This is a genomic window from Sphaerisporangium sp. NPDC005288 (genome assembly GCF_040607475.1).
GTDB classification, from domain to species: Bacteria; Actinomycetota; Actinomycetes; order Streptosporangiales; family Streptosporangiaceae; genus Sphaerisporangium; species Sphaerisporangium rhizosphaerae.
This window is the reverse complement of sequence record NZ_JBEXGT010000035.1, coordinates 1-57,671: the sequence shown is the minus strand read 5'-3', so window position 1 is coordinate 57,671 and position 57,671 is coordinate 1. Positions and strand designations below refer to the sequence as shown.

Sequence of the window (57,671 nt, the reverse complement as noted above, 5' to 3'; positions counted from 1 at the left end):
CAGGGCGTGCAGGCGCGTGCCCAGCGCGCCGCGCGCCGGCAGCGCGTCGGCGTCGCCTCCGCCGTAGGTGCGCGCGGCGCTGCCTGCCCGGATGGCCCACGTGATCGGCGTGTCCTTGAGCTCGGCCAGGGCGAGCAGCGTGGTTGCGGCGGAGTGACCGGCGCCGACGACCAGGACGCGACGGCCCTCGTAGGCGCCGCGGTCGGCGCCCAGCACGTCGGGCAGCGCGTGGTCGACGAGCGTGACCGCCTCGGGCTCACCGTGAGCGGGCAGACCGCTCGCTCCCAGGGCGTTCGGGGTGGCATAGGTGCCGGAGGCATCGATGACCGCCTTCGCCTGCACCTCCTCTCCACCGTCCAGACGGATGAGGAACGGCGCCTGCTCGCGTCCCTTGGTGCGCACCCGGTCGTACCCGAGGCGGCTGATCGCCGTGACCTTCGTGCCGAGCCGGAGTTTGGGCGCGATCGCGGGATGGGCGGCGAGCGGGGTGAGGTAGTTCTCGATCAGCTCGGCGCCGGTCGGGAGCCAGTCGGGGTCCGGGGCCGTCCAGCCGCTCGTTTCGAGAAGACGGCGGGCGGCGGCGTCGATGTTGTACCGCCAGGGACTGAACACGCGCACATGCCCCCACTGGGCCACCGAGGCGCCGACCTGACCTCCGGCCTCCAGCACCAGGAAGTCCAGGTCGCGCTCGGCGAGATGAGCGGCGGCGGCCAGCCCGACCGGTCCCGCGCCTATCACCACGATGGGCAGGGCATGCGAATCGGCCTTGGAGGGGAAGGGCTCGATATCCAGGGTCACCGGGCCGCAGCATCCGTCACTCATGATCGCCTCTCCGTATGATCGTGTATGCCGATCCCAGCCGGTCGTGCCGGGACTGTTTCGAAGTCTGTCTAAGCAACTCAAGTGTGCCGCAGTGGTTAGAGCGCTGTCAAATTAGATGAACTTCAAAACATCCTACTCCTCGGATCGCGACCGCACTCCTTGTGGCGATGGACGGCAAGGGCTTCTCTAGGGGTACTTCATCTACTATCGTCGATGAAAGATGAACAGAGATGTCGTCCCTCTCGAACGGGACTCGGCAGAGGAGTACGCGGGCTGGTTCAAGGCCCTGGCCGACGCCACTCGCATCCAGATCGTGTCGCTGTTGGCCCGGCACCGGGAGCCGCTGACGGTGGGGGAGATCGTCCAAGCCGTGCACATAGGCCAGTCGACGGTGTCCCACCATCTGAAGATTCTGGCCGAAGTGCGGTTCGTGTTGGTGGAGCGACGCGGCACCGCGAGTCTGTACCGCATCAACGAGACCTGCGTACGTTGCTTTCCCACCGCCGCGGACGTGGTGATGGGCCGTCCCGCCCCGGTGACCCCCACCTGCGAGTAAGGACCACGCGATGGCACACGATGAGGCCGTGCACGACTGCTCGGATCTGACGAGCGCCGCGCTCTCCGGCGAGTCGGTCTCTGACTGCGCAGCGGACACCTTCGGCGGGGTGGGCTACGAGGAGGCGACCAGACCGTCCGAGGGAGCTGTACGGACGAGCTCGGCCTCCTCGCCGGGTATCACCATTCGCCCCATGCGCGAGGCGGACGCCGCCCGGGTCCTGGCCATCTACCAGGCCGGGCTCGACACGGGGAACGCCAGCTTCGAGACCACCGCCCCCACCTGGAACCACTTCGACCAGGGCAAGCGCCGCCGGCTTCGCTATGTCGCCGTCGACCCGGACACCGACCATGTCGTGGGCTGGATCGCGGCCTCGCGTGTGTCGAACAGGTCCGTCTACGCCGGAGTGGTCGAGCACAGCATTTATGTCGATCCGTCCTGCCGTGGGCGTGGTATCGGCCGTGACCTGCTCAACGCCTTCATCGACGCGAGCGAGACCGCCGGGGTATGGACCATCCAGACCGGCATCTTCCCCGAGAACGGTCCCAGCCTGCTGCTGCACCAAGCCTGCGGGTTTCGCGTCGTCGGCACGCGCGAGCGCATCGGCCGGCATCATGGCGTCTGGCGTGACGTGCTGTTCCTGGAACGCAGAATGCGGGACGATCCGCCATAGGCGAGCGGTCGATGGTCGTCGTGATGCGACGAGAACTCAGCCCCAGCGACGCCGGGCATGTGATGGTGAAGCCGAAGAGCTACTACTTCGGTGCGGTGCTACTGGGTCGTAACGAGGTGCGGGAGCCGGGCAAGAAGGTCAACGACCGGGATGGCATCGCGGTGGCGAAGTTCCGGATCCAGGGTGACCGGATGTACTACCTGTTGCAGTGGAAGCGCACCGCCAAGCCATCGACAGACATGCCGACTGGTTGAGTGGCCGATATCGGGAGCCGGAGTCCCGTGACCTCGCCAGGTCGGTAGGCGATATCCAGGACTACATGGGCTTCACTGTGGCCGGTACCAAGGCCGGCCTTCCTCGCCAGGGGACCTGTCATGCCTGCTGTCCGGCGCTTGACTTCAAGTCGACTTGAAGGCGCATGCTCGCCCCATGTCCGAAGACGGTGCGACGAGCACCATAAACGATTCCGTCGAGTCCCTGATCAAGATGCTTGATGCGGCCGATTCTCTTCCGGGTGTCGCGCGGCTGCGAGCCCGCTCGTACGAGCTTCTCAGGCCGGCGCCGGGTGCCGCCGTAGTGGACGTCGGTTGCGGTACCGGGCGCGCGGTCGCCGAGATGAGCGACGGCGGCGCTCGGGCGATCGGAGTCGACGTGAGCGAACAGATGGTGACGGTGGCGAAGCGCCGCCGCCCTGACCTGGATGTCCGCCTCGGCGGCGCCTATGCCTTGCCGCTCGAGGACGGCGAGGTCGTGGGCTACCGGGCCGACAAGGTGTATCACGCGCTCGACGACCCGGCGCGGGCTCTCGCCGAGGCCACGCGGGTGCTGGCTCCTGGAGGCCGCGTTGTTCTCATGGGCCAGGATTGGGACACCTTCGTGATCGACTCTGACGACTCTGCCCTCACGCGCACCATCGTCCACGCCAGGGCCGACGTCGTACCGAGCCCGCGAGCGGCACGCCGCTACCGCAACCTGCTCCTCGACGCCGGCTTCGAGGACCTTTCGGTGGAGGTGCACACCGCGATCTTCACCGACTCGTTGATGCTCCCCATGCTGTCCGGCATCGCACAGGTGGCGCGCTCGGCGGGCGCGATCAGCGAGGACGAGACCGAAAGGTGGACCACCGAGCAGACCATACGAGGACAGGAAGGCCGGCTGTTCTGCGCTCTGCCTCTGTTCGTGGCCGCTGCGTCTCGCCCGTGACGACGACGGAATGATCAGCTTGTAGCCGTTCGCTGGAACGCCATCGCCGCCGGATCGGCAAGCGTTCCGGCGTCACGGAGCTGATAGGTGCTCTGCGTGTTCGGCTATGAGCTGCTCGAAGGACGTGCCGCCCACCATCCTGTCCAGTGCCTCGGTCATGTAAGTGCACTCTCGGGTCGGGTGTTCGGTGGGGCACATCAGTGCATGCTGGAGGAAAAGCTGCGCGTCCTGAGCCCGCCTGATGAGCTCTTCGAGCTTCTCGATCTGCTCGCGTACGGTCTGCCGCCACTGTTCTCCGGGCTCGTCGAGCACGGCGGCGGCAGTGTCGAGGTTGAGGCCCAGCCGCTGCATGATCTGGATGAAGGCCAGCCGGCGTAGTTCGTCCGGACCGTATCTTCGATGGCCGTGGCTGCGTTCGGCCGGAGGCACCAGACCGCGCTCATCGTAGTAGCGCAAGGCTGAGGTGCTCACGCCCAGCCGTCGGGCGGCCTCACCAATAGGGATCAGCTCCATGTACTCATTTCACTGCATGCAGGGCTCAATCAGCCATCTGTCGAGGGAGGAGGCATGACGGCACAGGCCGTCGTGGCAAGGCGTGTTGCGGCTGATCAAGGTTCCCGGCAGAACCAACCGAGCGCGATGGGAGAAGCGGGGCGTGCGGCCGGGGGGCGCGGTGGAGTCGCGTTGGGACGACCGGGCGTTGGAGCGGTCAGGAAGTCCGCCTGAAACTTACAGCGGCATCCGTCGCGGACCAGCGGTTCGAGCGGGTCGTCTCCCTTTCTGTTGACGCACTTCCGCCTCATCTCTAGCGTGAGGCCCCCGTGGGTGATCGACATTTATTTGTTAACGCTAACAATGGGAGAGGTGTGGAGACAAGGAGAGCCGGTCCTTTCCGATGTTTCCGACCGGCCCACCCGCCGTTCATCCATAGCCATGCCCGCCCTCCCGCCCGTTGTTCCCGTTGCCGCTTCATGGCTGCCGGCTGCGGCGAGGCGGCCGCGACGTCGCCCGTTGTCTCCGGGCGGCCGCAGCTCACGACGCTGGAGGTCTCCTGTCATCGTCTTGCAGCCACCGTCAGCTCTTCCAGGCCGCGGGCGGCACCGCCGTCCATCGGTGGACCATGATCAACAATGGTTGGAACCCGAGCGGCAGGCCGGTGCTGGGCATGCCCGACATCTCGTGGCTCGGACGTACGTCAGCACCACGATGTGCACAAGTGCACGTTTGTGCCCAGTAATTCAGATCCAGTGATGGGAGTTTCATGGCAATGATCATGGCCTCTGATGGTCACTCATCAGGACCATCGCGGAGCACCCGGCCGTTACACCGCTTGCTGATCGGGCTTGTGGTGACCGCGCTCACCGCAGCGGCAGCCCTCGTGTCCGCGCCATCGGCCCATGCCGCCACCAGCCAGTTCCGGGGCATGAACTGGGCCGTGCTGGGTGACAACTTCAGCACCGGCCCGCTCGTTGTGCAGGGCCTGAGCCAGTCCGACAGCAACGCGACGGTACGGGCCAAGGCCAACTCGATCTACGACAGCATGGAATACCTGATGGGGGTCAACACCGTCCGGCTGCCCATCAACACGCACACTGTGGCCAACACGACCTGGTGGAACGCCTACCGCGGCGCCATCGACGCCGCCGCCGACCGTGGATTCAAGGTCATCCTGGCCTACTGGGAGGACGGCGCCGCCTCCGGCGGCAGGATCACGAACCTCGCCGCATGGAACGCGATGTGGTCCAGCGTGGTCGGCACGTACGGTTCGAACGGCAACGTCTACTTCGAGCCGATGAACGAGCCGCACGGCTATTCGTCGTCGGAGTGGCGCAACGTCGCGGCGAACTGGCTCAGCACTCACTCCTCGGCGGCGCCCGGCCGGGTGCTCATCGGCGGCACCGGCTTCAGCCAGGACCTGCGGGACATCTGCAACGACAGCCGCTTCAACTCGACGTTGCTGTCCTTCCACTACTACACCTTCTTCTACAGCGCGATGACCTACGACGGCTTCCGAAGCCACATGCAGTCGCTTCTGGGCAACTGCGCCTCCCGCGCGATCGTGACCGAGTTCGGCGCGCCGATGTCCGATGGCCTCAACTACGGCGACGCGAACAGCACCGACAACTTCGTGCGTTACCTCCGCGCCGTGACCCAGGTGATGCGGGACAACCAGATGGGCGGCACCTACTGGCCGGCCCTCGGCGGCAAGGTGACCGCAGGCCTCGGCTACGACCACTACTCGATGTTCGCTCTCGGCGGCAGCGGCACCACCCTCAACCTGTCCACCCGCAACGGCTACGGCGCCAACCGGGTCCGGTACGCCTGGGGCGACAACGTCGGCGACCCCACCCCCACCCCCACCCCCACCCCCACGCCAGAGCCGGAGACGTTCTACAGGCTCAACGTGCGCCACAGCGGCAAGGCCATGGACGTCCAGCAAGCGAGCACGAGCAACAGCGCGCGCGTCGACCAGTACACCTACGGCGGCAACGCCTGGCAGCAGTGGAAGTTCCAGGACGCCGGCAGCGGCTACTGGCGCATCATCAGCCGCCACAGCGGAAAGTGCCTCGACGTGACCGGCGCCTCGACCGCCGACGGCGCCGAACTCATCCAGTACACCTGCGGCACCGGCAACAACCAGCAGTTCCAGATGGTCACCAACGGCGGCTACTTCCAGCTCCGCGCACGCCACAGCGGCAAATGCGTGGACGTGCCTTCCGCCTCGACCGCGGACGGCGTGGTCCTGAAGCAGTACACGTGCAACACCGGCACCAACCAGCAGTGGTCGCGCACGGCCGTCTGACGGTCGTCTCGACGTAAGCGCGGATTCCGCGGTACAGCCCGCACGCCCCCGGTGCCGATCTCCTGCTGTGCGCTCCGTGCCGGGGGATCCGGATCGTGGCGCTGCGCGGGCGGCCCGGGGTGCGGTGTCGGTGTTGCCACCAGGCCGTTGCCCCGGGCAGCCGTCCTGAACCGGACGTGCGAATCTCGCCACTGCGGCGCAGGCCGCCGGTGCGTAGGTGGAGACGGGGGAGGAGTGGCGTCCTCGACATGGGATGTCTGCGCGGTCGGCTTTCCTGGGCTCGTACCTTCGCCGGGGCGGCGGTCACCCGGTGATTCGGGGGTGCCCGGGGGATGCGCGGTCGCGCGAGGTGCGGGGGAGAGGGGGCCGTCGTCATCCCATGTCACCGGGAAACTTTCAGAGCGGGCGCGTCACGCCCGGCCTCTTCCCGCGTCCGAAGAAGCCCTCCTCCGGCCGGCGCCGGCGTCGAAACTCCTGGTCCGGGGGCGACGCCGCACCGCGCTGAGGTAGAGGTCCGACCTGTCCCCGCACAGTATGGCGTCGGCCCCGCTTGACACCTGGAAATGCCCGCTTAACGTCGGGTGTCTGGCAACGAGATCCTTGTGCGAAGCAGGGGCGGCACCTCTGCGAGCAACGCCCTATTTCGGCAGCGCGGCGGCGCGCGTCATGCCTGACTGGACGTTCATGTCAGGAAGGAACCATCCGTCCAATGCCCCGACGTCCGTGGCTCCCGACGCCGGCCGCTCCTCTACAGTCGCCGGCTGCGCCCCGCGGTGTTCGCCGGGGCTGGAGCACCGTCCGCAACCCCTTCGGGATGGAGAAGCAATATGTCTGATTTGTCGCGTCGGCAAGTGCTGCGATTCGGCGCGGCCGGCGCCGGCGCCGCGATGTTGCCGTTCCAGTGGACGGCGGCCGCGCGAGCCGCGTCAGTGGCGCCCGCGCAGGTGGCCGCCGCGAACGATCTGGCGCTGTGGTACGACGAGAGCGCCGGGACCGACTGGTTGCGCGCGCTGCCGATCGGCAACGGGCGCCTGGGCGCCATGGTGTTCGGCAACGTCGACGTCGAACGGTTGCAGCTGAACGAGGACACCGTGTGGGCCGGCGGGCCGTACGACCAGAGCAACACGCGCGGCGCGGGGGCGCTGGGGCAGATCCGGCAGCTGGTCTTCCAGAACCAGTGGAGCCAGGCCCAGACCCTGATCGACCAGAACATGCTGGGCAGCCCGGCGGGCCAGCTGGCCTACCAGACCGTCGGCAACCTGCGGCTCACCTTCAGCGGCGGCTCCAGCGGAGTCTCGGGGTACAACCGGCTGCTGGACCTGACCACGGCCACCACGGCGACGACGTACTCGCAGAACGGCATCAACTACCGGCGTGAGACGTTCGCCAGCGCGCCCGACCAGGTCATCGCCATCCGCCTGACCGCGGACCGGGCCGGCTCGATCACCTTCTCCGCGACGTTCGACAGCCCGCAGCGGACGACACGCAGCAGTCCCGACGGCACGACGGTGGGCCTCGACGGCATCTCGGGCGACTTCGAGGGCAAGAGCGGCTCGGTGCGGTTCCTGGCGCTGGCCAGGGCGGTCGCCGACGGCGGCACCGTCACCAGCTCGGGCGGCACGCTGCAGGTGCGCGGCGCCAACAGCGTGACGTTGCTGATCTCCATCGGCTCCAGTTACGTCAACTACCAGAACGTCGGCGGCGACTACCAGGGCATCGCCCGCAACTACCTGAGCGCGGCCGTGGCCAGGACCTACGACGACCTGCGCTCGCGGCACGTGGCCGACTACCAGCGGCTGTTCGGGCGCACGACGCTCGATCTGGGCCGCACCTCCGCGGCCGACCAGCCGACCGACGTGCGCATCGCGCAGCACAACAGCACCAACGACCCGCAGTTCTCGGTGCTGCTGTTCCAGTACGGCCGCTACCTGCTGATCAGCTCCTCGCGCCCCGGCTCGCAGCCGGCCAACCTGCAGGGCATCTGGAACGACTCGCTGACCCCGCAGTGGGACTCCAAGTACACCATCAACGCCAACCTGCCGATGAACTACTGGCCGACCGACACCACCAACCTGTCGGAGTGCTACGAACCGGTGTTCAAGATGATCAGCGAACTCGCGGTCACCGGCGCCCGCACCGCCCGGGTGCAGTACAACGCCGGCGGCTGGGTGACCCACCACAACACCGACGCGTGGCGCGCCTCGTCGGTCGTCGACGGCGCGTTGTGGGGCATGTGGCAGACCGGTGGCGCGTGGCTGTCCACCATGATCTGGGACCACTACCAGTTCACCGGCGACCTCGGCTTCCTGCGGGAGAACTACCCCGCGATGAAGGGCGCCGCCCAGTTCTTCCTCGACACCCTGGTGAGCGAACCGAGCCTCGGATACCTGGTCACCAACCCCTCCAACTCCCCGGAACTGCCGCACCACTCGGGCGTCAGCGTGTGCGCGGGCCCGACGATGGACAACCAGATCCTTCGCGATCTGTTCAACGGCTGCGCCCAGGCCAGCCAGGTGCTCGGCACCGACGCCGACTTCCGTACGCGGGTCCTGGCGGCGCGTGACCGGCTCGCGCCGATGAAGGTCGGCTCGCGCGGCAACATCCAGGAGTGGCTGTACGACTGGGTGGAGACCGAGCAGAACCACCGGCACATCTCCCACCTGTACGGCCTGCACCCCAGCAACCAGATCACCAAGCGGGGCACGCCCTCGCTGTACACCGCGGCGCGGCGGACGCTGGAGTTGCGCGGCGACGACGGCACCGGCTGGTCGCTCGCCTGGAAGATCAACTACTGGGCGCGCATGGAGGAGGGCAACCGGGCGCAGACGCTCATCCGTCTCCTGGTCACGACGGCCCGGCTCGCGCCGAACATGTTCGACCTGCACCCGCCGTTCCAGATCGACGGCAACTTCGGCGCCACCTCCGGCATCGCCGAGATGCTGCTGCAGAGCCACACCGGCGAGCTGAACGTGCTGCCGGCACTGCCGTCCGCCTGGCCGGCCGGGAAGGTGCAGGGTCTGCGAGGGCGCGGCGGCTACACCGTGGACGCGACGTGGGCCTCCGGCGCGGCCACCGAGATCCTCGTCAAGTTCGACCGCGACGGCACGGTCAACGTGCGCAACCGGATCTTCACCGGCACCTCCCAGGTGGTCGACGTGGCGACCGGCGGCGCCGTCACCGTGACCAAGCCCGAGACCGACGTCGTCCGGTTCACCGGCCAGGCCGGCCAAACGTACAAGCTGACGGGCACCGGCACGACGACGCCGCCGCCGTCCACCTACGTGCGGGTCTCCAACGCCGCCACCGGGCTGGTGCTGGACGGCGCCGGCAACGTCGCCTCCGGGTCGAACCTGAAGCAGTGGAACTGGAACGGCGGCAACAACCAGCAGTTCCAGCTCGTCGACCTGGGCAGCGGCTGGTACCGCATCGTCAACCGCACCAACGGCCTGGTCATCGACAGCCAGGGCAACGGCTCCAACGGCGCCATCGCCAAGCAGGCATCGTCGAACGGCAACAACAACCAGCAGTGGCGGCTCAACGACACCGGCAGCGGCCGCTACCAGATCATCAACCGCGCCACCGGCACGGCCCTGGACGGCATGGGCTATACCGGCGCCGGCTCCGACGTCGGCATGTGGACGCCGAACGGCAACGGCAACAACCTGTGGACCATCACGAACCTGTGACGGTCGCGGGCCCGCCGCACCTCTGAGCGGCACCACGCGCTGCGCCGCGACCGGCCACCGGTCGCGGCGCAGCGCCTCAACTGGTGGCGCCCCAGGTGAGCGACAGGCCGGTGGCGGCGCGTTCGGCGCGGATCTCCATCATGCTGCCCAGGATGGTGGCATGGTCCGACACCACGGGCGTGGCGTCGAGCGCGTAGGTGATCCGGTGGCTGACGAGCACCGGGCTGCCCTGCGGCTCGTCGAGATGGCGGGCGGCGGCGGCGTCGAGCAGACCCGGCCGCACCACCTCCGACGCCCGGGCGACCGTCACTCCCGCGTCGGCGAGGGCGGTGTAGAGGGAGACGGCGGTGAAGTCGCGGTCGCGGATGCGGTCGGCCACCGGCCGCCGGACCCAGGACACCTGGTGCACGGCGGGACGGCCCGCGAACTCGCGGACCCGCTCCAGTCGCAGGGCGGTGTCGCCGGGACGCAGCCGCAGCTCCGCGGCGATGCGGGCCGGAGCCCGGCGCACCGCCCGCCCGGCCACCGCGGTGCGCACGTCATGGCCCTGGTTGCGCAGGTCGTCGACCAGGCTGCGGAGCGAGTCGAGCTGGTAGGCCGTGTGCGGCGGGGCGACGAACGTGCCTCTGCCGGGCTGCTGCACGATCAGCCTCTCGTCGCTGAGCTCCCGCAACGCCTGGCGCAGCGTCATCAGTGTCACCCCGTAGGAGGCGCTCAGCTCCCGTTGCGGCGGCAGGGCCTCACCGGGGGCGTAATGTCCCGACCGGATCTTCGCGGCGAGGTCGGCGGCGATGGCGCGGTATCTCGCCTCGTGCCCGGCGTCGGGGGTCATCGTGGTCGGTCACTCTCCTGGTCGAGGGCTCGCCGCAGGGTCGCGAGGAAGGCCCGCAGGTCGTCCGGCCCGGCGCCGTCGAGCACCCGCCGCATGACCGCGGCGCCGACCACCACGCCGTCGGCGTGCCGGCGGGCTTCGCGTGCCTGGTCCGGGGTGGAGATGCCGAATCCTAGCAAGACCGGCCGGTCGGTGAGGTCCCTGATCCGCTCGGTGAGCTCCGCCGCCGAGGCGGCGAGGGCGGCCCGCTCACCGGTGGTGCCCATCACCGACACCGCGTAGACGAATCCGCGGCTGCGGCGCGCGATCTCGGCCAGCCGCGGCCGCGGCGTCGCCGGCGACGCCAGCAGCACCGGCTCGATCCCGTTGGCGGCGGCCGCGCCGGTGAGCTCGTCCGCCTCGTGCACCGGCAGGTCGGGCACGATCAGGCCGCCGACGCCGGCCCGGCGCAGCGCCGCGCAGAACGCCTCGGGGCCGTCGTGCAGCACCAGGTTGTAGTAGGTGCTGGCGACCAGCGGCACGCCCGGATCACCCGCCTCGGCGAGGTCGGCGAGGATCCGGCGCGCGCTCGCCCCCCGGCGCAGTGCCGCGTCATTGGCCTGCTGGATGGTGACGCCGTCCAGCGTGGGGTCGGAGAAGGGCAGGCCGACCTCGATCGCGTCCGCGCCGGCGGCGGCGAACGCCCGCAGATAGTCCGTCCAGCCGGCCGTGATCCCTCCGGTGACGTACGGCATGAGCAGGCCGCGGCCGGTGTCCCGGCGGGCGCGCAGGTGGCGCTCGACCGCGCCCGCGGCCAGGGTGGTGGGGTCGGTCACAGCAGCTCCTTCAGGGTCGTGAGGTCCTTGTCGCCCCGGCCGGACAACGTCATCAGCACCGTCGATCCCGCCGGCAGGTCGCCGCCCGCCGCGCGGATCACCCAGGCGAGGGCGTGCGCCGATTCGAGCGCCGGGACGATGCCTTCGGTGCGCGCCAGCCGTACCGCCGCGCCGACCGCCTCCTCGTCGGTCACCGTGACGTAGCGAGCCCGGCCCAGGTCGCGCAGGTGGGCGTGCTCCGGTCCGACTCCCGGATAGTCGAGCCCGGCGGCGATGGAGTGCGGTTCGGTGATCTGCCCGTCCTCGTCCTGCAGGAACAGCGAGCGGCAGCCGTGCAGGACGCCGAGCCGGCCGCGGGCCGCCCCGGCGCCGCCCTCCGCCTCGACGCCGACCAGGCGCGCCGGGGTGTCGGCGAATCCGGCGAACGTGCCGGCCGCGTTAGAGCCGCCGCCCACGCACGCGACCACGTGGTCCGGGACGCCGGTCCGCAGCTCGGCGGCGCACTGTTGCCGGGCCTCGTCGCCGATGATCCGCTGGAACTCCCTGACCATCCACGGGTACGGATCCGGCCCGACGACCGAGCCGATGCAGTAGTGCGCGTCGCCGGTCGCGCCCACCCAGTGCCGCATGGCCTCGCTGGTCGCGTCCTTGAGGGTGCGGCTGCCCGTGGTCACCGGGACCACCTCGGCGCCCAGCATGCGCATCCGGAACACGTTCAGCGCCTGCCGCTCGATGTCGCGCTCGCCCATGAACACCGTGGCCTCAAGCCCGAGCAGCGCGGCGGCGGTCGCGGTGGCCACCCCGTGCTGGCCCGCTCCCGTCTCGGCGATCAGCCTGCGCCGTCCCATGCGGGTGGCCAGCAGGGCCTGGCCGAGCACGTTGTTGATCTTGTGGGACCCGGTGTGGGTGAGATCCTCGCGCTTGAGGTACAGCCGCACGCCCAGCGCCTGCGACAACCGGCGGGCCGGTGTGAGCGGGGTGGGCCGCCCGGCGTGCACGGCGAGCAGCCGCGCCAGGGCGCCGCGGAAGCCCGGATCGGCCCATGCCTCCCGGAACGCCTCTTCCACCTCGCGGCACGCCTCGACCAGGGACTCCGGCGCGTACCGTCCGCCGTACCCGCCGAACCGTCCTCCCGCCCGGGGCTCGCCCATCGTCCCGTCCGGCGGGACCGGTTCCCGCCATGGAGACATCTCTCGCATGCCATGCTCCGATCGTTCTATAACTCTTGAGTGAGTTCTATAACAGTCAGTGTGGCATGGGAGGCGTGGAGGCGCCACCGCCGATGTCCGGTCCTAAGGCGCATGGCGGGCGGATGGGCCCCCGATGTGGAACCCCTGGTGGTACGCGATCAAAGGGCGAGGTCCGGACCGCCTGACGCGGCATGGCACTCGGTCATAATTGGCTGAGATCGCTAGGGAGGAGCGCCGTGACCGACACCCCGCGCGAGGGCGGATACCGGCCGGGCTACGAGGTGGCGGCCGAGCAGGTGCTGGAGCTCATCGCCCGGCTGGGCCTGCGCCCGGGCGACCGCATGCCGACCGAGAACGACCTGGCGCAGCGGCTGGGCACCAGCCGCACCGTCGTCCGCGAGGCGGTGAAGATCCTCTCCGCGCTCGGCCGGGTACGCGCCCAGAAGGGCCGCGGCCTGTACGTGGCCGACGACGAGGGAATGCTCGGCGCCGGGCGGCTGGCATCGCTGTTCCTCCCCACCGACCTCGACCACGTCTACATGCTGTTCGAGTTCCGGCGGGCGCAGGAGATGGAGACCAGCCGGCTGGCCGCCCACCGCGCCACCCCGGCGGAGCTGCGGGCCATCGAGGAGGCGGCCGAGGTGTGCCGCCACGGGTTCGAGACCGGACGCGTGGATGTGTTCAACGAAGGCGACGATGCCTTCCACGCCGCCATCGCCACCTCCTCGCACAATGTGTTCCTGCAGATCGCGGTGGGGGAGGCCCGCCGGCTCCAGGCCCAGTCCGCCATCATCGGGCTGCGCGGCTCCGTGGGCGGGCACGCGGCCAAGGCCGTCGAGGAACACGGCGCCATCTACCGGGCCATCCGCGCCGGCGATCCCGAAGCGGCGGCCCGCGCCGCGGCGGCCCACATCGACAACACGCTGGAGGACTACCGCAGGGAGATCCAGCAGCTCCTGTTCTCCTCGGCCGACGGTCACCACCCGGCCGCCCGCACCAGCGGTCCGGCTCCGCAGTGACTCCGGCCCGTCGTGGCCGATGGTCGCCACGACGGGCCGTCCGTGTCAGGTCAGGTGCGGGTCCACTTCTGGTTGGTCCCGCCGTTGCAGGTCCACAGGATCACCGTGGTGCCGTTGGCGGTGCCGGCGCTGTTGGCGTCCAGGCACAGCCCGGACTGGACGTTGGTCACGCTGCCGTCGGCGTTGAGGTTCCACTGCTGGCTGGACTGCCCGTTGCAGTCGCCGATGACCGCCCGGGTTCCGGCCGAGGTCCCGCCGTTCTCGGCGCTCAGGCACTTGGTGCCGTACACCTGGAGCTGCTTGGCGGAGGTGAGGGGCCACTGCTGGTTGGCGCCGCCGTTGCAGTCCCACAGCGCCACCTGGGTGCCGTTGGTCTGCGACTGGTTCGGCACGTCGATGCAACGGCCGGAGGCCTGTCCGCGCAGCAGGTTGCCGTTTCCGGTGCCGCCGCCCTGGCCGGGGGTGATCGTGAGGTTGTCGAACTGGGCGGTCTCGGTGGTGCTGGTGCCGATGCCGACCTGGCCCGCGCCCCAGGTGCCGTCGGTGACCGAGCCCACCTGGGCGCCGTCGATGCCGGCGGTGATGGTGCCGCCCGAGAAGCCGAGCGTCAGGGTGTGCCAGCGGCCGGTGCCGAGGGAGGCGACGGTCCCGCTGCGCAGCGTGGTCATCTGGTTGTCGATGTTGTTGCGCAGGATCTGCCAGGTGCCGGTGTCGCTGACGCGCAGGTAGTAGGCGTTCAACCCCTCGGGGCCGAAGGAGTGCTGGCCGCCGGCCCTGCCGATCACCTCGGCGTAGCCGCTCTGCTCGAGCAGCACGTCGGTGGAGACGGTGTAGTTGGCCCAGCCGAGGTCGCCCAGCAGGGCGTAGGGGTGGGAACCGCCGGTCCACAGGATCGGCTGGCGGGGGGCCATCTGGCGCACGCACTGCCCGGTGCGCCCGCCGCCGCAGCCGGTGATCTCGAAGGAGCCCTGCATGTCCTGCAGGTACTTCGCCTCGCGGCCGGTGGCGTAGGAGTCGAAGGTGTCGGAGTACGGTAGGGCCAGCGAGCCGCGGGCGGGGCTGGTGGCGGTGCCCTTGCCCTGGCCGGTCGTGGTGGTGATCGTGTACACGTAACCGGGCTGCACGGTCAGCGAGAACGCGCCGCCCGAGGGCGTGAGGTCGGTGGTGTGGACGAAGTGGTCGGAGGCGTTGCCGGAGTTGAGGTTGGTCGCCCACACGTGCACCTGGCCGGTGGACAGGCCTCCGGTGACGTTGAAGTTCAGCGTCTGGGCGGCGGTGGCGTCCATGGTCTCGATGATCGTGCTGTAGTCGGAGTTGTTGGTCGACTTCAGCGAGACGTAGCTGCCGTTGTTGCGGTTGCCGCCGATGTAGCCGGTGGAGGAGTCGAGGTACTTCCACCCCGGCGTGGTGAACTGCGTGGTCTGCGCCATCACCCAGGCGTTCTTGCCGATCGCGTAGTACCCCGACCACGGCTGGGGAGCCACCGCCACGCCCATCGTGGAGAAGGGCAGGTTCGGCGGGATCGCGGCGATGACCGGCCAGTTGATGTAGGCGGTCATCTTCCCGTCGATGTAGTCCCGGTTGATGCCCCGCGCCAGCGCCTTGGCGCCGTCGTTGTAGTCATCGGAGCCGTTCTCGCTGGCCCACAGCACCTTGCCGGAGTTGATGGCGGTGGTGGAACTGGGGCAGTTCTGCTGGGCGCCGCGGTAGCCGCACACGTAGTGGCCGCCGAACACGTCGACGGCGTTGCGGAAGGCGGTGTTGTTCGCCGCGTCGTTGGCCACGTCGAAGCCCCAGTCGTCCGAGGCGATGATCTTGACGTTGCCGAAGCCGTTGGAGTCCAGCGCGCTGTTCAGGTTGACGTACCAGTTCAGGTTGCGGCCCTTCTCGTTCCAGCCGCCGAGGTAGTCGATGGTCAGCCCGTGGCTGTTCTTGGCGCAGCCGAGCCAGTCGACCAGGTAGTTGATGGTGTCCTGGGACCAGAAGTTGCCGTTGCCGAGCCAGCCGGGGGCGCCCCACGAGAGGCCGACCAGCTTGATGTTGGGGTTGCGGGCCTTGGCCTGCTCCATCAGCCACCACTCGTAGCCGCGGTTGCAGTTCAGGTCGCCGGAGGTGTGCCGGTGGCTCGGCTCCGCGCCGTCGGTGGAGTTGGTGTCCCCGCCGATCTCGACCTTCAGGATCTGCATCGCCGCGCCGTACCCGGGCTTGAACAGGTAGTCCAGGATCTGGCTGCGCTGGGGCTCGGGGTAGTCGATGAGCAGGCGGCTGTTGCCGCCGCCGCCGCTGATGGCGCCGACGCCGTCGAAGGTGCGGCCGCCGGAGCCGCCGTTGATCGTGATCCCGACGGCGGCATGGGCGGCCGAGGCGCCTATCAGGGACATCATCGCGATGGTCAGCAGCGCGACCACGGCTCTAGCGGCGACGCGCACCGTGCCTTCTCTTCGCCGGCTCATGGGGGGTCCTTTCGGTGAGGGGCGAAATCGATGTGATGAGACGCCGGCCGGGCCTGCGTGACCAGGGGCGGCCGAGGCCTTGAGGGACCGGCCGTCGGGAGATGTGCCGCCGGCCTCCGAGACAGTGTTAGCGCTAACAATTCTGTACGCGTCCTTGCGGACTCGATGTGATGGCATGCGAGGTCGAAGAAAACCACTCGGCGCCATCGGCGTTCCCCCGCCTCCTGCGCCTGTTCCGAGAGATCCTCTCGGGAGACATAGGTACTAATTACCGGCCCGAGGTGACCGTCCGTCAAGACACAAGTTTCAGACTTAGCACACCGGGCTCCGTGTGCCGTGCGGCCTCTCCAGGCCCCCGCCTCGCCGTCGCGCCTCCGGGAACCCGTCCGCCGCCGCCGGCCCCACATGGCGTCCACGACGCCATATGCCCTGCTCAACATCGGCGGTTCCCCTCGGGGGCGCCGTCGGTCGCGCGGGCGGTCGTCACGCGAGCGCGTCGCGGCGGCGGTGGGGAATCGCCCCCGCCTCTGCCGGTCGGCCGAAATGTAAGTTTCACACTCACCGCCACTGCGATGCCGAGGCGTGCGCGTGTGTCATCGGTATTGACGTAGGACGTCATACGAGTTACGTTCCTGCGCGGATGGTGATCAACAGGACATTCAGGACGTATACCGGCGGTCGCACCGAGTGAACCCAGTTCGACGTGGACCGCCGTGCAGCCATCCCTGTCCCCGTGCCGAACGAAAGGAGCACACGTGCGTTCGTCGCTCATGTCGCACAGGCGAACATCGGTCGCGGCATCCGCCGCCCTGCTGATCACGATGGGATCACTCATCGCACCGGTCGCCGCGCAGGCCGAGGCGGCCAGGGCGGGCCACACGATCGTGGTCGCCCCCGCCGGAGCCGAGAACGCCGACGACAGAGGTCCGGGCAGTGCCGGCCGGCCGTTGGCGACCCTTGAGGAAGCACAGAGACGGGCGCGCGAGGCGGCGGCCGGAGGGAAGCGCGACGTCACCGTCGAACTCCTCGACGGCACCTACCGGCTGACCTCGCCGCTGCGGTTCGACGCCGCCGACTCCGGCCGCGCCGGGCACACCGTGACCTGGAAGGCCGCGCGTGGAGCCAAGCCCGTACTGAGCGGCGCCAAGCCCGTCACCGGCTGGGAACCCGACGATGCCGCCACGGGCGTCTACAAGGCCCAGGTCGGCAGCGGATTCGACAGCCGGCAGCTCTATGTCGACGGCGTTCTCGCACAGCGGGCGCGGACCAAGATCGCGCGCAGCGACATCACGCTCAACGCGAGCGGTTTCACCGTCAACAACCCCGCCCTGGGCTATCTGGCCACGCTGCCCGACCAGAAGCGCGTCGAACTCCAGGCGATGTTGTCCTTCACCAACCGGTTCGCGCCGGTGCAGAGCATCTCGGGTTCCACGGTGGTCATGCAGCAGCCCGCGTGGGACAACAACACCTACGGCTACGACACCATCCAGTCGCCGCTCCGCACGCCGACGTTCTTCCTGCTGAACTCCAAGAGGTTCCTCGACGAGCCCGGCGAGTGGTATCTGGACACCACCGCCGGGACGCTGTACTACAAGCCGCTCCCCGGACAGGACCTCTCGCGTGCGCGCGTGGAGCTGTCGCGGCTGGAGTCGCTGCTCCAGGTGGGCGGCACCTACGATCAGCCGGCACGCGACCTGCGGTTCGAGGGCCTGACCTTCACCGGCACCACGTGGCTGCACCCGAGTTCGCCCGACGGATACGCCAACCAGCAGACCGGCGTGTTCATCTCCGGTGTCCAGCCCGACCGTCCGGCCGACGCCTTCACCTCCTGCGCGTTCGGCTGCAAGGGATTCGAGGGCTCGCGCAACGGCTGGGCGCAGTCGTCCGCGGCGGTGCAGGTGTCGGCGGCGCAGGGCGTCCGGTTCACCGGTGACACCTTCGTGAACCTCGGCTCGCTCGCGCTCGGCATCGGCAACGACGCCAACGCCCACGCCTCCGGTGTCGGGCTGGGCGCGCACGACATCGCGGTCGAGGGCAGCACGTTCACCGCGAGCGCCGGCGGCGGCATCATGGTCGGCGGCGTACGGCCCGACGCCCACCACCCCTCCGACCCCCGCATGGTCAACAGCGACATCCGGCTCAGCGACAACCGCGTCTACGCGACCGCCCGCGAGTACCTGGACCAGGACGCGATCTTCGCCAGCTATGTCACGCGTCTGACCATCGAGCACAACTACGTCTCCGACATGCCCTACACCGGCATCGGGCTCGGTTACGGCTGGGGCGCCAACGACCCCGGGGGCAGCCCCGAGTACCTCAACCGCGGGCTCTACGACTTCCAGCCGGTCTACGACACGCCGACGACCTCCAGCGATGTCCGCGTCGTGGGCAACCACGTGCGCAACGTCGTCCAGACGATGTTCGACGCCGGCTGCATCTACACGCTCTCGGCGATGCCGCGCAGCACCATCGACGAGAACTTCTGCGAGAACAGCGGGCAGCTCGGGCTGTACTTCGACGAGGGGTCGCGGTACCTGAGTGCGAGCCACAACGTCTTCGTCAACACCGCCGCGCAGTGGGCGCACGCCAACAACCAGAACGGCAACCACACCGGCGACTTCACGCTCGTCGGCAACTACACGACCAACCCGGCCATCACCGGGATCGTCAACGGGAGCCGCGGGAACCTCACCCGCGACAACGTCACCATCTCCGCCGGCAACCCGCCGATCGAGGCCGGCCGGGTGATCTACAACGCCGGCCCCAGGGGCCCGTACCGCGGGTCCCCGGACCCGCAGCGGCCTCCGCTCGGCGCCTATCTCACGGTCGACCCGGCCAACGTGAGCGCCGGCGAGACCGCCACGCTCACCGCCACGGTGGCGAACGTGAGTGAGGGCCGCGCCGACAAGCTGAGCGCCTCGGTCACCGTCCCCGAGGGCTGGCAGGCCGAATCGGCCGGCAAGCCGGCGAAGCCCGGGCTCGCTCCCGGAGCCTCGGTCACCGCGTCCTGGAAGATCACGGCGCCCGCGTCGTTCGCGGCGCCGGTCAGCCGCGCGCCGGTCGCGGTGTCGGTGAGGTTCCGGGCCGGCAGGACCGACTACGAGCTGAAGCGGTCGGCGATGGTGACCGCGCTCAACCCGCTGACCTCCCTCAAGGGGCACGGCTCGGTGCCGAGCCGGTTCGCCGAGGCCGCGGGCGCGTACGCCATCCTGACCTCCGGGACCGACATCTGGCAGGACGGCGGCGGCTCCTTCGACGAGTACGGCGCCCTCTACCAGGACGACGCGGTCGCGGGAACCGCCACCGTGACCGCGCGGGTCACCCAGATGGACAACACCAACGCCTGGGCCAAGGCGGGTGTGGTGATCCGCAACGACCTCACCGCCGCCGCGTCGTCGCCCGGATACGCCGCCCTGGTCGTCACCCCCGGCAACGGGGTCGCCTTCCAGTGGGACGCCAACGGCAACGGGTACCTCGACTCCTTCGCCGGAGCCTCGGGGGTCAAGGCGCCGGCCTGGGTCCGTCTCGTCCGCGCCGCCGACGGGGTCAGCGGCTACTACTCCACCAACGGCACCGACTGGACCAAGGTGGGGCCGACCGTCACCCTGCCCGGCATCGCCGAGACGCAGGACGCCGGACTGATCGCCACCTCGCACGCCGCCGGCGTGACGGGGCAGTTCGGCTTCAGTGACTTCAGCGTGACCCGGTAGGGACGACGCGGTGTGGGTGCGCCGCCACAGCGGCGCACCCACACCGTCGTCAGGGTGCCGCCGTCCTCACGGGCTGGTGCAGGTGAGGGTCGGCGTCGACGGGCTGCCGCCGCCGGTGAAGCCGAACGTCGTCGAGGCGGACGCCCCGAGCGAGCCGTTGTAGGAGGCGTTCTTCACCGTCACGGCGGAGCCGCTGGTGCTCAGCGTGCCGCTCCAGAGCTGGGTGATGCTCTGCCCGCTCGCCAGGGTCCACTTGACGGTCCAGCCGTTGATCGCCGAGCTGCCGGCCGTCACCGTGACCTCGCCCTGGAAGCCGCCCGACCAGGAGTTGGTGGTGCGGTAGACCGCGCTGCAGGCGCCGCCGGGGGTCGGCGTGGGCGTGGGCGTCGGGGTGGGAGTGGGGGTCGGCGTGGGAGTGGGGGTGGGGGTCGGCGTGGGGGTGGGCGTGGGCGTCGGAGTGGGGCTCGGGCCGCCGGAGCCGGTGAACTGCCACCAGTTCACGTTGAACAGGGTGCCGCTGCCGCCGGTGTACCTGAAGTACAGGTCGTGGGTTCCCGTCGCGCCGTTGACCGAGCAGGAGACGGTCGTCCACGCCTGCCAGCCGCCGGTGCCCGGGACGGAGCACGTCCCCACCAGCGTGCCGCTGGTGCCGTCCAGGCGCAGCTCGATCTTGCCGCCGCCGGCGCCCGAGGCGACCCTGGCGTTGAAGGTGGTCGCGCCGCTGCCGAAGGCCACGCCCTTGACCTTGACGTAGTCGCCGTTCTCGATCCAGCCGACGTTCATGCCGCCCTCACTGGCGGCCTCGGTCTCCACGCCGGACTCCCAGGCGATCGTCTCGGCCTCCTGCCGGACGTAGGGGTCGAGCGTGCCCACCTGGGGAGCGCCGGTCGTGGTCATGTTGATCGTGGGAATGGTGCCGTCGGATCGGTAGCTGAACTTCTCCACGGCGACCGAACGGGTGTAACCGCCGCCTCCCGGCAGCGCGCCGTTGTGGTAGAAGAAGTACGAATTGCCCTTGTAGTCGATGACGCCGGGGTGGTTGGTGAAGCTGCCGCCCTGCGTCGGCATGATCGTTCCCCGGTAGGTCCACGGGCCGGTCGGGCTGGTGGCCGTGGAGTAGGCGATGAACTCCGAGCAGCATTTGGCCGCGAACACGATGTAGTACAGGCCGTCGCGCTTGTAGACCCACGGCCCCTCTTCGAACAGGGTCGGCCGGTTGGCGTCCCCGCTGCGGCTGCCGAAGCCGGCGGTGGTGAGCTGGATCTGCGACACGCCGCCCGAGTAGGAGATCATGTCGGTGTTCAGCTTCACGTACGACAGGTGCGGGTTGCCCCAGTACAGGTAAGCCTGGCCGTTGTCGTCGATGAACACCGTGGGGTCGATCTCACCGTTCTCCACCAGCGGGCGGCCGATGGCGTCCTTGAACGGCCCGGTGGGACTGTCGGAGACCGCCACCCCGATGGCCATCCGGCCGGTCGACCGGTTGGTCGTCGGGACGTACCAGTAGAACTTGCCGTTGCGGTAGATCGTCTGGCCGGCCCACGCGTCCGACTTCGCCCAGCTGAAGGTGGCGACGCTGAGCGGCGAACCGTGGTCGGTCCAGTTGACCATGTCGGTGGTCGACCACACCCGCCAGTCCTTCATGGTGAAGTACGTCGAGCCGTCCTCGTCGTGCCCGGTGTACAGGTACAGCCGGCCGTTGTACTCCAGCGGAGCCGGGTCCGCGGTGTAGACGGTCTGGACGATGGGGTTGTCCGCCCGGGCCGCGGCGGCCGGGAGCAAGGTCATCATGCACAGCAGGGCCGCGAGCCAGGCGGCTGCGCGCCTGAACCCCGCTCTGGCGGGCTGTGGAATCGCTGGTCTCACGTTCACTCCTGAGGTGGTGAATTCTCCCTCTGCGCCCCGTCGTCCCGGGGAGCGGCCCTCTGGCGGGCGCCGGGCCCCGCACGTCTCCGAAGACGGGATCCGATGCCTGTTAGCGCTAACATCGGTGCCTCATGGTGCTCGTGCTCACGGGAGACGTCGTCGGCCCGCCTGTCCGGCGATCACGATCGGCCCGGCGCCTGTTACCGCTAACACCAACCGCGTCGAGGCCGGGGGCGTGATTGGTGGTGTGCGGCGGAGCAAATATGACGCGGCCCGGCCCCGTCAAGGCGGTGCCGGGCCGCCGGGCGCTCCGCGCCCGCGTCTACCTGGGCCAAGCCGGCTTACCCGCCCGGTCTCCGCCGTGAATATTTCAGCGGTCCCGTCCGGAGCGCGAGTCGCTCCGGACGGGACCGCCCCGGCGGGGCCGGAGGATGTCAGGCGCGGGCCCAGCGCTGGTTGGCGCCGCCGTTGCAGTCCCAGATGACGATCTTGGTGCCGTTGGCCGTGGCGTTGTCGGCCGCGGTCAGGCACTTGTTCGCGCCGACGGCGGTGATGGTGCCGTCGGAGTTGAACCGCCACTTCTGGTTGTTCTGCCCGTTGCAGTCCCAGATGATCACGCTGGTGCCGTTGGCCGTGCCCGCGCCGTTCACGTCCAGGCACTTGTTGCCGTAGACCCGCAGCTCACTGGCGCTCGTGGAGCTCCACTGCTGGTTGGTCTGGCCGTTGCAGTCCCAGATGATGACGCCGGTGCCGTTCGCGGTGCCGGCGTTGTTCACGTCCAGGCACCGTCCCGACGCCGTGCCCTTGATCGAGCCGCCCGCCGGCAGGGTGGGCGTGGGGGTCGGGCTGGGCGGGGTGCCGCCGCCGGACACGATGTACATGGCGGCTCCGTGGGCGGGCACCGAGGCGCTGATCGTCCCAGAGGAGGAGCCGGTGGTGTGCGCCCACAGGTCGCGCACCGAGTAGGAGGAGCCGGAGCCGAGCCCGAGGGCGGTGGCGGTGGTGGAGACGGTCGCGGTGCTGGTGCCGCGGTTGAGCAGGACGGTCGCGACCGAGCCGTTGGACATGGGCTTGCGCCACACCTCCAGGTTCCCGTTGTCGCTGATCTTGGTGCCCTGCCTGCCGCCCCAGTCCTGGTTCACCGCGATGACCTCGGTGTTGGTCAGGGTCGTGCGGGTGTCGGAGCTCATCGAGCGGATGTCGTTGCCGGCGATGAGCGGGGCGTTCAGCAGCGCCCACAGGCTGAAGTGCGCCCGGCCCTCGGTGGCGGTCAGCGAGCCGACGCCGACCTCCAGCATGTCGGGGTCGTTCCAGCCGCCGGGCCCCGAGTAGGCGTCCAGCCCGACCTGCTGGTCCAGCAGACCGGTGATGGAGTTCCAGTTGGCCTGGATGTCGCCGGTGGTCCGCCAGGAGTTGCCCGTCGCCATTCCCCAGGTCCAGACGCTCTCCTGGCCCCAGTTGCACAGGCTGTACAGGATGGAGCGGCCGGTGGCGGCCAGCGCGTCACGCATGGCGGTGTAGCGCTGCTGGCCGTTCTTGCCCTGGTGGTCGCCGCAGTTGTCGTACTTCAGGTAGTCGATGCCCCACGAGGCCCACAGGTTGGCGTCGCGGCGCTCGTTGCCCAGGGCGGCCGGATACCCCGCGCACGTCGTGGTGCCGGCCGAGGAGTAGATGCCGAGCTTCAGCCCCTTGCCGTGCACGTAGTCGGCCAGGGCCTTGATGCCGCTGGGGAACTTCTGCGGATCGGCCACCAGGTCGCCGTTGGAGTTGCGGCTCTTGGTCGACCAGCAGTCGTCGATGTTGACGTACTGGTAGCCCGCCGCCGCCATGCCGCTGGACACCATGATGTCGGCGGTCTGCCGGATGAGCGTCTCGTTGACGTTGCAGCCGAAGCTGTTCCAGTCGTTCCATCCCATCTGGGGGGTACGGGCCAGCCCGTTCTCCAGCGCGGCGACCGGCGACGTCGCGCCGCCGACCGCGACCAGGGACCCGGCGGCCAGTGACGCCGCCAGCGCCCATTTCAGAATCCTGCGCATCTGATTCCTCCGTGATAAGCCGATGATCGTGGTCGGTGCCGTTCTCGTCCCAGAGGCCCGCGCGATGGGGCGGCCGTCGTCACCACGGCCGGCGGGACGGCGCCCATGCACGGCGGCCGGTCGCGGCGAGGGTGGCGGACGGGATGTTAGCGGTAACATTCACTGGACGGGGCCGGCCCCTCGCTCGTGGACAGGTGATGCGGCGGAGCAAATACGATGTGCTGAGCTGCGTCAAGCGCCGGCCCGGGTGCTCGCCGGCGCCGCGCGGGACTCCGGCCGCTCCTTGCTGGGCCGGATCACATCATCCGCGAGCGCCTTGTGCTGAAAGTTTCATCGTGATGCCGCACCGATGCGCCACTTGTTTGAGCTCGGGGGACGCGGAGGGGATCGCCGGAGCGCCCCACCCCTGTGGCAGGTGTTATCGCTTGCGCCACGAGGTGAAGGGAACCCTTGCAAACATAATACGTATGGTCTTATATTTCGACCCGATGAACAGCTCGTCAACATGACCGTCCAGACAGGGACACTCCTATGGTCGATAGCACAAAGGCGGGACGTACGCGCCGATGGATGGGCATCGCCGGTGCCGGGTCCATCGCCATCGCACTGACGGTGGCCGGCTGCGGAGGCGGCGGCGGCGCCTCCTCCGGGTCCAACGGGGCTCCGAAGGCCGCGCAAGATGACAAGGCCCCCATCACGGTGTGGGTGGACGCCGACCGGTCGAGCGCGGTGGACGCCTTCAAGAAGGCCAACCCCGACGCGAAGCTGAACGTGGTCACCTACGACGGCTCGGCGAACGGCTCCAACTCCTTCCGGACCAAGATCCAGCTGTTCGACCAGGCGGGCAGCGGCTGGCCGGACGTGGTCTTTTCGTCGCAGAACAACGACGCGGCGTGGGCGAGCCAGAAGACCAACGGCAAGCAGGCGTACGCGGCCGTGCTCAGTGACGGGCTGGTTCCGCAGAGCACGCTCGACAACTTCACCAAGGGCTCGCTGAACCCATGCACCGTCGAGGGCAAGGTCTACTGCCTCCGCAACGACCTCGCGCAGGTGGTGCTCTGGTACAACAAGAGCCTGTTCGACAAGTTCGGCTACTCCGTCCCCACGACGTGGGAGGAGTACCAGGCGATCGGTGAGAAGGTCGCCCAGGAGCACTCCGGCTACATCGTCGGGACCGTCGGAGACGCCTTCGCCCCAGAGATCTACATGTGGAGCGGCAAGTGCCAGGCGAACGGCGTCACCGGTCCCAAGGAGGTGACGGTCAGCACCGGCACCAATGAGTGCAAGCGGGTCGCCGCGATGCTCGACACGCTGGTCAAGAACGGCACCACCCCCAACATCAGCGTCTTCACCCCCGAGTTCGTGAAGAAGTACGCCGACAAGGTGCTCATGATGCCGGGCCCGGCCTGGTACGCGGGCGCCATCTTCAACAACCCGCAGTCCCTCAACGTCCCCAAGGGTCAGCTCGGCGTCGCCGCGCCGCTGGCGTGGAAGGGCGAGGAGGCCGTGACCGGCAACGTCGGCGGCGGCACCTGGTTCGTCAGCAGCCACTCCAAGAACCTCAAGGCGGCCGAGAAGTTCGTCGAGTTCGTCACGACGGCGGACGACTACCAGGTGAACCTCGCTCCCGGCTTCCCGGCCTACGCTCCGGCCGCGGACAAGTGGATCAAGAAGCAGGAGTCGAGCGGCTACTACGCCGGCGACCTGCAGGCGCTGGTCAAGGCCGGCTCGGAGATCTGGACCGGATGGGGTTCGGGGATCTTCAGCCAGGAGGCGATCTGGGCCAAGACGGTCACTCCCGCGATCGCCGGTGGCAAGAGCCTGGTCGACCTGCTTCCCGAATGGGAGACCGCCATCAAGAACCAAGCCCAGGTCAATGGTTACACGATCAAGTGAGATGACGACGGCGGGCGAAGCCGCCCCGCCGGTGGTGAACGCGCACAGGCGGCCGGCCGGCCGCGGTGACGGCGCAGAACGCAGCGCGATGAGCTACGCCTTCATCGCCCTGTACGCGATCCTCGCGGTCGCGTTCGGGATCATGCCCGCGTTCTACGCCCTCTACCTCGCCTTCACCACCGGCGACGGCGGCTTCGCCGGCGTTGACAACTTCGTCAAGGTCGTCGGCGACTTCCGTTTCGGGCCGGCCGTCACGCACGTCGCGCTGTACCTGGTGATCTGGCTGGTCGCCCTGGTGGTGCTGGTCTCGTTCCTGGCCATCGTCGTGCACGCGGTGCGCGTGCGGTGGATGAGCCGGACGCTGCGCTTCATCTTCTACCTGCCGGGCGCCCTGGCGGGCGCCTCCAGCGTGCTGCTGTGGCTGTTCGTGCTCGACCCGACCGCGAGCCCGGTATCCGGGCTGCTCCACCTGCTGGGCTTCTCGAGCTTCGTGCAGACCATCGTGCCCGGCAACCTGCCTCCGGTCTTCGCCATCATCGCCTTCTGGACCGGCGCCGGCGGCTGGATCGTCATCATGTACGGCGCGCTGAACAACATCAGCCACGACGTGATCGAGGCGGCGCGCATCGACGGCGCGACCACCGTGCAGATCGCCTGGCGCGTCCAGCTGCCGCTGCTGCGCAAATGGATCTCCTACATGGGCATCATGTCGCTCGCCGCCGGCACGCAGCTGTTCGTCGAGCCCCAGTTGCTCTCGCAGGCCAGCAACGCGGTGGTGCCCAACGACTATTCGCTCAACCAGCTCGCCTACCAGTACGCCTTCCAGCAGAACGACTTCAACGGAGCGGCGGCCATCTCGCTGCTGCTGCTGGTCATCGCCCTCGCGCTGTCGGCCGTCTTCGTGACGCGCGGCGGCCTGTTCGAGAGGGGCTGAGCCCATGACGACAGTGGACGCCGGCCGCCACGCCAAGAGCCGCAGCGGCCTGGGTGGCTGGAGCGGCCGCACGATCGTCGCGGTCGTGGTCGTGGTCTTCGTGCTCTTCTTCGCCATCCCGATCGTCTGGCTGCTGCTGGCGACGACGAAGTCGGCGCGCGGGCTCATCATCGACAGTCCGTTCCTGCCCGGAAGCCTCGGCGAATTCGCCGCCAACTGGGACCAGCTGTTCGGCTTCCAGGACGGCGCGGTGACCGCCTGGGTGGGCAACTCGGCGCTGTACGCGCTCGGCGCGCTGGTCATCACGCTCATCGCCAGCATCCCGGCGGGCTACGCGATGGCCCTGACGGAGTTCCGCTTCCGGCGGCTGCTGCTGGTGCTGACGCTGATCGTGATGCTGATCCCGAACACCGCGCTGGTGCTGCCCATCTTCCTTGAGCTGAACGTGGTGGGGCTGATCGGCAGTCCGCTCTCGGTCATCCTGCCGATGTCGTTCTTCCCGTTCGGCGTCTATCTCACCTACATCTACTTCTCGACGAGCGTTCCGCGTGACCTGCTCGCGGCGGCCCGCCTCGACGGGTGCAGCGAGCTCCAGGTGTTCACGCGGGTCGCGCTGCCGCTGGCCGCGCCGATCATCGCGCTCGTCGCGTTCTTCAGCTTCGTGCAGAGCTGGAACAACTTCTTCCTGCCCTTCGTGATGCTGCCCTCGAGCGAGGGGTACCCGATCCAGGTCGGGCTGACCTCCCTGCTCGCCTCGACCCCGGCGTTCAACCCCAGCTCCGCCGGGGCCCAGTCCGTGCAGTTGCCGACGCTCGCGCTCGCGACCGTCATCTCGGTGCTGCCCGTGCTGATCGTCTTTCTCTTCGCGCAGCGCTTCCTTGTCGCCGGCATGACGGCGGGCGGCACCAAGGAGTGAGCCGAAACCCTGCCAAAGGAGCAATGTGAAGGTCACCGGCTATCGCAGCCTGACAACAGAGCACGACTGGGGACGCCTGATCGGCGACGCCAACGGGGTCATGCCCGAGCCGCGTACCGAGGTGCACGTGCTGATCCTCGAGACCGACAGCGGTCTCGAGGGGGTCGGACTCGGTGCGCACGGCGACATCGACCGCGTCTTCGGCGCCGTCGAGGGCGAGGACCCCCGGGCCGTCTCGGCGCTTTACGACCGGATGCTGGCCCGGGTGTTCAAGACAGGCCATTCGGGCGCGACGTTCGGCGCCATCGGCGCGATCGACATGGCCCTCTGGGACCTCAAGGCGAAGGCGGCCGGCGAGCCGCTCTGGCGCACCCTCGGCGGCCTGGACCGGTTCGTCCCCGGCTACGCCTCCGGGCTCGACATCGCCCTCGACGACGACGCCCTGGTACGCCTGTACGAGCGCTTCGCCGACCGCGGGTTCAGCGCCGGCAAGCTCAAGGGCGGCCGCAATCTGGCGCACGACCTGCGCCGGCTGGAGGCGTTGCGGGACGTCCTCGGGCGCAACTCGGCGCATCCCGCCCTGATGTTCGACGCCAACGAGTCGTGGAACCGTTCGCAGGCGGTCCGGTTCGTCACGGCGCTGGAGCGCACGGTCGACCTCACCTGGATCGAGGAGCCGGTGCGGCGCTGGGACGCGGCCGGGCTTGCCTCGGTCCGGCGGGGCATCCGCGCCGCCGTCGCGACCGGCGAGAACCTCACCGGCCTCGAACAGTACCGGCCGCTGCTGGACGCCGACGCCGTCGACATCGTCCAGGTGGGCAACGTGTGGGGCATCACGCACTTCCTGCGCGTGGCCGCCGTGGCCCACAGCCTCGACCTGCCGGTGAGCCCGGTGGCCTACCACGGCAACCCCCTGGCGCACGCCGCCGTGGCGGTGCCCAACCACCTGACCTTCGAGGTCCAGGACCTCTCCTCGCCGGTCGGTCTCACGATCGACCAGGAGTTCGCGGACGGCGGGATCGTCCTCGGCGACGAACCGGGCATCGGCATCCGGGTGGACGAGGAGCACATCAACGCCGTGCGCGCCGCCAACCCGCCGGCCGCCACCACCGGGCCGCATGTCCGTCCCAACCGGGCGGGCCTGCGCATCGTCCCCGACTCGCGTCAGGACGAGCCCCTCGGCGCCCCCGCGGTGGAACGGGTGGGGTCGTGAGCGCCGGGCGCCGCGTCGAGCGCCACGCCCTGGTCGTCGGGGTCCGGCCGGAGCGCCGCGAGGAGTACCTGGAACTGCATCGCGACGTCTGGCCGCAGGTGGAGCAGACCCTGCGCGAGGCGAACGTGACCAACTACTCCATCTTCATCGTCGGCGACACCCTGTTCGCCTACTACGAGTACGTCGGCGAGGATCACGCCGCCGACATGGCCCGCATCGCCGAGGACCCCGTGACACGCGAGTGGTGGACCCACACCGATCCGTGCCAGGTGCGCATCGTCGAGGAGCGCGATCCCGGCGCCCTGTGGCAGCCGCTCGACGAGATCTGGCACCTGCCGTGAGCGGTTCCATCGACGCGCACGTCCATCTCTGGAACCGGCGGACCGACCCCCAGCCGTGGATCGACCCGGCGACGATGGCGGCGATCGACCGGGACTTCGCGCCCGGCGATCTGGAGCGGATGCTCGATTCGACGGGCATTCAGGCCGCCGTGGTCGTGCAGTCCAGTAACAGCGCCGCCGAGACGCGGCGGCTGCTGGCCCACCCGAGCCCGCGCATCGCCGGGGTGGTGGGCTGGATCGACCTCACGGGCGATGTCGCCGCGCAGGTGGACGCGCTGGACCCCGCCGCGCGCGCGAGGCTGGTCGGCATCCGCCACCTGGTGCACATCGACCCCGACCCCGGCTGGCTGTCACGGCCCGAGGTGGCGACGGGGTTGAAGGGGCTGGCCGCGCGCGGCCTCGGCTTCGATCTGGTCGTGCGGTCGTGGCAGCTGCCGTCGGCCGCGGCCGTCGTGTCCGCGCACCCTGAGGTCCGCTTCGTCGTCGACCACCTCGGCGGGATCGCCGAGACCGGCGACACCGCCGGCTGGGAGGCCGGCCTGCGCGAGCTCGCCGCCCGGCCCAACGCCTACGCGAAGATCTCCGGGCTGGCCGGAATGCCGCGCGGCGGCGACCGGGCGGGGCTGCGCCGCGTGGTCGGCGTGGCGCTGGAGGCCTTCGGCCCGGAGCGGCTGATGTACGGATCCGACTGGCCCCTCGCCGAGCTCGGGACCGGTGCCGTCGCCTGGCGGGGCGCCGTGGAGGAGCTGATCGGCGAGCTGGCCGTGCCGGAAAGGCAGGCGATCTGGTCGGGCACCGCGTCGGCGTTCTACCGGCTCGGCGCCTGACGGCGGGGGCGCGGATCGGCTGGACCAGGAGCCGCCGGGGCGTGCCGGTGATCGGCCCCGGCGGACCGCCGCTTCGGTGACCTCACCCACCTCGTGCGCGGCGGTGTGGCGTCCCGGGCGGGGCGTCAGGTGACCGGGACGGCCGTGGCCGAAGTCACCGCTGCACGCGCACCCGTGCGCCCGGAGTCACCGCTGCACGCGCACAAGTGCGCCCGGTGCTATCGCTGCAGGCGGACGGGTGCGCTTCGGCCGGTGCGGCGGACCAGCCACGCCTCGGTGATGTGGGTGAACATCGCCTCGGCGGCGCCCGCCGGGTCCCTGGCCGCGATGCGCTCGTAGACGCGCCGGTGGCCCTGGTTGGAGGCCACGCACAACGCGGGCTCGGTGCGGCCCATGTAGCGGGCGGTGTTGATGGCCTGCTTCTCCAGGGAGCGGACCACACCCCTGGCGATGCGGTTGCCGGACCTCTGCATGATCGTGTCGTGGAAGGCGCGGTCGTGGTCGGCGTAGGTGAGCGGATCCTCCACCAGTTCGTCCATGCGGTCGACCAGAGCGCGCAGCCGCTCGACGGTCTCCTCGTCCGCCAGGCGCGCGGCGACGTTCGCCATGTCGGACTCCAGCAGGCGCCGGGTGACGACGAGGTCGTCGAGGATGGCGAGGGACTCGTCTTCGGCGATGGTCACCCCGAGGACGAGTTCGTCGAGCATGTCCCAGTTCGTCGGCGGAGTGACGAGGGTGCCGAAGCCCTGACGGACCTGCACCAGGCCCTTCTCCTGGAGGATCTTCACCGCTTCGCGGATGACGGTCCTGCTGACCGAGAAGGTCTCGCACAGGTCGGCCTCGCGGGGCAGTGCCACGCCGGGAGGGTGCACTCCGCGTACGATGCGTTCCACCAGCTCGGCGGTGACCGCCTTGGCGAGATTGGCCGGTCGTCGCGCCCACGCCGGGGGAGTGGTAGCACTCACCTCTGCATGCTGTGATGCCGTCATGTCCCCTCCGGATGGCGCGCCGCAGACGGCGTCACGACTTGACCCCCACTGTACTTCACCGTAAAGACATTACACATCATACGGGTGATGTTTGGCGAGCCCCCCTGTCCGATGTCGCTCCGGTCAGAGCCTCGGCCGTGATCGCCGCCGGTGCGCCGTGACGAAGAGCCCGGCAGGCGGTGGTCGCGCGCGTCGGGGCGGAGGCGGCCGGGCCGCCTCCATGAAGCTTTCATGCCCCTGCGGGTCCGCATCCCTGCGGAGCGGTGAACGGGCCCGGCGGCTTGGCCTGCGCGTCTACCGGGCGTGCCGCCGGCGTCTGGTCCCCGCCTCCGCTCTCGCGCGGCGGGCGCGGCCGCGGACACCCTATTGACGGCTTACGTCATACGAATTACCTTCCGCAGCAGAGGGCCGGGATCACCGGCCGCTCTGGGGAAAGTGAGCGGCGATGGGCGGCGGGCGCCGTGGCCGGCGGTGCCGGTCGCGGAGCGGCCGCGCGCCTCCCGGCACCGCTTGACGAAGACCTGCGCCGAACCCGCTGGACCGGCTTCGGTAGGGCGTTCCGCCTTCCGCACCCCCCACCCCTATCAGGAGGTCCCATGTTGCAATTGTCGAAATCCGTGGTGCGGAGGTTGGTGTCGGCCGGGGTCGCCGCGCTGGGACTGACCGCCGCGGCCGCGCTGGTGGCGCCCGTCCTTCCCGTCTCGGCGGCCACCACGACGCTCTACGCCTCCCCTTCCGGCACCGGCACCGACTGCACCGCCGCCCAGCCCTGCTCGTTGACCGGCGCGCAGACCGCGGTGCGGTCGCGCGTCGGCGGGATGTCCGGTGACATCGTCGTGGAGCTGGCCGACGGGGTGTACCGGCAGTCCGCGCCGTTGCGGCTGACCGCCGCCGACTCCGGCGCCAACGGATACCAGGTGGTGTGGCGGGCGGCCGCGTCGGCGCACCCGGTGATCAGCGGCGCCAGGGCGGTCACCGGCTGGTCGATCGCCGACTCGGGCAAGAACATCTGGCGGGCCAGTGTCGGGACCGGGATCGACGCCCGGCAGCTCTACGTCAACGGCGCCCTCGCCACCCGCGCGCGCACCCAGGTCAACCGGGGCGACTTCACCGCCGGCAGCACGGGCATGAGGTTCAGTAACTCCGCTTTGAGCTACCTGAACAACCTCGCCAACCAGAACCGGGTCGAGATGGAGAGCATCGGCTCCTTCACCGACCGGTACGTGCCGGTGCAGAGCATCAGCGGCGGCATGATCACGATGCAGCAGCCCGCCTGGAACAACAACAACTTCGGCTACGACGTCTTCGCCAGCCCGCACCGGGCGGGGCCGCTGTACCTGGAGAACGCCTACGAGTTCCTCGACTCGGCGGGCGAGTGGTACATCAACCCCGGGACCGGCGTCCTGTACTACATCCCGGCCTCCGGGCAGAACATGAGCAACCTCAGCGTCGAGCTGCCGGTGCTGCAGTCCCTGGTCGACGTCGGGGGCACCTACGACGCGCCGGCGCACCACATCACCTTCAGCGGCATCACCTTCACCGGGACGAGCTGGCTCGGCCCGAGCAGCAACCAGGGATTCGTGGACCAGCAGACCGGCTCCTACATCGCCGGCAACTGGAACTGGCCGAGCTTCGGCTCCTGCAACGAGGGCTGCCAGCAGTTCGAGGCCGCCCGGCCGAACTGGTTCCAGATGCCCGCCGCCGTCCAGGTCTCCGCGGCCAACAACATCACCTTCACCGACTCCCAGTTCACCAACCTCGGCCAGACCGCCATCGGCATCGGCAACGACGCCAACGCCCACGCCAGCGGGGTAGGCCTCGGCGCAAGCAACATCACGGTCACCCGGTCGGAGATCGCCCGCAACTCGGCGGGCGGCATCGTGATCGGCGGCGTGCGCGCCGACGCCCACCACCCGAGCGACCAGCGCATGGTGAACCGGAACATCACCGTCAGCAACAACCGCATCCACGACCTCGGCCTGGACTACCGCGGCATCGTCTCGGTGCTGCCCACCTATGTCAGCACCGCCCTGATCTCGCACAACGAGGTCTACAACCTGCCCTACACCGGCATGTCGATCGGGTACGGCTGGGGCGCCAACGAGCCGGGCGGCAACACCTCGTACACCAACCGCGGTCTGTACAACTACCAGCCGCGCTACACCACGGCGACCACCGCCTCCAACAACCAGCTCGTCGGCAACTACGTGCACGACGTGATGCAGCAGATGACCGACGGCGGGTGCATCTACACGCTCTCGTGGAACCCGAGCGCGGTGATCAGCGACAACTACTGCCTGCGGACCAACGGCTACTTCGGGGTGTACTTCGACGAGGGCTCCAAGTACTACACCGTCCGCAACAACGTGTTCTCCTCCATCGGCACGTGGGCGACCGCCAACTACTGGGGCGGGGAGAACATGGGCAACTTCACCGTCACCGGCAACTGGACGAGCAACAGCAGCACCAACATCACCAACGGCGACCGCGGCAACGTCGTCAACAACAACGTCACCGTCTCCAACGGCAACTGGCCGTCGGGCGCCCAGTCCGTGATGGCGTCGGCCGGACCCCAGAGCGGCACCCCCTCTCCCTCGCCGTCACCGAGCCCGGGCACGGGAACCGCGATCAGGGGCACCGGGTCGGGCAGGTGCCTGGACGTGCCCAACTCCAGCCAGACCAACGGCACCCAGGTCGACATCTGGGACTGCAGCGGGCAGGCCAACCAGAAGTGGACCTCCACCAGCGCCGGTGAACTGCGCGTCTACGGCAGCAAGTGCCTGGACGTGAACGGCGCGGGGACCGCTGACGGCACCGCGGTCATCATCTGGGACTGCAACGGCCAGAACAACCAGAAGTGGACCTTCAACAGCAACGGCAGCGTCACCGCCGTCGGTTCCGGCAAGTGCCTGGACGTGTCGAACAACGGCACCGCCAACGGCAGCAAGATCCACATCTGGACCTGCCACGGCGGGACCAACCAGCAGTGGACCCGCAGCTGAGCCTCCACGGCTGAGACGCGGCGACCCCGCCGAGGCGACCTGCCTCGGCGGGGCTTGCCGGTCCGTGGCGGAGCGCTCTCTCAACCGCCTGGACGTCGCTCGCCCGCGCCGTCCACCGCCGCGGACCCCGAGCGCTGATCATAACAATTCAACATACGTCATACATCCGACGTCTCACCTGTAGTCCCGGCCGGGGGAAGCCGGTCAGAGCGGAAGCAGCGGAAGCAGGGCGTTGAGGCGGCCGGAGGCGAAGCCGGACAGGTCGAGCGAGCAGAACGTGAAGCCGGCGTCGCGGACGGCGGCGTCGATGCGGGCGCGGAGCCCGGCCGCGCGGGGGATCTCCTCGCTCGGGACCTCGACGCGGGCCAGCGTGCCCTGGGCGTGGGCGCGGACGCGGCAGACGGGGAACCCCAGGTCACGCAGGGCGGCCTCGGCGGTCTCGATCTTGCGCAGGATCTCCGGGGTCACCGGGTCGCCGTAGCTCACCCGCGAGGCCAGGCAGGGCGCGGCGGGCTTGTCCGCCGTGACCAGGCCCAGCTCGTGGCTGAGGGCGCGGACGTCGGCCTTGGTCAGCCCCGCGTCGACCAGCGGGGTGACGGCGCCGCGCTCGGCCGCCGCGCGCTGACCGGGCCGGTGGTCGCCGAGGTCGTCGAGGTTGGTGCCGAGCGCCATGCGGGCGCCCATCGCGGCCGCCAGCGGGGCGAGCGCGTCGAACAGCGCCGACTTACAGTGGTAACAGCGGTCGCGGCCGTTGGCCGCGTACTCGGGCCGCTCGGCCTCGTCGGTGCAGACCTCCAGGTGCGCCAGGCCGTGGCGCCGGGCGAACGCGCGGGCGGCCGACCGCTCGGCGGCGGCCAGGCTTGGGGAGACCGCGGTGACCGCGAGCGCCCGCGCGCCGAGCACGCGGGCGGCGGCGAAGGCGAGCAACGCGGAGTCCGCGCCGCCCGAGTAGGCGACGACCAGAGCGGTCTCGGCGCTCAGCCGGTCGTTCAGCCGGCGCAGGAGGTCATCCATCTGTGATCCAAACATCCGATCAATGTGACGTGAATAATGGTGCCATACGAGGTCGTCGGCGATCTGGACGATCCACTCGGGGTGTGAGGCTTTACCGCGACCCGATGAATCTGCCAGGCTCGCCATAATTCGTACCATCCCTGAACCAAGCGGAAGAAGGCAGTTCGTGAAGCTGTTGCGAGTGGGCCCGGCGGGCGGAGAACGTCCCTGCGTGCTCGCGCCCGACGGCCGCGTCCTGGACCTGTCGTCGATCACACCGGACATCGACGGCGGGTTCCTGGCCGGGGGCGGCGTCGAGCGGGTGCGCTCGGCCCTTTCCGAGGGCGGCCTGCCCGAGGCCGGGCCGTACGAGCGCGTGGGCGCCCCCGTGGCCAGGCCCGGGAAGGTCGTCTGCATCGGCCTGAACTACTCCGACCACGCCGAGGAGACCGGGGCGGCCGTCCCGGCGGAGCCGGTGGTGTTCATGAAGGCGTCCAACACGATCGTCGGCCCCGACGACGAGGTCCTGGTGCCGCGCGGCAGCGTCAAGACCGACTACGAGGTCGAGCTGGCCGTGATCATCGGCCGCACGGCCCGCTATCTGTCCTCGCCCGAGGAGGCGGCGGGGGTGATCGCCGGATACGCCGTCGCCAACGACGTCTCCGAGCGCGAGTTCCAGATCGAGCGCGGCGGCCAGTGGGACAAGGGCAAGTCGTGCGAGACGTTCAACCCGCTCGGCCCGTGGCTGGTCACGGCGGACGAGGTCGGCGATCCGCAGGCGCTCGGCCTGCGGCTGTGGGTGAACGGCGAGCCGCGCCAGAACGGCGACACCAAGAACCAGATCTTCGGCGTGCACCACGTGGTCTGGTATCTCAGCCAGTTCATGGTGCTGGAGCCGGGCGACGTGATCAACACCGGCACCCCGGCGGGAGTGGCGATGGGCATGGGCCCGGAGGCGTACCTGCGCGAGGGCGACGTGGTGGAGCTGGAGATCGACGGCCTGGGCCGCCAGCGTCAGCGGATGGGGCAGGCGTGAGCGCCGGCCGAGCGCTTCCGAGGCGCACCGCCGGCCCGCGCGCGTGCGAACCGGCGCGGGAGGGACGATGAGCGGGGGCGAGTTCGACGGGCTGGTGGCCGTGGTGACCGGCGGCGCCTCCGGCATCGGGCAGGCCGTCGCGGAGGAGCTGTCCGCGCGGGGCGCGCAGGTCGCGGTCCTGGACCTCAGGGACACCGAGTTCGTCTGCGACGTCACCGACGACGCCGCCGTCCGCCGGGCGGTCACGGCGGTCGCCGAGCGGTACGGCCGCATCGACGTGCTGGTGAACAACGCGGGCATCGGCGCGCAGGGCACGGTCGCCGACAACGACGACGCCGAGTGGCTGCGGGTGTTCGACCTCAACGTCGTGGGCATGGTTCGCGTCACGCGCGCGGCCCTGCCCTACCTGCGCCGGTCCCCGCACGCGGCGGTCGTCAACACCTGCTCGATCGCGGCCACGGCCGGACTGCCCCAGCGGGCGCTGTACTCGGCATCCAAGGGCGCGGTGCTCGCGCTCACCCGCGCGATGGCGGCCGACCACATCCGCGAGGGCATCCGCGTCAACTGCGTCAACCCCGGCACCGTGGACACCCCCTGGATCGGCCGGCTGCTGGACGCCGCCCCCGACCCGCAGGCCGAACGGGCCGCGCTGGCCGCCCGGCAGCCGCACGGCCGCCTGGTCGGCGCGCAGGAGGTCGCCGCCGCGGTCGCCTACCTGGCGAGCCCCGCCTCCGGCTCCACCGTCGGCATCGAACTGGCCGTCGACGGCGGCATGGCCGGCCTGCGGCTACGGCCGACGGGGTCATGAGAGCCGGCCTCGGGGCGTACGGGCTCGGCACCGCACCGCTCGCCGGGCTGTTCGCCCCGGTGGAGGAGGCGCAGGCGGAGCGGACGCTGGCCGCGGCGTGGGAGTCGGGGATCCGCTACTTCGACACCGCGCCGCACTACGGGAGCGGGCTGGCCGAAGAGCGCCTCGGGCGTTTCCTGCGGGGACTGCCCGAAGGCGCCGGCGAGGCGGTCGTCTCCACGAAGGTCGGCCGCGTGCTGGTCCCCGGCGACGGCGAGGAGGACGGCTTCCCCGGCCGGACCGGGTATGTGCGGATGCGGGACTACAGCCGCGACGGCGTCCTGCGCTCGCTGGAGGACAGCCTGCGGCGCACCGGGCTCGACCGGTTCGACCTGGTGTTCATCCACGACCCGGACGACCACTGGGAGCAGGCCGCGGGCGAGGCGTACCCGGCGCTGGCCGAGCTGCGCGACCAGGGCGTGGTCGGCGCCATCGGGGCCGGGATGAACCAGGCCGAGATGCTGACCCGGTTCGTCCGGGAGACCGGCGTCGACGCGGTCCTGGTGGCCGGCCGCTACACGCTGCTCGACCGGTCGGCGGCGGCGGAACTGCTGCCCGAGTGCGAGCGCCGCGGCGTCGCGGTCATCGCGGGCGGGGTCTTCAACAGCGGTGTGCTCGCCGGGGGCGCCACCTACGACTACGACGCCGCCCCACCCGAGGTCCTCGCACGGGCCGGCGAGCTGGAGCGGATCTGCGCGTCGTACGGGGTGCCGTTGCCGGCGGCGGCGCTGCGGTTCCCGCACCGGCATCCCGCCGTGACCACGGTGCTGATCGGCGCCCGCAGCCCGGAGGAGATCACGCAGGACGTGAGGCTGACCGAGACGGACCTGCCGGACGCGCTGTGGAAGGAGCTGGACCATGCGGGTTGACCTGGCCTACGGCACCGGCGGGCTCGCCGTGGACCTGCCGGACGAGCGCACCACGGTGATCACCCCGGTGGACAGGGCCGCCGCCGGTGACGAGGCGGCGGAGCTGCGGCGCGCCCTGCGCGAGCCGGTCGCCGGTCCGCCGTTGCGTGAACGGGTGAGCCGCGGGCAGACCGTCGCGATCTCGGCGTGCGACGGCACCCGGCCGCAGCCCCGCCATCTGATGATCCCGGCGATCCTGGCCGAGCTGGACGGCGTCGTCGACCTGGACGACGTGGTGATCCTGGTCGCCACCGGCACCCACCGGGGCAACACCGACACCGAGCTGCGGGCGATGTTCGGCGATCAGGTGGTGGACGCGGTGCGGATCGTCAACCACGACGCGCGCGACGCCTCGTCGCTGCGCTGGATGGGCCGCTTCGGCAAGGACGTGCCCGTCTGGCTCAACCGTGAGTGGGCCGACGCGGACGTGCGGATCACCACCGGCTTCGTGGAGCCGCACTTCTTCGCCGGCTTCTCCGGCGGTCCCAAGCTGGTCGCGCCCGGGCTCGCCGCGCTGGAGACGGTGCTGACGCTGCACGACGCGGCCCGCATCGGCGACCCGCGCGCCACCTGGGGGGTCATCGAGGGCAACCCGGTCCACGACGACGTCCGGGCGATAGCCGCCGGGACCGGGGTCACCTTCGCCCTGGACGTCGTGCTCAACCGCGAGCAGAAGATCGTGCGGGCGTTCGGCGGCGACCTGGCGCCTATGCACGCCGCCGCCACGGCCGCCGCCCGCGCCGCGGCGATGCGGCCGGTCGCCGAGCCCTTCGAGGTGGTGGTGACGACCAACGCGGGCTTCCCGCTCGACCAGAACCTCTACCAGGCGGTGAAGGGCATGAGCGCCGCCGCCCAGGTCGTCCGGCCCGGGGGGACGATCATCTGCGCCGCCGAGTGCAGGGACGGGTTCCCCGACCACGGCTCCTACCGGGAGGTGCTCACCTCGGCCGCCTCGCCGGAGGCGCTGTTCCAGGAGATCTCGCGCCGCACGGTGACCGTTCCCGACCAGTGGCAGGTGCAGATCCAGGCCCGCATCCAGCGCGCCGCCCGCGTGATCATGCACACCTCGCACCTGAGCGACGCCGATCTGGCCACGGCCCACCTGGAGCAGACCGACGACATCGCCGCCACCGTAGAATCCTTGCCGGGCCGGGTGTGCGTCCTGCCGGAGGGGCCGATGACCATCCCGTACCTGGCCGAGGAGGTGTAGTGCTCCGCCGTCCGCCGATCCGCCCGCCGATCCGCCCGTCGATCCGCCCGCCGATCCGGTCGCCGCTGCCGGGGGCCCGCGCCGCCCGGCCGTCCGCCGTCCGCCGCACGGGCCCCGCATGAGCGAGTCGACGGACCTCGGGTACGCCCGGGTCGACATAGACAGGGAGGCCCGCCAGGGGCTGCCCGAGATCGTCTACGGTCCGGGAAAGCAGGTGGCCGAGATCGCCGGGATCGTCACCGCCCTGCTCGACCGCAACACCGGCCCGGTCCTGGTGACCCGCGTCGAGCCCGGCGCCGCCGCGGCCGTGCTCGCGCTGGTCCCCGGCGGCCGGTACGAGGAGGCCGCGCGCCTGCTCGTCTGGCGCGAGGCGCGGCCGATCGGCCACACGGTGGCGGTGGTCACGGCGGGGACGGCGGACGGCCCGGTGGCCGCCGAGGCCGCCGCCGTCGCCGCCGCGCTCGGCCTGCGCACCACGATGGTCAGGGACGTGGGGGTGGCGGGCATCCACCGGGTGCTCGCCGCCGCCGACGACCTGCGCGCGGCCGACAGCGTGATCGTCATCGCCGGCATGGAGGGGGCGCTGGCCAGCGTCGTCGGCGGGCTCGTCGAGACGCCGGTGGTCGCGGTGCCCACCTCCACCGGCTACGGGGCCGCGCTGGAGGGCGTGACCGCCCTGCTCGCCATGCTCACCTCGTGCGCGGCCGGGATCACCGTGGTCAACATCGACTCCGGGTTCGGCGCCGCGCTGGCGGCCTACCGCCTCACCAGGCGGCCAAGGTGATCCTCTATTTGAATCCGTTCACCGGCCTGGCCGGCGACATGCTGCTCGGCGCGCTCCTGGACGCGGGCGCCTCGATCGACGCCGTGCGACGGGCCGTCGCCATGACCGGCCTGACCGGCTGGCGGCTGGAGGCCGAGCGGGTGCGCACCGGTGCGCTGGTCGCCCTGCGGGTCCGCATCGACGTCGACGACGACGCCACCGAGCGCCCCGCCTCGGCCCTGATCGAGATGGCCTCCCGCGCCGGACTGCCCGTCGCCGAGGCGGCGCTGGCCGCGATCGCCGAGGCGGAGGGCGCACTGCACGGAGTCCCGGCCGCGGAGGTCCACCTGCACGAACTCGGCGGGCACGACTCGCTGATCGACATCGTCGGCTGCGCGGCGGCGCTGCGGGACCTCGGCGTGACCCGCGTCCACTGCGCGCCGCTGCCTCTGGGCGGCGGCACCGTGCGGACCCGCCACGGCACGCTTCCCGTCCCCGCTCCGGCCACCCTCGCCCTGCTCAAAGGGGCACTGGTGCGAGGCGGGGAGGCGGGGGAGGCCGTCACGCCGACCGGAGCGGCCCTGCTGCGGGCCGCGGGCGCGGTGTACGGCCCGGCGCCGGAGATGGAACTGCTCGCCACCGGATACGGCGCCGGAACCCGGGTGCTGCCGGACCGGCCCAACGTGACCGTGGCCATTGTCGGCCGGCCCCTCGCCGCGCCGGGCCGCCAGGTCGTCCTGTCGACCAACCTCGACGACGTCACCGGAGAGGTCCTCGGGCACGTGATCGCGCGTGCCATGGCCGCGGGCGCGGCCGATGCCTGGGCCACGCCCGCCGTCATGAAGAAGGGCCGTCCCGCGCACGTCCTGCACGTGCTCGCGCCGCTCGAGTCGGCCGAGCGCCTGCAGGAGCTGGTTCTCGCCGAGACCGGGAGCCTCGGCCTGCGCCGCCACGTGGTGGAGAAGGTCGCGCTGCCCCGGCACTTCGAGACCGTGAAGCTTTACGGACACCAGGTGCGGATGAAACGCGGGCCGTGGGGCGTCAAACCCGAGCATGACGACCTGGTCGTCCTGGCCGAGGCCACCGGAAGGCCGCTGCGGGAGCTGGCGCGAGAGGCCCTCGACGCCCTGTGACCCGCGTGCGGGCACTTCCGGTGTCCTCTAACAGGCGGAGCGAACCGGGGTCAGCGGTAGCCGGCCGCGGTGATGCTGGCGTGGACGGCGTTCTCGGTGGCGTCGGAGGGGTAGCCCGCGACCATGGCCCCCTCGTAGAAGGTGCCCGCGCTGAGGTTGGCGCCGCCGCCCGGCTTGCAGCAGTCACCGCCGCTGCCCAGGACGATGGCCCCCTGCTTCTTCATCGGGCTGTATCCGTTGGGCAGGGAGCCGTCCCACAGGGTGGTCAGGCCGCCGGACTGCGCGTTGCCGCCCTTGATGGCGAAGCGCGAGGTGCCGTTGTTCTTCAGCGTCGCGGTGACGAACTTGCTGTTGAACGCCCGCTGGTTGGGGTTCCAGGAACTGCTCCCCCCGGGGAACAGGCCCCACTCCAGGTCGGCCTGGACCCAGGGACCGGAACCTGAGCAGCCGCCGAACCAGCAGCTGGTGCCGAAGTAGATCGCGTCCATTGCCCCGGCGGCGTCGGCCTTGCGGGTGGTCTCGCTGTTGCCGTAGTCGAAGCAGCATCCGCTGTTGACGTGCGTGCCGCTGGTCACCATGTACATGCCCTCGGGGGCGGTGCCGGTCGGGACGCCGGTCAGGTGGCCGTCGCGCCAGTAGCTGTTGCCGGGGTTGATGTACAGCGAGTACGCCTTGCTGTTGCCGACCGTCAGCGACTCGGTGGTCGCCCGGGCGGGGCTGCTGGACGTCGAGCCGGGAACCTGGCTCGATCCCTGGTACCACAGGTCGTTCCCTCGGCCCGACTGGTCGTACAGCACCGTGATGACGCACGTGGTGCCCGAGCAGAAGGAGTCCTGGGACGCGGCGTTGGCGACGCCGCCCTGGCTCAGCACGCCGATGTTGCGGGTGGTGTTGTCCGACGAGCGCCTGACCTGGTACAGGTTTCCGTTGTAGGCGCTGTACAGCGCCCGCGTCGTGCTGTGCGCGGCCACACACGGGGTGCCGCCCGAGGCGTAGATGTCACACGGCAGTCCGGTGCCCGGCGAGGGGGTGGTGGTGGGGGTGACCGTGGGAGTGGGCGTGGGGGTCGGCTGGGCCGAGGTGGTCCATCTCTGGTTGCTCTGGCCGTTGCAGGTCCACAGGATGACCGCGGTGCCGTTGGCGGTGCCCCCGCCGTTCACGTCCAGGCACAGCCCCGACTGGACGCCGGTGATCGACCCGTTGGAGTTCTGCCGCCACTTCTGGTTGTTCTGCCCGTTGCAGGACCAGATGACCACCTGCGTGCCGTTCGAGGTCTGGTTGTTGTAGGCGTCCAGGCAGCGCGTGCCGTTGAAGGTCCGCAGCTCCCCGGCCGAGGTGAACTCGAACGCCTGGTTGGCCTGACCGTTGCAGTCGTAGATCTGCATCGCCGACCCCTGCGTGTCGACGTTGCCCCGCACATCCAGGCAACGTCCCGACGACGCGCTGACCAGCGGCGCCGTCGCCGCCGACGCCGGCACCGACCACAGCAGCGTGGCCGCCAGCAACGTCATGAGACCGGCGGCCATGGCCACCGGCGACCATGGCCGGCGACGGCCGGACGGGGGAACGGGTGATGAGCGCATTGTTCAACTCCTTGGGGGGTGGAGGCACGGCGGTGACAGGGCTCGTGCACGCCGTGGCCGCCTCGGGGCCGGCGATCGCCGTGTCCCGGGCGGAAGGGTCACCGTGCGCGCGGCCGGAGGGGGCGCGGCACACCCGTGACCGGCGAATCGATTCGCGATTCAGGTCTTCTTCCGTCCGGCCGGAGCGGGCGGACGGCATTGTTAGCGCTAACACATCGGGACGGGCCAGCGCTCCCTTCCGTCGGCTGAGCCGGAGGTGCCTATGCGCACCGAAGCACATAGGACGGGCCGCGTTCTGTCAAGATCCAGCCAGGGGCGGTTAGTCCCGTTTGTCGGTAAAAGGCAGAGTCATCTGCCTATTTCGCCGCGTGCGGATGTTCCCGTCGGCGAGCGGCGGTGAAACGTTCATTGGTGACGGCGGGCGCTCGGTGCCGAATCCGCCGGGTGGACGCGGCTGACGCGCCCGCCGTCACCGCAAAACGGCTCGTCGTCCCATGGCGTTTTTCGCGCAGGTTTCCGCGCTCGCTTACGGCGGACGGGGCACCGAAACACCCCATTCATGTCTCCGACACCCGCCATTGACATCGCGCCGCAGCGAAACCTAAGCTGCGTGCGAATCGGTTCGATGGATCGGTTGTCCCCCCAGCACGAGCCGTCCGCCGGGCCGAGCTGCTCACATTCGCGCCCGCCGCCCGGAGCCTTTCGTGAGGAGTGCGAGATGAACATCGGCGTGTCGTCAGGCAAGTCATCCGCGGACACCACCCCCGGCAAACGGCGCAGACGCCGGTACGGCCTGGCCGCCCTGCTCTCCTTCGGCGCGCTCGTGGCCGCCTCCGTCCTACCGACGGCACCGGCCCAGGCCGCCGACCAGTCCATCACCGTCAACTTCTCCACCGCCGGCGGCGCACCGACCTACCGGGCCTCCGGCTGGATCTACGGCATGACCGAGAACGGCGCCGCGCCCGCGGACAACTTCTTCACCGACGTGAAGTTCCGGTACATGCGCGCCGGCGGGGCGCAGCTGGACAGCCCGGGCGGCTGGGTGTCGGGCAAGTACGACCGCCGGTGGAACGCCACCCGCGCCCAGTTGCTGCGCACCCGGTCGCTCGGCGGGCAGTTCGTCCTGCTGGTCCACGACCTGTGGGGCGCCGACGGCTACCCGATCTCCCGCTTCCCCGGCGACAACGGCAACTGGACCGACTTCGACAACTTCCTCACCCGCCTGATCAGCGACGTGCAGGCGACCGGCGCCCCGGTCCAGTGGGACCTGTGGAACGAGCCCAACATCACGATCTTCTGGAACCGTCCCCAGTCGCAGTACTTCGAGATGTGGCGGCGCGCCTACCAGCGCGTCCGCGCGGCCTTCCCCTCCCAGCTCATTGTGGGCCCGAGCCTCGCCGGCGTCCCGTCCACCGGCGGCTGGTGGACCCAGTACCTCGACTACGTCAAGGCCAACAACGTGGTCCCCGACATCGTCAGCTGGCACTCGCTGCCCGGCGACCCGGTGGCGAACGTGGCGACGGCGAACACCACCCTGGACTCCCGCGGCATCGCCCACCCGCGCCCCTACCAGATCAACGAGTACGGGGCGTCCAACGAGCAGAACCCGGCCGACGGCGCCTGGTACATCGCCCGCCTGGAGAGGGCCGGCGCCGACGGCCTGCGCGCCAACTGGGCCAGCGGCGGCAACCTGCACAACGACCTGGGCAACCTGCTGATCCACAACTCCTCGGGGCAGTACCAGACCAAGGGCGAATGGTGGGTCTACCGCTTCTACGGCTCCCAGACCGGCCAGATCGCCTCGGTCACCCCGAGCGCAAACTACGACGCCTTCGCCACCAAGGCGAGCGGCAACGCCAAGGTCCTGGTCGGCGGCGGCACCACCACCGGGAACGTCGCGGTCAACCTGCAGGGCCTGAACACCACCAGCGGCATCGTGGAGAACAACCAGGTACGCGTCCTCGTCGAGCGCATCCCCTACAACGGCGGCGGCGCGGTGAGCGGTCCTGTCACCGTCCAGAACTCCGTGGCGACCCTGTCCGGCAACGCCACGACGGTCAACCTGCCGCACACCAGCGTCGACGACACCTTCACCATCACGCTCCTGCCCCCCTCCTCGGGCCCCGGCCCGAGCCCCACTCCCAGCCCCAGCCCCAGCACCGGGGCGTCATCGGTGCTGCGCAACGTCAACGCCGGCCGGTGCCTGGACGTCCCGAACTCGTCCACCACCAACGGCACCCAGCTCAATCTGTGGGACTGCGGCACCGGCGCCAACCAGCAATGGACCCTGACCTCCGGAAAGCAACTGCAGGTGTACGGCAACAAGTGTCTGGACGCCAACGGGCAGGGCACCAGCAACGGCACCCAGGTGATCATCTGGGACTGCAACGGACAGACCAACCAGCAGTGGAACGTCAACTCCGACGGCACCATCACCGGTGTGCAGTCCGGCCTGTGCGTGGAGGCGAGCAACTTCGGCACGGCGAACGGCACGAAGGTCCAACTGTGGTCCTGCACCGGCACGACCAGTCAGAAGTGGACCCGGAGCTGACCCGGCCGGCGCCGGCCCGCCGGGCATGACGGACTCATGACGCGGGAACGGCGCCACGCTCGTGAGTGCGACGGCCCGGCGGCGGGATCTCCCGCCGCCGGGCCGGCACGCGTCCGGGCCGAAGGGGAGCCGATGCCGCCGCCGGGCGGACGTGCGTCACGTCCCGAGGTCGAGTGATCTCCGCCGGTAGGTGTTTCACACCTATTTTCGGTGGTAGTCGAATCGATTCGTCATCGACCGAAACCTTCTGACCCCGCACCTCCAGGGAGCACGTCCGCACGCCGCCGTGCCGGAAGCGTTCTTCGCGGGCTCGATTCGACCTACGATGTGCGTGTCGGGTCGGTTGGGGTGAGGAGCGCCGTGAACATCGGGGAGATCGCCAGGCGGTCGGGGGTGTCGCGTAGCACCGTCTCCTACGCCTTGAGCGGCAAGCGTCCGGTGTCGCAGGACACGCGGCGGCGCATCCAGGCGGTCATCGACGAGCTGGGCTACCGGCCCAACGCCGTGGCCAAGGCGCTGAAGGAAGGCAAGACCCGCACTCTCGGGCTGGTCATCCCTCCGGCCAGCAGGCGGCTGACCGACATGCAGCTCGGCTTCGTGGCCAGCGTCGTCGACGCCGCGGCGCGCGCCGACCTGGACGTGCTGCTGTCGCCATCGGGGGGCGAGCACGACCGTTCCTTCGAGCGGGTGGTCGGCGGCAGGCGGGTGGACGGCGTCATCCTCATGGAGATACGGCTGGAGGACGACCGGGTCACCCGTCTGCAGCAGAGCGGGCTGCCGTTCGTCGGCATCGGCCGCACCGGCCACCCCGAAGAGATGTCCTGGGTCGACATCGACTACGAGACGCTGATCGCCAGGTGCGTGCACCACCTCGCCGACCTGGGGCACCGCCGCATCGCCCTGGTCAACCGGTCCGCGGAGCTGGTGGCGGCCGGGTACGGCCCCGGCCACCGCGCGCAGGCCGGCTTCACACGCGCGGTGGCCGAACGCGGCCTGCAAGGCGTGCAGAGATGCTGTGCCGACGAGGCCCAGTCGGGGGTCACCTGCGTCGAGCGGCTCCTTGACGACCACCCCGATCTGACCGCCGTCGCCACGATCAACGAGGCCGCCATGCCCGGCATGTACCGTGCCCTGGCCCAGGCGGGCCTGGCCGTGCCGCGCGACTTCTCCATCATCGGCGTCGCCGCCCGCGACTGGGCGGAGAACCTGCACCCGCCGCTCACCGCCGCCGACGTGCCCGCCGACGAGCTCGGCGCCCGCGCCGTCGAGATGCTCATCCAGCGCATCGCCGATCCCGCCATCCCGCACCGCCACGTCCTGGTCGCCCCTCCCGTCTCCCTGCGCGGGACCACCGGCCCCGCCGGTCGGCGGCCGGAGGCGGGAGATCCGGGGGCGCGCTGACCGGTGACCCCGGCCGCGGGAGGCGGCCGGTGATCGGGGCGGGACCGGTGATCGGGGCGGGACCGGTGATCGGGGCGGGACCGGTGATAGGGGACGGGACCGGCGATCGGGACGGGGCCGGGGGAGAGGCGGGGGCGGGAGATGCGTCACGCCGGCCGGTGGGGCGGTTACTGGAACGAGGCGTCGTCGACGGAGAAGCCGTCGGTGCCCGCCGCCGTCTCGACGTAGAAGCTCGCGCCGGTCAGCGTCCCGCTCCACGACACGGTCGCCGTGCCGGAGAGCTGGGTCCAGCCGCTGGAGGTGACCGCCGCCGCGGGGGTGAGCTGGATGTAGCTGGTCGTGCCGCCGGCGGTCACCGCCAGGGTCGCCTTCGCGCTGGGCGTGCCGCTCTGCGCGCGCACCCAGACGCTCGTGGTGTAGCTCTTGCCGTTGGTGAGCTTGGAGGTCACGTCCTGGGTCGTGCCGTTCCACGACGCCGTGCGCCCCGTGATCGACAGCGACCGTGCGCCGCCGTGCGGCGTGGTGGTGCTGGAGGAGAGGGTTCCGCCGGAGGCGCCCCAGCCCGTGGTGCCGCCTTCCATGTCGCCGTTGGTCAGCAGGTTGCCGCCGCCGCTCGTCCCGCCGGCGAACTGCCAGTAGTTCACGTTGAACAGGGTGCCGGAACCGCCGGTGAAACGCAGGTACAGGTCGTGGGTGCCGGTGGCGCCGCTGACGGGGCACGAGACGGTCGTCCAGGTCTGCCAGCCGCCGGTGCCGTTGACGGTGCAGGTGCCGACCAGGGAGCCGTTGACGCCGTCCAGGCGCAGTTCGATCTTGCCGCCGCTGTTCGCCGAGGCCACTCTGGCGCTGAAGGACGTCGCGCCGGAGCCGAACGCGACCCCCTTGACCTTGATGTAGTCGCCGTTCTCGATCCAGCCGACGTTCATGCCGCCTTCGCTCGCGGGTTCGGTCTCCACGCCGGACTCCCAGGCGATGGTCTCCGCTTCCTGGCGGGTGTAGGGGTTGAGCGTGCCCACCTGGGGCGCCCCGGTGGTGGTCATGTTGATCGTCGGGATGCTGCCGTCGGAGTTGTAGGTGAACCTCTCGACCGCGACCGAACGGGTGTACCCGCCGCCGCCGGGCAGGCCGCCGTTGTGGTAGAAGAAGTAGGAGTTGCCGTTGAAGTCGATGACCCCCGGGTGGTTGGTGAACGAGGCGCCCTGGGTCGGCATGACGGTGCCGCGGTAGGTCCACGGCCCGGTGGGGCTGGAGGCCGTCGAGTAGCCGATGAACTCCGAGCAGCACTTGGCGGCGAAGACGTTGTAGTAGGTGCCGCCGCGCTTGTAGACCCAGGGGCCTTCCTCATACAGGGTGGGACGGCTGGTGTTGCCCGTGCGGGTGCCGAACCCGGAGGTCGTGAGCGGGATCTGGGTGGGGGAGCCGCTGTAGGAGATCATGTCGGTGTTGAGCCGGACGTACCACAGGTTGGGGTTGCCCCAGTAGAGGTAGGCCTGGCCGTTGTCGTCGATGAACACCGTCGGGTCGATCTCCCCGTTACGCACCAGTGCGTGCCCGATGGCGTCGGTGAACGGGCCGGTGGGGCTGGTGGAGACGCCGACGCCGATGGCCATCTGGCCGCTCGCGCGGTCCTTGACCGGGACGTACCAGTAGAACTTGCCGTTGCGGTAGACGGTCTGGCCGGCCCAGGCGTCCGAGGCCGCCCAGGAGAAGGTGGACAGGCTCATCGGCGAGCCGTGGTCGGTCCAGTTGACCATGTCGGCCGAGGACCAGACCCGCCAGTCCTTCATGGTGAAGTAGGTGGAGTTGTCCTCGTCGTGTCCCGTGTAGAGATAGACCCGGCCGTTGTAGACCAGCGGAGCGGGGTCGGCGGTGTAGATCGTCTGCACGATCGGGTTGTCGGCCCTGGCGGGCAGGCCGGGCAGGAGTGTCACGGCGCACAGCAGGCCGATGACCAGCAGCAGGCCCCGTCCGAGCCGGTGCCCGGCTCGGAGCTGGAAGGCGGTTCTCAACGTCGACTCCAGAATTGTTAGCGCTAACAACTGAGGTGATGAACCCGTGCCGGGATGGCGGGCCGGTGGAAGGGGGGTGACAGCCAGGCAGCCCGGCGGCGAGAATTTCGCCGCCGGGCTCCCGGTTCGTACGCCGCGAACGGTGATGGTCAGACGCGGGTCCACTTCTGGTTGTTCTGGCCGTTGCAGGTCCAGATCTGCACCTTGGTGCCGTTGGCGGTGCCGCCGCCGTTGACGTCCAGGCACTTGTTGGCGCCGACCGCGGTGATGCTGCCGTCGGAGTTCAGCCGCCACTTCTGGTTGTTCTGCCCGTTGCAGTCCCAGATGATCACGGCGCTGCCGTTGGCGGTGCTGCCGCCGTTGACGTCCAGGCACTTGTTGCCGTAGACCCGCAGCTCGGTCGCGCTGGTCGCCGTCCACTGCTGGGCGGCCGATCCGTTGCAGTCATAGAGCACCGCGGCGGTGCCGTTGGTCTGCGACCCGCCGTTGACGTTCAGGCACCGGCCCGACCCCACGCCCCGGAGTGCGTTGCCGGTCGGCGTCGTGCCGCCCAGCTCCTTGATGCGGACGTTGCGGAAGGCCGCCGTGTCGCCGGACCCGTGGTTCTGGATGCCGATGTACCCCTGCTGGAGGGAGCGCACCGAGTCGGTGTTGGTGAAGTCGTTGATCTTCACGCCGTTGAGGAACACCTGCAGCCGCTCGCCCTCGACGAGCAGCTCGTAGGTGTTCCACTGACCCGCCGGGTTCAGCGCCGCGTCGCGGGCGGCGGTGTCGGCGGCCTTGGCCCCGTTGACGGCGCCCGTCGTGTAACCGGCGGTGTCGCTGGCGTCGATCTGCACCTCATAGCCGTTGCTCAGGGCGGCGTTGGGGTCGCTGGTGGACGGGAAGCCGATGACCACCCCGGAGTCGGAGTCGCCGGTCAGCTTCCAGTCGAGCTTGAGCGAGTAGGACTTGAACTCCTTGGCGCTGTACCACAGCATGCCGAGGCCATCCTGCGAGGTCAGCGTGGCGTCGCTGTTGGCGAAGGACCCCGAGCCGGCCTGCGACCAGCCGGTGGTGGAGCCGTTGTACAGGGTGGTGTACCCGGTCTCCGGACGGCAGTCGGCCTTCACCGCTCCGGCGGCGTAGCGGATGCCGCCGAGGAGCAGCGTCCGGAAGTTGGTCTCGGAGAAGGAGTCGATGGAGTGCCCGAGGCCGGTGTAGAAGGCGCGGCCGGCCGACTGCGGGTGACACCAGGTGATGGGGTGGTCGCCGCTCATGGAGCCGCCGCTGTAGCTGGACTCGTCCAGGTTCTGCAGCACGTGCACGCTGGAGCGCGGATTGGTGCGGTAGTTGTACCACTCGTCGGTGCGCGACCAGGTGGCCCCGAGATGGGACGTGGCGGCGTGCGCCCGGTCCTCGGTGCGCACGGTGGCCCGCTGGATCGCGGGGTGGTTGTTGAACCAGGCTCCGACCAGCCCGCCGTAGTAGGACCAGTTGTACTCGGTGTCGGCCGCGGAGTGCACGCCCACGTAACCGCCGCCGCCGTCGACGTAGGACTGGAAGGCGCTCTGCTGGGAGTCGTTCAGCACATCTCCGGTGGTGCTGAGGAAGACGACGGCCTTGTACTGCGCGAGGTTGCCGGAGTTGAACGCGCTCGCGTCCTCGGTGGCGTCCACCGAGAAGTCGTTGGCCGCGCCGAGGTCGCGGATGGCCTGGATGCCGGCGGGGATGGAGTCGTGCCGGAACGCGGCGGTCTTGGAGAACACCAGCACCTTGTAGCTGGCGGCGTGGGCGGGGGCGACGGCGATGCCGGTGACGGCCGCGGTGGCGAGCGCGGCCACCAGCGCCAACCGGCGCGGGGCCGACCTCTTGCTGCCGCTCCCTGCGCTACGCCCGGGGAACAGATGTCGGAGCATGGGGGGTCCTTCCAGGTCGTGACGTCGTGACGCGGCAGGGGGCCGCGCCACGACGTCACATGAGCCGATGAACAGGGAGGGTCAGACGCGGGTCCACTTCTGGTTGTTTCCGCTGTTGCAGGTCCAGATCTGGACCTTGGTGCCGTTGGCGGTGCCGCCGCCGTTGACGTCCAGGCACTTGTTGGCGCCGACGGCCGTGATGGTGCCGTCGCTGTTGAACCGCCACTTCTGGTTGTTCTGCCCGTTGCAGTCCCAGATGATCACCGCGGTGCCGTCGGCGGTGGCGCCGCCGTTGACGTCCAGGCACTTGTTGCCGTAGACCCGCAGCTCGGTCGCGCTGGTCGCCGTCCACTGCTGGGCGGCCGATCCGTTGCAGTCCTGGATCACCGCGGCGGTGCCGTTGGTCTGCGACCCGCCGGTGACGTACAGGCACCGGCCCGACCCCGTGCCCTTGATCGTGGTGGAGGTCGGGTTGGTGACGGTCCCGGTGTCCAGGGTGAAGGCGTCCAGGTCGAACAGGTAACCCCCGCCGGTGGAGCCGCGGAAGACCAGGTACAGCGTGGTCGTGCCCGAGGGCGCGCCGCTGAGGTTGGCCGTGGCGTCGACGTAGGTCTCCCAGTTCCCGGTGACCGGCACGGTGACGGTGCCGAGCAGGGTGCCGCTCGCCGAGCCGGCGCGCACCTCGATGCGGCCGCCCGCGCCGGCCGAGGCCACGCGTGCGGTGATCTTGGTGGCGTTGCCCAGCGCGTACGGCTGGAAGGAGATCCAGTCGCCGTCGTCGATGTAGCCCACGGTGTTGCCACCCTCGGCCGGGGTGTGGGCGGTGGCCTGGACGCCCTGCTGGGCGCCGAAGTGCTCGGCCTGGCGGTGGCGCGGCTGCAGGGTGCGGGTGCTGGTCGTGGTCAGGCCGCCCTTGTCGGTGTAGGAGGCCACGAACACGCCGTAGATGTTGGCCGCGGCGTCGTGCTCACCGTCGGTCGGCACCGTCAGGGTGCCGCTGCAGCCGTTGGCGGTGGTGATCTGGTGGCGGTGGCTGTCGTGTCCGAGGAAGTAGGTCACCGACACCGTCGAGCAGTCGATCGTGCCGTCCTCCGGGTCGCTGACGCTGACCGTGAAGGGCACCGTGTCGCCGAAGGAGAACAGCTGGCCGTCACCCGGGCTCGTCAGCGTGACCGTCGGGGCCGTGTTGCCCACGCTCACGCTGACGCTCGCGCTTCCGGTCAGCCCCTGCGGGTCCCGGACGGTCAGCGTCGCGGTGTAGGAGCCGTCGCTCGAGTAGGTGTGGCTCGGGTTGGCCGAGGTGGAAGTGCTCCCGTCGCCGAAGTTCCATGAGTAGCTCAGCGTGCCGCCCTCGGGGTCGGAGCTGCCCGAGGAGGAGAAGTTCACCGTCAGCGGCGCGGGTCCCGAGGTCTTGTCGGCGGCCGCCTTGGCGATCGGGTTGCGGTTGGCCGCCGTGCCGATGTACTCGATGCGCCACAGCGCCTGGTTGTTGCTGCCCGTCCCGTAGTCCAGGACGTACAGGGCGCCGTCGGGGCCGAAGGCCTGGTCCATCACCTGTGTGCCCGACCAGGGGAACGCGGAGATCTCGCCCCGCGAGCCGTCGCTCTTGACCTCGATCGCCTTGATCCACCGGCGGCCGTACTCGCCGGCGAAGAACCTGCCGTCCAGCGACGACGGGAACTTGACGGAGGAGTTGAGCGAGGCGTCGTAGCGGTAGACCGGGCCGGCCATCGGCGACTCGGAGCCGCTGCCGAACTCCGACGGGGAGCCGGAGTCGCCGCCGTACTTGATCCAGGCCGGCTTGGCCGCGGGAAGGGTGGTCAGGCCGGTGTTGCGGAAGGAGTTGTTGGTGGGGCCGCCGGAGCAGTTGTACTTCGAACCGGTGCTGTTGCTGTTGAAGTCCCACTCGTTGTAGGTCTCGCTGGTGGTGTTGGTGCCGGTGCAGTACGGCCAGCCCATGTTGCCCGGGCCGGTGATCCGGTTGAACTCCACCTGGCCGCTCGGCCCGCGGTTGGAGTTGGTCGAGCCCGCGTCCGGGCCGTAGTCGCCGACGTAGACGACGCCGGTCGCCTTGTCCACCGACATGCGGAACGGGTTGCGCAGGCCCATGGCGTAGATCTCGGGGCGGGTCTTCGCCGTCCCCGGCGGGAACAGGTTGCCGCTCGGGATGGTGTAGCTGCCGTCGGACTCCGGGTGGATCCGCAGGAGCTTGCCGCGCAGGTCGTTGGTGTTGCCCGCCGTGCGCTGCGAGTCGTACTGCGGGTTGCGGTTGGTGCGCTCGTCGAGCGGCGCGTACCCGGCGGAGTCGAAGGGGTTGCTGTCGTCGCCCGTGGTCAGGTACAGGTTCCCCTGGGCGTCGAAGTCGAGGTCGCCGCCGACGTGGCAGCACAGGCCGCGGTCGTTCGCGACGACCAGCACGACCTTCTCACTGCTCATGTTGAGCGTGTCGTCGGAGTTGAGGGTGAACCGCGACAGGTGCAGCTCGCCCTTCCAGGAGTCGAACTGCGACTGCGTGCCGGTGGCCGGCGCGTCGCCGCTCGGCGTGCTCAGCCGCGGCGAGAAGTACAGGTAGATCCACCGGTTGGTGGCGAAGTTGGGGTCCACGGCGACGCCCTGCAGGCCTTCTTCGTCATGGGTGTAGACGTTGAGCTTGCCGGAGACCTTGGTGTTGCCGTTGACGTCGGTGACGCGGAGTGTGCCGTCGCGAGCCGTGTGGAGCACCGACCGGTTCGGCATGACGGCCAGCGACATCGCCTCGCCGAGCTCGTTGCCGCCGGAGGCGAGGTTGATCTGCTGGTAGTCGGACGCGGGGATGGTCAGCGCGTTGGCCGCCGGAGCGGTGAGAACGAGGGCTCCCGGACCGACCAGCGCGAACGCGGTCAGTAGCGTGAGCCACCAACGTCGGGACATAGGGGGATGGGTCCTTCCTGCCGTGCGAAACGCCATGGTTTGTCGAGATCAGCTCGCGCATGCTCTGCGCGCAGAGGCGACGGACGTGCGCGCGAGTGGGGGCCGCCGCCCGCGCGCACGTCCGTCCGGGGTCACCCCCCGGCGCCTCTCAGTTACGGGTCCACCTCTGGTTGGCTCCGCCGGTGCAGGACCACACCTCGACGAGCGTGCCGTTGGCGGTCGCCTCGCCGGTGACGTCGAGGCACAGGTTGGACTGCACGCTGGTGACCGTGCCGTCGGCGTTGAGGTTCCACTGCTGGTTGGTGCCGCCGCTGCAGCCGTTGATGACGACCCGGGCGCCGGCGTTGGTGCCCTGGGCGTCAAGGCACTTGGTGCCGTACACCTGGAGCTGCTTGCCCGAGGTCGCGATCCACTGCTGGTTGGCCTGCCCGTTGCAGTCCCAGATCGCCACCTGGGTGCCGTTGGTCTGCGTCTGGCCGGGGACGTCCAGGCAGCGGCCCGACGCCATGCTCCGCAGCACGTTGGTCGGGGTGCCGCCCGAGCCGGGAGTGATGGACAGGTTGTCGAACTGCGCCGTCTCGGTCGCGCCGGTGGCGAGGCCGACCTGGCCGGCGCCCCACATCGTGTCGGTGACCGTGCCGACCGTCACGCCGTCGATCGCGGCGGTGATGGTGGACCCGGAGAACCCGAGGGACAGGGTGTGCCAGCGGTTGGTGCCGAGGGCCGCCACGGTGCCACTGCTCAGGGTCGTGGTGGCGTTGGAGGCGGTGTTGCGCTGGATCGACCAGGCGCCGCCGTCGGTCACCCGCAGGTAGTAGGCGTTCTGCCCGGCCGGGCTGTAGTGCTGGGTGCCGCCGCGGCCGATGAGCTTGACGTAGCCCGACTGCTCCAGCAGGACGTCGGAGGAGACGGTGTAGTTGCTCCAGCCCACGTCGCCGAGCAGCGCGTAGGGGTCGTAGTCACCGTCCCACGTGATCGGCATGCGCGGCGCCATCTGGCGCACGCACCTGCCCGCGCGGCCCCCGCCACAGGCGGTCACCTCGAAGGCCCCCTGCTGGTCCATCAGGTACTTGGCCTCCTTGCCGACCTCGTACCCGTCGTAGTTGTCGGAGTAGGGCAGCGGCATCGAGCCCTGCGCGGGGCTGGTGGCGGTGCCCTTGCCCTGGCCGGTGGTGGTGGTGATGGTGTAGACGCGGCCGGGCTGGACGGTCAGCGAGAAGGCGCCGCCCGAGGGGGTGATGTCACTGCCGCGCACCATGTGGTCGGCGGAGTTGTTGGAGTTGAGGTTGGTGGACCACACGTGCACCTGGCCGGTGGACAGGCCTCCGGTGACGTTGAAGTTCAGCGTCTGGGCGGCGGTGGCGTCCATGGTCTCGATGATCGTGCTGTAGTCGGAGTTGTTGGTCGACTTCAGCGAGACGTAACTGCCGTTGTTGCGGCTGCCGCCGATGTACCCGCTGGAGGAGTCCAGGTACTTCCACCCCGGCGCGGTGAACTGGGTGGTCTGCGCCATCGTCCAGGCGTTCTTGCCGATGTTGTAGTACCCCGACCACGGCTGGGGCGCGATGGCGACGCCCATCGTGGGCCACGGGATGTTCGGGGTGATGGCGGCGACGATCGGCCAGTTGAGGTAGGCGGTCATCTTGCCGTCGATGTAGTCGCGGTTGATGCCGCGCGCGAGGGCCTTGGCGCCGTCGTTGTAGTCGTCGGACCCGTTCTCGCTGGCCCACAACTGCTTGCCGGAGTTGATGGCGTTGGTGGTACTGGGGCAGTTGGTCTGCGCGCTGCGATAGCCGCATACGTAGTGGTTGCCGTAAATGTCCACGGCGTTCCGGAACGCGGTGTTGTTCACCGCGTCGTCGGCCGAGCCCCAGTTGGTGTCATCGGCCACGATCTTGACGTTGCTGAAACCGTTGGAGTCCAGGGCGGCGTTCAGGTTGATGTACCAGTTGAGGTCGCGCCCCCGCTCGTTCCAGCCGCCGAGGTAGTCGATGGTCAGCCCGTGGCTGTTCTTCGCGCACTTGAGCCAGTCGACCAGGTAGTTGATCATGTCCTGGGACCAGAAGTTGCGGTTGCCGATCCAGCCCGGCGCGCCCCACGAGAGGCCGGCCAGCTTGATGTTGGGGTTGCGGGCCTTGGCCTGCTCCATCAGCCACCACTCATAGCCCCGGCCGCAGTCCAGGTCGGCGGAGGTGTGCCGGTGGCTCGGCTCGGCGCCGCTGGTGGAGTTGGTGTCGCCGCCGATCTCCACCTTCAGGATCTGCACCGCGGCGCCGTACCCGGGCTTGAACATGTAGTCCAGGATCTGGCCGCGCTGGGGCTCGGGGTAGTCGACGAGCAGGCGGCTGTTGCCTCCGCCGCCGCTGATGGCGCCCACGCCGTCGAGCGTACGGCCGCCGGAACCGCCGTTGATCGTGATCGAGACGGCGGCGTGCGCCGAGGAGACGCCGATCAACGAGAGGGCGGCGGTCAGCAGCGCGACCACGAGCGCCGGGAGGAATGCCCTTGTTCTACTTCGTCGGCTCATGTAGCGAACCCCTTCTCGGGTCGTCTCGGCAAGGAGGTCGGTCCGAACGAGCAGGTGCGAACGAGGCCGGATCCGGTTGACCGGTCTGGCGTTCTCGCGCATACCTGAACCTCCAGTGCTGGTCTCGATGGGATACGCGGGGGAGCTCCGTGCGTCACGACATGGGGCATCGTCGGCCCGTGTCTCAGCCGGGGCTCCTGCCGCTTCACCACCGGCCCGGCAGGAGGCAGCCGCCGTGAGTGCTCAGTGTGGAAATAAGTATGAAACATGTCAAGAACGTATCGGCGAACCGATTCGACCCCAGTGGGGACCGTGCGGCCCGTGTTAGCCGGTCCCGCATGTCGTCGACGCGAGACCGCCCGTCGGAAGGAGGCCGCCGCCTCTGAACGTTTCATCGCCGGGCGGTCCCGGGCCGGTCCTCGTCTCGCGCGTCAGATCTCGCCGGTGAGTCGCGTGGGGACCTGGCCGAGATGGCGGCAGGCTGACACATTCACCGGCGGCCGGCCGCGGCCGGTACGCATCTGTATGGAGCGCGCCGCCGGTTCTAGGGCGTGGCGCAGATGGCCGAGCCGATCAGCGAGGTCACCGCGGCCGGGTGGGAGATCAGCGTGAGGTGCGACCCGCCCTCGAACCGGCTGACCCTGGCGTGCGCCCGCCGGGCCATGGACAGTTCCGCGGACGGGGTGATGATCCGGTCGCCGGTGCTGATGAAGTACCAGGACGGGATCGACTTCCAGGCCGCGGCCGTGGCCGGCGTCGTGAACGCGCTGGTCGAGGCGGCTCGCTGGGACGCCCACAGGCGCAGGGCGGTGTCGCGCGGCAGGTCGGAGGCGAACGAGCGGACGAAGACGTCCCTCTTGAGGTACAGATCGGCCGCTCCCTGAGGCGCGCCCGGGTAGGGGACCTTGTCGTAAAGGGAGCCGGGATCGGCGTTGAGCGCGGAGTCCGGCCCGCTGAGCCGGCCGGTGGCCTCCCCGACGTCCGGCGCGGCGGCGTCGACGTACACCAGCGCTTTGACCCCTGGAACGCCCGCCGCGGCCTCGGTGATCACCGAGCCCCCGTAGGAGTGCCCGACGAGCACGATCGGGCCGGAGATGGTCTTCAGGAAGTCCGCGACGGTCGCGGCGTCGGTGCCGAGGCCGCGCAGGGGGTTGGCGATGGCGCGCGCGACGTAGCCCGCCCGGCGCAGGGCGTCCACCTCTCCGTTCCAGCTCGAGGTGTCGGCCCAGGCTCCGTGGACCAGGACGACCGTCGGCTTGGTCCGGCCCGGCGACCGGCACGGCAGAGGGGTGCTTGTGAGGGCGGACGACGCCGGCGCCGTGGCGGTGGCCCGGGCGCCGGCCGTGGGCGCGGCGGCCACCGGCGCGGCGGCGACCGACGCGGCGACCATGGTGAGCGCGGCCACGGATCTCGTCGTCTTCCCGGCACGTGAGCGGTTCATCGGTCCCCCTGGGCGCTCTCTCCTGATCGCCATCGCGTTCCGGGGCACGGCGGGTGCCACCGCTCACCCTCGGACTCCACTGACGAGAGTCTGCTCTCCGGGAGGCGGGGAACCAACCCGGAGCCGGCCAAGACATGGCCAGCCTTCCCCTGACCTGCTTGGCCGTCCCACGGGAGGGGGCATAGGGCGCACGGGCGGCGCGAGTCGCCTTCTCCCCGCCGAGGGTCCGCGTGCCGCCAGATAGTATTGAATGATACTGTATCGACTGATACAGTCTTTGATGTGACGAAACCGGATGCGTCGAGCGGAGGGGGCGTTGATCATGGAGGTGTACGAGGCGGTCACGAGCCGCAGGGCGGTGCGCGGATTCACCGGCCGGGAGGTTCCGAGGGAGCTGCTGGAGCGCGTGCTGGCCGCCGCGGCCTGGTCGCCGTCCGGATCGAACCTCCAGCCCTGGCACGTCTACGTGCTGACCGGCGAGCCGCTGGCCGAGCTCAAGAAGCGCGCCGGCGAGCGCCTGGCCGCGGGCGACTCCTGGGACGAGCGCGAGTACGAGATGTACCCGGCCACGCTGAAGTCTCCGTACCAGGAGCGCCGATCCGCCTTCGGCCGGGAGCGCTACAGCGCGCTCGGGGTCTCGCGCGAGGACTGGGAGGCGCGCCAGAGGGCCGCGGGCGAG

The 57,671-nt window shown here is 70.0% G+C and carries 40 protein-coding genes (1 of these 40 running past the window's edge); 24 read left to right on the top strand and 16 right to left on the bottom strand.

Annotated features, from left to right (window positions below; all coding sequences use genetic code 11):
* Positions 1 to 822: the 5' portion of an FAD-dependent oxidoreductase gene (locus tag ABZU32_RS28705; protein WP_354926824.1), read on the bottom strand. 579 nt of this gene lie to the left of the window's left edge; 822 of the gene's 1,401 nt are visible here — the first part of the coding sequence; its start codon is at positions 820 to 822; its stop codon lies off the left edge, out of view.
* Between the two features lie 220 nt (positions 823 to 1,042).
* On the opposite strand from ABZU32_RS28705, the gene ABZU32_RS28700 reads away from it, so the two are divergent.
* The 4 genes from ABZU32_RS28700 (at position 1,043) to ABZU32_RS28685 (ending at position 3,254) form a co-directional block, all read left to right on the top strand.
* Positions 1,043 to 1,378 (top strand): metalloregulator ArsR/SmtB family transcription factor, encoded by a 336-nt coding sequence (locus ABZU32_RS28700; protein ID WP_354926822.1) that lies wholly within the window; start codon positions 1,043 to 1,045, stop codon positions 1,376 to 1,378.
* A 10-nt stretch (positions 1,379 to 1,388) separates the two neighbouring features.
* Entirely contained in the window at positions 1,389 to 2,051 is a 663-nt protein-coding gene (locus ABZU32_RS28695; RefSeq protein WP_354926820.1) for an N-acetyltransferase family protein, read from the top strand.
* A gap of 11 nt (positions 2,052 to 2,062) precedes the next feature.
* Complete coding sequence (locus ABZU32_RS28690; RefSeq protein ID WP_354926818.1) at positions 2,063 to 2,305, top strand: hypothetical protein; 243 nt, start codon at positions 2,063 to 2,065, stop codon at positions 2,303 to 2,305.
* A gap of 175 nt (positions 2,306 to 2,480) precedes the next feature.
* Positions 2,481 to 3,254, top strand: a complete 774-nt coding sequence (locus ABZU32_RS28685) for a methyltransferase domain-containing protein (RefSeq protein WP_354926816.1) — start codon at positions 2,481 to 2,483, stop codon at positions 3,252 to 3,254.
* Between the two features lie 72 nt (positions 3,255 to 3,326).
* Here the strand turns inward: ABZU32_RS28685 and ABZU32_RS28680 are convergent, their stop codons facing one another.
* Positions 3,327 to 3,767: a MerR family transcriptional regulator gene (locus ABZU32_RS28680; protein WP_354926814.1), complete on the bottom strand. Its 441-nt coding sequence runs from the start codon at positions 3,765 to 3,767 to the stop codon at positions 3,327 to 3,329.
* 865 nt (positions 3,768 to 4,632) lie between these two features.
* On the opposite strand from ABZU32_RS28680, the gene ABZU32_RS28675 reads away from it, so the two are divergent.
* Together ABZU32_RS28675 and ABZU32_RS28670 are read left to right on the top strand one after the other, a co-directional pair.
* Complete coding sequence (locus ABZU32_RS28675) at positions 4,633 to 6,057, top strand: RICIN domain-containing protein (protein ID WP_354926812.1); 1,425 nt, start codon at positions 4,633 to 4,635, stop codon at positions 6,055 to 6,057.
* An 851-nt stretch (positions 6,058 to 6,908) separates the two neighbouring features.
* The gene (locus ABZU32_RS28670) at positions 6,909 to 9,743 is read left to right on the top strand and encodes a glycoside hydrolase N-terminal domain-containing protein (RefSeq protein WP_354926810.1); all 2,835 of its coding nucleotides are present in this window, start codon (positions 6,909 to 6,911) and stop codon (positions 9,741 to 9,743) included.
* 76 nt (positions 9,744 to 9,819) lie between these two features.
* Here the strand turns inward: ABZU32_RS28670 and ABZU32_RS28665 are convergent, their stop codons facing one another.
* Genes ABZU32_RS28665 through trpB form a run of 3 tightly spaced genes read right to left on the bottom strand, consistent with a single transcriptional unit; the run spans position 9,820 to position 12,589 of the window.
* Positions 9,820 to 10,575: a GntR family transcriptional regulator gene (locus ABZU32_RS28665; RefSeq protein ID WP_354926808.1), complete on the bottom strand. Its 756-nt coding sequence runs from the start codon at positions 10,573 to 10,575 to the stop codon at positions 9,820 to 9,822.
* Positions 10,572 to 11,390, bottom strand: a complete 819-nt coding sequence (trpA, locus tag ABZU32_RS28660; RefSeq protein WP_354926806.1) for a tryptophan synthase subunit alpha — start codon at positions 11,388 to 11,390, stop codon at positions 10,572 to 10,574. Before trpA ends, ABZU32_RS28665 begins: the two co-directional genes overlap by 4 nt.
* Positions 11,387 to 12,589, bottom strand: coding sequence for a tryptophan synthase subunit beta (gene trpB / locus ABZU32_RS28655; protein ID WP_354926804.1), 1,203 nt, complete (start codon positions 12,587 to 12,589; stop codon positions 11,387 to 11,389). Before trpB ends, trpA begins: the two co-directional genes overlap by 4 nt.
* A gap of 227 nt (positions 12,590 to 12,816) precedes the next feature.
* Between trpB and ABZU32_RS28650 the strand changes: the two genes are divergently transcribed.
* On the top strand, positions 12,817 to 13,599 hold the full coding sequence (locus ABZU32_RS28650; protein ID WP_354926802.1) for a FadR/GntR family transcriptional regulator: 783 nt from the start codon (positions 12,817 to 12,819) through the stop codon (positions 13,597 to 13,599).
* Between the two features lie 50 nt (positions 13,600 to 13,649).
* Here the strand turns inward: ABZU32_RS28650 and ABZU32_RS28645 are convergent, their stop codons facing one another.
* Positions 13,650 to 16,052, bottom strand: coding sequence for a ricin-type beta-trefoil lectin domain protein (locus tag ABZU32_RS28645; RefSeq protein WP_354926800.1), 2,403 nt, complete (start codon positions 16,050 to 16,052; stop codon positions 13,650 to 13,652).
* A gap of 755 nt (positions 16,053 to 16,807) precedes the next feature.
* Between ABZU32_RS28645 and ABZU32_RS28640 the strand changes: the two genes are divergently transcribed.
* Positions 16,808 to 19,762, top strand: a complete 2,955-nt coding sequence (locus ABZU32_RS28640) for an NEW3 domain-containing protein (protein ID WP_354926798.1) — start codon at positions 16,808 to 16,810, stop codon at positions 19,760 to 19,762.
* Between the two features lie 66 nt (positions 19,763 to 19,828).
* Here the strand turns inward: ABZU32_RS28640 and ABZU32_RS28635 are convergent, their stop codons facing one another.
* Both ABZU32_RS28635 and ABZU32_RS28630 read right to left on the bottom strand, forming a co-directional pair.
* Positions 19,829 to 21,628: a family 43 glycosylhydrolase gene (locus tag ABZU32_RS28635; RefSeq protein ID WP_354926796.1), complete on the bottom strand. Its 1,800-nt coding sequence runs from the start codon at positions 21,626 to 21,628 to the stop codon at positions 19,829 to 19,831.
* A 434-nt stretch (positions 21,629 to 22,062) separates the two neighbouring features.
* Complete coding sequence (locus ABZU32_RS28630) at positions 22,063 to 23,664, bottom strand: ricin-type beta-trefoil lectin domain protein (protein WP_354926794.1); 1,602 nt, start codon at positions 23,662 to 23,664, stop codon at positions 22,063 to 22,065.
* Positions 23,665 to 24,195: 531 nt separating this feature from the next.
* Between ABZU32_RS28630 and ABZU32_RS28625 the strand changes: the two genes are divergently transcribed.
* The 6 genes from ABZU32_RS28625 to ABZU32_RS28600 are packed head-to-tail and all read left to right on the top strand — an operon-like array spanning position 24,196 to position 29,791.
* Positions 24,196 to 25,560: an extracellular solute-binding protein gene (locus ABZU32_RS28625; protein ID WP_354926792.1), complete on the top strand. Its 1,365-nt coding sequence runs from the start codon at positions 24,196 to 24,198 to the stop codon at positions 25,558 to 25,560.
* Between the two features lies 1 nt (position 25,561).
* A complete protein-coding gene (locus ABZU32_RS28620) occupies positions 25,562 to 26,494 on the top strand; it encodes a sugar ABC transporter permease (RefSeq protein ID WP_354926790.1) in 933 nt (310 codons plus the stop codon).
* Between the two features lie 4 nt (positions 26,495 to 26,498).
* Complete coding sequence (locus ABZU32_RS28615) at positions 26,499 to 27,410, top strand: carbohydrate ABC transporter permease (protein ID WP_354835867.1); 912 nt, start codon at positions 26,499 to 26,501, stop codon at positions 27,408 to 27,410.
* Positions 27,411 to 27,435: 25 nt separating this feature from the next.
* Positions 27,436 to 28,623 carry a mandelate racemase/muconate lactonizing enzyme family protein gene (locus ABZU32_RS28610; RefSeq protein WP_354926788.1) on the top strand — a complete coding sequence of 396 codons (1,188 nt, stop codon included), beginning with the start codon at positions 27,436 to 27,438 and terminating at the stop codon, positions 28,621 to 28,623.
* Positions 28,620 to 28,964, top strand: coding sequence for an L-rhamnose mutarotase (locus ABZU32_RS28605; protein WP_354835863.1), 345 nt, complete (start codon positions 28,620 to 28,622; stop codon positions 28,962 to 28,964). Before ABZU32_RS28610 ends, ABZU32_RS28605 begins: the two co-directional genes overlap by 4 nt.
* Positions 28,961 to 29,791, top strand: a complete 831-nt coding sequence (locus ABZU32_RS28600) for an amidohydrolase family protein (protein ID WP_354926786.1) — start codon at positions 28,961 to 28,963, stop codon at positions 29,789 to 29,791. The genes ABZU32_RS28605 and ABZU32_RS28600 overlap by 4 nt, the downstream gene beginning before the upstream one ends.
* 218 nt (positions 29,792 to 30,009) lie before the next feature.
* Here the strand turns inward: ABZU32_RS28600 and ABZU32_RS28595 are convergent, their stop codons facing one another.
* Complete coding sequence (locus ABZU32_RS28595) at positions 30,010 to 30,756, bottom strand: FadR/GntR family transcriptional regulator (RefSeq protein ID WP_354926784.1); 747 nt, start codon at positions 30,754 to 30,756, stop codon at positions 30,010 to 30,012.
* Between the two features lie 620 nt (positions 30,757 to 31,376).
* Here ABZU32_RS28595 and ABZU32_RS28590 point away from each other — a divergent pair.
* Complete coding sequence (locus tag ABZU32_RS28590; protein ID WP_354926782.1) at positions 31,377 to 33,782, top strand: ricin-type beta-trefoil lectin domain protein; 2,406 nt, start codon at positions 31,377 to 31,379, stop codon at positions 33,780 to 33,782.
* 204 nt (positions 33,783 to 33,986) lie between these two features.
* Here ABZU32_RS28590 and larE read toward each other — a convergent pair whose 3' ends face one another.
* Entirely contained in the window at positions 33,987 to 34,796 is an 810-nt protein-coding gene (gene larE / locus ABZU32_RS28585) for an ATP-dependent sacrificial sulfur transferase LarE (protein WP_354926780.1), read from the bottom strand.
* A gap of 166 nt (positions 34,797 to 34,962) precedes the next feature.
* Between larE and ABZU32_RS28580 the strand changes: the two genes are divergently transcribed.
* From ABZU32_RS28580 to larC, 6 genes are all read left to right on the top strand, one after another.
* A complete protein-coding gene (locus tag ABZU32_RS28580) occupies positions 34,963 to 35,811 on the top strand; it encodes a fumarylacetoacetate hydrolase family protein (protein WP_354926778.1) in 849 nt (282 codons plus the stop codon).
* Positions 35,812 to 35,878: 67 nt separating this feature from the next.
* Positions 35,879 to 36,619: an SDR family oxidoreductase gene (locus ABZU32_RS28575; protein ID WP_354926776.1), complete on the top strand. Its 741-nt coding sequence runs from the start codon at positions 35,879 to 35,881 to the stop codon at positions 36,617 to 36,619.
* On the top strand, positions 36,616 to 37,527 hold the full coding sequence (locus ABZU32_RS28570) for an aldo/keto reductase (RefSeq protein WP_354926774.1): 912 nt from the start codon (positions 36,616 to 36,618) through the stop codon (positions 37,525 to 37,527). Before ABZU32_RS28575 ends, ABZU32_RS28570 begins: the two co-directional genes overlap by 4 nt.
* A complete protein-coding gene (larA, locus tag ABZU32_RS28565) occupies positions 37,517 to 38,776 on the top strand; it encodes a nickel-dependent lactate racemase (protein WP_354926772.1) in 1,260 nt (419 codons plus the stop codon). The genes ABZU32_RS28570 and larA overlap by 11 nt, the downstream gene beginning before the upstream one ends.
* Before the next feature lie 118 nt (positions 38,777 to 38,894).
* Positions 38,895 to 39,560: a nickel pincer cofactor biosynthesis protein LarB gene (larB, locus tag ABZU32_RS28560; RefSeq protein ID WP_354926770.1), complete on the top strand. Its 666-nt coding sequence runs from the start codon at positions 38,895 to 38,897 to the stop codon at positions 39,558 to 39,560.
* A gap of 8 nt (positions 39,561 to 39,568) precedes the next feature.
* Positions 39,569 to 40,672 carry a nickel pincer cofactor biosynthesis protein LarC gene (larC, locus tag ABZU32_RS28555; RefSeq protein WP_354926768.1) on the top strand — a complete coding sequence of 368 codons (1,104 nt, stop codon included), beginning with the start codon at positions 39,569 to 39,571 and terminating at the stop codon, positions 40,670 to 40,672.
* Between the two features lie 50 nt (positions 40,673 to 40,722).
* Here the strand turns inward: larC and ABZU32_RS28550 are convergent, their stop codons facing one another.
* Positions 40,723 to 42,255, bottom strand: a complete 1,533-nt coding sequence (locus ABZU32_RS28550; protein WP_354926766.1) for a lectin — start codon at positions 42,253 to 42,255, stop codon at positions 40,723 to 40,725.
* Positions 42,256 to 42,973: 718 nt separating this feature from the next.
* Here ABZU32_RS28550 and ABZU32_RS28545 point away from each other — a divergent pair.
* Both ABZU32_RS28545 and ABZU32_RS28540 read left to right on the top strand, forming a co-directional pair.
* On the top strand, positions 42,974 to 44,806 hold the full coding sequence (locus tag ABZU32_RS28545; RefSeq protein WP_354926764.1) for a ricin-type beta-trefoil lectin domain protein: 1,833 nt from the start codon (positions 42,974 to 42,976) through the stop codon (positions 44,804 to 44,806).
* A gap of 360 nt (positions 44,807 to 45,166) precedes the next feature.
* The gene (locus tag ABZU32_RS28540; RefSeq protein ID WP_354926762.1) at positions 45,167 to 46,207 is read left to right on the top strand and encodes a LacI family DNA-binding transcriptional regulator; all 1,041 of its coding nucleotides are present in this window, start codon (positions 45,167 to 45,169) and stop codon (positions 46,205 to 46,207) included.
* Positions 46,208 to 46,374: 167 nt separating this feature from the next.
* On the opposite strand, the gene ABZU32_RS28535 is transcribed toward ABZU32_RS28540, so the two are convergent.
* The 5 genes from ABZU32_RS28535 to ABZU32_RS28515 all read right to left on the bottom strand — a co-directional run bounded on the left by ABZU32_RS28535 (position 46,375) and on the right by ABZU32_RS28515 (position 56,992).
* Positions 46,375 to 48,216, bottom strand: a complete 1,842-nt coding sequence (locus ABZU32_RS28535; RefSeq protein WP_354926760.1) for a family 43 glycosylhydrolase — start codon at positions 48,214 to 48,216, stop codon at positions 46,375 to 46,377.
* 149 nt (positions 48,217 to 48,365) lie between these two features.
* Positions 48,366 to 50,114: a lectin gene (locus ABZU32_RS28530; RefSeq protein WP_354926758.1), complete on the bottom strand. Its 1,749-nt coding sequence runs from the start codon at positions 50,112 to 50,114 to the stop codon at positions 48,366 to 48,368.
* Between the two features lie 81 nt (positions 50,115 to 50,195).
* On the bottom strand, positions 50,196 to 53,024 hold the full coding sequence (locus ABZU32_RS28525; RefSeq protein WP_354926756.1) for an RICIN domain-containing protein: 2,829 nt from the start codon (positions 53,022 to 53,024) through the stop codon (positions 50,196 to 50,198).
* Positions 53,025 to 53,172: 148 nt separating this feature from the next.
* The gene (locus ABZU32_RS28520) at positions 53,173 to 55,551 is read right to left on the bottom strand and encodes a ricin-type beta-trefoil lectin domain protein (protein ID WP_354926754.1); all 2,379 of its coding nucleotides are present in this window, start codon (positions 55,549 to 55,551) and stop codon (positions 53,173 to 53,175) included.
* A 544-nt stretch (positions 55,552 to 56,095) separates the two neighbouring features.
* Positions 56,096 to 56,992 carry an alpha/beta hydrolase gene (locus ABZU32_RS28515; RefSeq protein ID WP_354926752.1) on the bottom strand — a complete coding sequence of 299 codons (897 nt, stop codon included), beginning with the start codon at positions 56,990 to 56,992 and terminating at the stop codon, positions 56,096 to 56,098.
* A gap of 295 nt (positions 56,993 to 57,287) precedes the next feature.
* Here ABZU32_RS28515 and ABZU32_RS28510 point away from each other — a divergent pair.
* Positions 57,288 to 57,671: nitroreductase family protein (locus tag ABZU32_RS28510; RefSeq protein ID WP_354926750.1), on the top strand; the 384-nt coding region annotated here is incomplete at its 3' end.

Excerpts from the sequence above, each read along its gene's own strand:
- ABZU32_RS28700 (WP_354926822.1), top strand. The coding sequence starts at position 1,043 with ATGAACAGAGATGTCGTCCCTCTCGAACGGGACTCGGCAGAGGAGTAC.
- ABZU32_RS28695 (WP_354926820.1), top strand. The coding sequence starts at position 1,389 with ATGGCACACGATGAGGCCGTGCACGACTGCTCGGATCTGACGAGCGCC.
- ABZU32_RS28690 (WP_354926818.1), top strand. The coding sequence starts at position 2,063 with ATGGTCGTCGTGATGCGACGAGAACTCAGCCCCAGCGACGCCGGGCAT.
- ABZU32_RS28685 (WP_354926816.1), top strand. The coding sequence starts at position 2,481 with ATGTCCGAAGACGGTGCGACGAGCACCATAAACGATTCCGTCGAGTCC.
- ABZU32_RS28680 (WP_354926814.1), bottom strand. The coding sequence starts at position 3,767 with ATGGAGCTGATCCCTATTGGTGAGGCCGCCCGACGGCTGGGCGTGAGC.
- ABZU32_RS28665 (WP_354926808.1), bottom strand. The coding sequence starts at position 10,575 with ATGACCCCCGACGCCGGGCACGAGGCGAGATACCGCGCCATCGCCGCC.
- trpB (WP_354926804.1), bottom strand. The coding sequence starts at position 12,589 with ATGCGAGAGATGTCTCCATGGCGGGAACCGGTCCCGCCGGACGGGACG.
- ABZU32_RS28645 (WP_354926800.1), bottom strand. The coding sequence starts at position 16,052 with ATGAGCCGGCGAAGAGAAGGCACGGTGCGCGTCGCCGCTAGAGCCGTG.
- ABZU32_RS28630 (WP_354926794.1), bottom strand. The coding sequence starts at position 23,664 with ATGCGCAGGATTCTGAAATGGGCGCTGGCGGCGTCACTGGCCGCCGGG.
- ABZU32_RS28625 (WP_354926792.1), top strand. The coding sequence starts at position 24,196 with ATGGTCGATAGCACAAAGGCGGGACGTACGCGCCGATGGATGGGCATC.
- ABZU32_RS28620 (WP_354926790.1), top strand. The coding sequence starts at position 25,562 with ATGACGACGGCGGGCGAAGCCGCCCCGCCGGTGGTGAACGCGCACAGG.
- ABZU32_RS28615 (WP_354835867.1), top strand. The coding sequence starts at position 26,499 with ATGACGACAGTGGACGCCGGCCGCCACGCCAAGAGCCGCAGCGGCCTG.
- ABZU32_RS28590 (WP_354926782.1), top strand. The coding sequence starts at position 31,377 with ATGTTGCAATTGTCGAAATCCGTGGTGCGGAGGTTGGTGTCGGCCGGG.
- larE (WP_354926780.1), bottom strand. The coding sequence starts at position 34,796 with ATGGATGACCTCCTGCGCCGGCTGAACGACCGGCTGAGCGCCGAGACC.
- ABZU32_RS28575 (WP_354926776.1), top strand. The coding sequence starts at position 35,879 with ATGAGCGGGGGCGAGTTCGACGGGCTGGTGGCCGTGGTGACCGGCGGC.
- ABZU32_RS28570 (WP_354926774.1), top strand. The coding sequence starts at position 36,616 with ATGAGAGCCGGCCTCGGGGCGTACGGGCTCGGCACCGCACCGCTCGCC.
- larA (WP_354926772.1), top strand. The coding sequence starts at position 37,517 with ATGCGGGTTGACCTGGCCTACGGCACCGGCGGGCTCGCCGTGGACCTG.
- larB (WP_354926770.1), top strand. The coding sequence starts at position 38,895 with ATGAGCGAGTCGACGGACCTCGGGTACGCCCGGGTCGACATAGACAGG.
- ABZU32_RS28550 (WP_354926766.1), bottom strand. The coding sequence starts at position 42,255 with ATGCGCTCATCACCCGTTCCCCCGTCCGGCCGTCGCCGGCCATGGTCG.
- ABZU32_RS28545 (WP_354926764.1), top strand. The coding sequence starts at position 42,974 with ATGAACATCGGCGTGTCGTCAGGCAAGTCATCCGCGGACACCACCCCC.
- ABZU32_RS28530 (WP_354926758.1), bottom strand. The coding sequence starts at position 50,114 with ATGCTCCGACATCTGTTCCCCGGGCGTAGCGCAGGGAGCGGCAGCAAG.
- ABZU32_RS28525 (WP_354926756.1), bottom strand. The coding sequence starts at position 53,024 with ATGTCCCGACGTTGGTGGCTCACGCTACTGACCGCGTTCGCGCTGGTC.
- ABZU32_RS28520 (WP_354926754.1), bottom strand. The coding sequence starts at position 55,551 with ATGAGCCGACGAAGTAGAACAAGGGCATTCCTCCCGGCGCTCGTGGTC.
- ABZU32_RS28515 (WP_354926752.1), bottom strand. The coding sequence starts at position 56,992 with ATGAACCGCTCACGTGCCGGGAAGACGACGAGATCCGTGGCCGCGCTC.